Origin of the sequence: Parabacteroides sp. Marseille-P3160, from assembly GCF_900162725.1 — a bacterium.
Lineage (GTDB): Bacteria > Bacteroidota > Bacteroidia > Bacteroidales > Tannerellaceae > Marseille-P3160.
This window is the reverse complement of sequence record NZ_LT799418.1, coordinates 3,128,114-3,177,663: the sequence shown is the minus strand read 5'-3', so window position 1 is coordinate 3,177,663 and position 49,550 is coordinate 3,128,114. Positions and strand designations below refer to the sequence as shown.

Here is a 49,550-nt window from a genome sequence, read left to right as displayed (position 1 = left end):
ACTATAGCCCTTTGCATACAAAAAAGACCGCAATGTGATTGGACACTCCGGCCTTTTAACTTGATAATTATGCAATTAACCCATAAAGCCTATCTTTGCATGAGTACCATCGCAAAAAGGTTTGTGTTTCGAACCGCCGCAACGGCAGAGATGTGGGTTTTCTTTTACGACAGACGTCCCGTCTGCAAGGATTAATTCGACTTTGCCTTCAACTGATAGTGGAGCATTCGGCAATACTCTGATTTTAAGTACTGAATCTTTCGTATCCATAATTTGATGACTTTAGTATGATTTCTATTAAACAAAACAAGGTCGGAAAGGTTCTCATGGGAAAAGAAAAACGGAGAACCCTTACGAATTCTCCGTTTTTGCGAGAGCGGAAGACGGGGCTCAAACCCGCGACCCTCAGCTTGGAAGGCTAATGCTCTATCAACTGAGCTACTTCCGCAATGATTCCCAATGTGGGCAGTGATGGATTCGAACCACCGAAGGCGAAAGCCAGCTGAGTTACAGTCAGCCCCATTTGGCCACTCTGGTAACTGCCCTTTTGCGAATTGCGATGCAAAGATACGATTAGTTTTCTAAATTGCAAGTGATGGCGGCCATTTTTATAGCTGTAATTGCGGCCTCATCCCCTTTATTACCATATTTTCCGCCGGCCCTGTCTTCGGCCTGTTGCATGTTATCGGTCGTTAACAGACCGAAGATAAACGGAATATCATACATCAGATTCAATTCGGTTATGCCTTGCGTTACGCCGGAACAGACATAGTCAAAATGAGGAGTATCTCCCCGGACTACGCTGCCTAAGGCGATCACTGCGTCCACGTCCCGGGTATCGGCCAGTTTTCTCGCTCCGAAAGTCAGTTCAAAACTTCCCGGAACCCGGACGATCTGTATGTTTTCCTTTTTTACTCCGTGTTTTTCCAGGGAATCACAGGCTCCTTTTAATAAATTCTCCGTGATATTGCGATTCCATTCGGAAACAACGATCCCGAATTTCATTTCGGATGCATCGGGTATGCTGTCAAAGTCGTATGCCGATAAATTGTGATATGCTGTTGCCATAATTCTTAAGTGGTTGAAAAATAAAAGGATGCCTTTTGACATCCTTTTATTGGATATGAATCTTTTGTGATTGCTTAATTTGCTGTATTGCTCCGGATCTCCGCACGGGAGATGTATTTGTCAATATCGCCGGCTTCCATTGAAGCACTGTATTTTTCCTTGATCGTCGTATAAGCCTTGATGGCTTCATTATATTGTTTCAGGCTTTCATAAGCGATACCCGCTTTCTTTAAATAGATGGGGCTGACGATGTCGTTGTCGGCTCTGGATGCCGCTTTCTTAAAATAGCTGATTCCTTCTTCGGTCTTTCCGCTGTTTACATAGCAATCTCCGATCAATCCTACGATGGCAGGGGAGATTGTCTTATCGTTTCCGCTGAATGATTTCAACAAGTCCTCCGCTTTATCTGTTTCTCCCAGGCGGAAATAGCAAATGCCTGCATAGGCTTTGGCCAGGTTGGCAGCATTCGTTCCCCTGTAAGAACTGATTATCTCCTCAAAACCGATATAATCCGCTCCGTTACCGTTCAATGCAAGTTTGAAAGAGTCTCTGGCAAAATATTGCTCGCCCTTAAACAAGGCAACTTCCGCCTTCTTGTTTTGCGGCAGGGCATAACCATAATGAAAAGCGAGATAAGCTCCTATAATGACAGCCACGGCAACGATTCCATAGAATATAGGTTTTTTGAATTTCTCAATAAATTGCTCTGATTTAGAAAGGATAACATCTACTTCTAATTCTTTGCCAGCACTTTTTTGTTTACTCGACATAGTTCGTTCTTCTTTATATTATTATTATTTTTAGCTGTATCTATGACTGTTCAATTTAAAGCGCAAAATTAGTTTTTTTACTGATATAAACGATAGTTTCCACCTTATATTTTTTAATTTTGTACGATTAATAATGCGTGGATGATACTGAATAAATTATCTGTTCTCAATTATAAGAATATTGTTCAGGCGGAATTGGCCTTTTCTTCCAAGATGAATTGTTTTTTCGGGAACAATGGAATGGGGAAAACCAATCTGCTGGATGCCATCTATTACCTTTCTTTTTGTAAGAGCCATGTCAATACGCCGGAAAGCCAGTTGATCCTGGAAGGGCAGGAACTTTGTGTTGTAGAGGGCATCTATGTCAACGGGGAACGGGGAGAGGATATCTTCTGTGCAATCCGCCGTGGGCAACGGAAGCAGTTCAAGCGGAACAAAAAAGAATACGAAAGGCTTTCGGAGCACATCGGACTGATACCGATAGTCATGATTTCGCCTACGGATTCGGAATTGATCCGGGGAGGAAGTGAAGAGAGGCGCCGTTTTCTGGATGTGATTATCTCACAGCAGGACAAATCTTATCTGCATGCCCTGATTCAGTATAATAAAGCGTTGATGCAGCGTAATGTCATGCTGAAAAACCAAAGCCGGGACGAAGCGCTGTATGAAGTCTTGGAAAGCCAACTGTTAAGGTACGCTCCCTTGGTCTATGAGAAAAGACGGCAACTGATCGATGAGCTGACTCCTATTTTCAACGAGCATTACCAGACGATCTGCCATTCGGCAGAGCGGGTCGCTTTGCGTTATCTTTCCCAACTCGAAGAGTCGGACTATGGACAAAGTCTGGCGGGCAACAGGGAAAGGGACCGGGTTCTCGGTTATACCTCCACCGGCATCCACAAGGACGAACTGGAGATGACTCTGAATGATCGCCTGATCCGTCGCGTCGGTTCGCAAGGGCAGAACAAGACTTATCTGATTGCATTAAAACTCGCCCAGTTTGCCTTTTTGTCGGCAAAAGGACAGACCCGCCCCATTCTCTTACTGGACGATATCTTCGATAAACTGGATGCCGAGCGTGTGGAGCAAATCATCAAATTAGTCAGTGAAGATCATTTCGGGCAGATCTTTATTACGGACACAAACCGGAAATACCTGGACCGGATTCTGAAAACAATCCCGCACGACTACACCTTGTTTAAGGTAGATAATGGCGCGGTATTACCGATGGAGGAGGAATTATGAGAAGGAAAAATACGCAAACCCTCGGGGAGGTTCTCCGCGATTTCTTTGAAGATAATACCGAATTATATGATAAAATACTGGAAATCCGTATCAAAAGGGCCTGGGGAGAACTCCTCGGCCCGATGATACTGGAATATACTACTCAAATTTATGTGAAAAACCATGTGTTGCACGTATCCCTTACTTCCTCCGCTTTGCGGAGCGAGCTCATGATGTGCAGGGAGCGGTTGGTGAAAAGCCTGAACGAGCACGTGCGCGCTACCGTTATCTACGACCTTCGCCTGCATTAAGCAGAGGAGCTTACTTCACTTTCGTTTTGGATCCCAATATCCGTCCTTAATCACTTCGACGGCCTTTTTTAAGGCCACATCATCTTTCAGGAAAATTGGATAGAATCCGTTATTGTCAAAGAAGTTGCGGATGATATACGCTTCCAGTTGTTGTTTCAGCAACTGGTAGGAGATCTGGATCAATCCCGGCCTTTTCTGGATTCCCTTTGTCTCCGCGAAATTCGCGAAATCTTCCACTAACGGTTGTTTGCTGAGATAAGCATACAATTCCTGATAGTTTTTGAACGAAGACAACTTAGCTCTTTCCCGGTCGGAATAGGTGAGGACATACTGGTAGATCACTCCGCTATTATGTGCATTGATATAATAAGAGGTAAAATGGCTTGTATCACGCGGGATGAACAGATCCGGCATAATTCCGCCGCCGCCATAGACAATCCGTCCGGTTGAAGTTTTGTACTGCAATGAATCGGCTATTTTAATGCTGTCCGCCGAGTCGAATTCCCCATGCATATAGCGGTTGTACAGATCCATGTCGTATTCCTCGACCTTACCCATTTCATACATTTTCTGAATACTGCGTCCCGAAGGTGTATAATAACGGGCAATTGTCAGGCGTAATTCCGAACCGTCTCCCAGTGGAATCGGAGTCTGTACCAACCCTTTCCCATAAGTACGGCGACCAATAATCAGTCCTCGGTCATTATCCTGAATGGCCCCGGCAAAGATTTCACTGGCCGAGCCCGACAATTCATCCACGAGAACAACCAGCGGAGCATCGATGCAAGTGCCCGTACCGTTCGAATAGACGTCGTTGCGCTTGAAGGCTTTGCCTTCCGTATAAACGATCAGTTTGCCGTCCGGTAGGAATTCGTTGATCATATTGATGGCGGCATCCATGTAACCGCCGCTATTTTGCCGCAGATCGACAATGAAGCCGGTACATTTCTGCTGTTTCAGCTTGGCGATAGCCGTGATGAATTCATTATAGGTCGTACGTGCGAATTTAGTTACCTTGATATAGCCGATTCCTTCGCTGACGCGATAAGAAACATCGACTGAATAATTGGGTACTTCCCCACGCGTTACATCGAATTGGATCAATTTGGGAGAAGACCCCCTTTGGACGCCCAGGCGTACGGTACTGTTTTTCTGTCCGCGTAATTTTTTGATCACCTCTTCCTGGTGGAACTTTTTCCCGGCATAAACGGTATCGTTGATCGTGATGATCCGGTCAAAAGGCAGCAGCCCCGCTTTTTCGGAGGGCCCTCCCGAAATGACGCTGATTACAATAATCGTATCGGACTGCATGTTAAACGATACTCCGATGCCGCTGAACGAACCTTCCAATTCATCGTGTACCTCTTCGGCGTATTTCGCAGGGATATAGGAGGAGTGCGGATCCAATTCGCTAAATATTTTGGGAATCGTCTCTTCGATCAGGTTCCCCATATTAACGGTGTCTACATACTGGCGGTCAATAATATCCAGGATTGTGCTGATCTTATTATTACCGGAGTAAATTTGTCGGAAGCCTTTGTTTAACAACAGATAGTGGTTTCCGATAAAAATACCCAATGCAAGGCTCAGGGCAATAATAACAGGTAACCAAATGGCTATTTTTTTGTTTTTATTCATTTTTACTCTTGGTGTGTATTGTTAATTTCTACAAAATCTACAACTATTCCGGCGCGTTTGAGTAACTCACATCCTTCGTCCGTATGATACTTCTCAGAATACACAACACGTACAATCCCAGCCTGAATGATCAATTTCGCACATTCGATGCAGGGAGAGGAGGTAATGTATATCGTTGCTCCTTTACTGCTGTTGGAGGAAGCGGCCACTTTCGTGATGGCATTGGCTTCCGCATGGAGTACATAAGGCTTCGTCTTGTTGTTTTCGTCTTCGCAGATATTCTCAAATCCGGAAGGAGTACCGTTGTACCCGTCCGAAATGATCCGCAAATCCTTGACGATCAAAGATCCGACTTTCCGCCGGATGCAATAGGAATTTTCCGCCCAGATAGCTGCCATTCGCAGGTATCGTTTGTCCACGTCCAATTGCTTATTTCTCTTTTCTGCCATACTAAAAACCTATTCTTACTTTTTAGCAGTAATTCGGGTGCAAAATTACATATTAATTAATGAATTGTATTTTTTTAATGCTTATTTTTTTATTCCGTTCCGGATGAGCAAAGCATCGATGGAAGGTTCTTTTCCGCGGAAACGGCGATAGAGCACATCCGGCTCTTCCGTACCCCCCTTGGAAAGGATCTGTTCCCGGAAACGGCGGGCGACTTCCTTATTGAAGATTCCGGCTTCCTTGAATGCGGCGAAAGCATCGGCATCTAATACCTCCGCCCATTTGTACCCGTAGTACCCGGCGGCATATCCTCCGGAGAAAATGTGGCCGAAACTTGTGCTCATCAAGGCTCCCGGGACGTCCGGAAGGATCGCGGCTGCTTTCCATGCCGCCTTTTCAAAAGCTTCCACATCCCCCTCGAAAGGCTTTGTGCGTGTATACCAGGCCATATCCAACAGTCCGAAACTTACCTGCCGGCAGCATAGGTAACCGGCGTTATAGTTGGAGGCGTTGACTAACTTCTGTACCAATTCCGTAGGGATCTTTTCCCCGGTTTCGTAATGTATGGCGATCCGGTCGAGGAATTCCTTTTCAGCCAGCCAGTTTTCCATGATCTGCGAAGGAAGCTCTACAAAGTCCTGGTCGACATTGGTTCCCGAAAGGCTGGCGTAAGTGCCCTTCGCCAGCATTCCATGGAGTGCATGCCCGAACTCATGCAGGAAGGTCTCCGCCTCGTCGTAGGTGAGGAGGGAGGGCTTCGCTCCGGTCGGGCGCGTGAAGTTCATTACAATAATGATCTGCGGGCGGCTGTCTTCACCTTTTTCCGTTTTATATTGAGGTTTCACTCCGTTCATCCAGGCGCCGGACTGTTTTCCGTCGCGCGGGAAAAAGTCCGTGTAAAGGATGGAGAGAAATTTTCCGTCGGCATCGTAAACCTCGTAAGTCTGCACTTCGGGGTGATAGACCGGAATCTTTTTATTTTCCTTGAACGTAATCCCGTAGAGTTCGGTCGCCAGTCCGAAGACTCCCTTCTTTACATTTTCCAGGGAGAAGTAAGGGCGTGTCATTTCGTCGTCCACCTGAAAACGCAGGGCTTTCAGCTTCTCCGCATAATAATTCCAGTCCCAGGGCATAAGTCGGAAGTCGGTTTGTTCTGTTCCGATTGCAAAGCCTTCGAGCATATGGCATTCGTTGATGGCGACCGGTTTATAGGCGTCGAGCAGTTGGTTCAGCAGGCGGTAGACATTATCGGAGTTTTTAGCCATCTTGTCCTTCAGTTCGTAAGAGGCATAGTCCTTGTAGCCGAGCAATTGGGCAATGGCGAGCCGTGTGTTGGCGATCTGCCTGACATTTTCCTTGTTGTCGAACTCGTCCCCCTTGTTGCCGACGCTCATGTAGTCTTTATATAGTTTCTCTCGCAAGGTGCGGTTTTCCGCATATTTCATAAACGGTACATAACTGGGAGCGGAGAGGTCGAAAAGCCAACCTTCTTTCCCTTTTTCTTTGGCGCGCTGCCGGGCTGCTTCGCAGAAACTTTCGGGCAGGCCGGTCAGCTCTTTTTCGTCGGTAAGGAGCAGTTCGTAACGGTTTTTATCTTTCAAGGCATTCTGGTCGAAAGTCAAAGTCAGCCGGCTCAGTTCGGTGCTTAACCGGCGGTAGGTTTCCTTGTCCGCCGGGCTCAGGTTGGCCCCTCGGTCGGCGAAGGCCTCGAATGTCTTTTTCAAAAGGCGGGCGTCTTCGACGTCCAGGTTTAGCGATTCCCGTTGGTCATAGACCGCTTTCACACGGGCAAACAGTTTTTCATTAAGATAAATATTGTTGCTGCTTTCTGATAATTTGGGGCTGACCCGTTGTGAGATCTCCATCAATTCATTGTTTGCCTCGGCGCCCAGGACGTTGAAGAAGGCGGAGGCTACCCTGTCCAGTAATTTTCCGCTTCGTTCCAGCGTGACGACGGTATTCTGAAATGTGGGCGGTTGCGGATTGTCTGCAATGGCTCTTACTTCCTTTTCCAACTGCTGGATGCCTTCAGCAAAGGCGGGTTCGTAATGGTTGTTTTTTATTTGATCGAAAGGAAGTGTTTCAAACGGGGTGTTGAATTTCTTTAAAAGTGGATTAGCGGCTGTTACTGTCATAGTTCCTATTATTGCTAAAACGAAAAGTATAAAAATTTGTCGTTTCATGTTTTTTTTAAGCAAATGTAATAAATATTTATGGAGGACAGAATTTGTTGCATGACAAACTCTGTCCCGCTCTATAAAATAAATATGTTCTATGGAAACAGAGCGCTTCCTTCTTAAAATTTTAAGAACATTTTTAATGTATTGATATGGGTTATATATGTTAGTGTTTTTACGCTACAAACAATTGAAAAAATGATAGTATTGAATAAGCGCAGGAAGATTCACTATTTATCGTCATTATTATATCTGTCCGGGGGATTGCTGCAAGGAAAAATGTGATCTCTGCGTTGCCTTTTGAGTTCTCCGACGTACTGGCTTTGTTTTTTTTGCACTGGCACTTTAATTTTTACTGGCCATTCGAAGATCTTTCCCCGGCCGTCAAAAGATCTTCGAATGACCGTCAAAAGATCTTTTGACGGCCGGGGGAAGTCGGATTGTTGCTACCTGTAAAGAAAAAAGGTGCTGCCGCAGCAATGTTTTGCCTATGCCTTGGCATGAAAAAGAATATGTATAGAATAAATTTGTTTTATAGAAACAAGGCGTTTCCTTCTGAACTTTTCTAAGAGCCTTGCTTTTGAACCCGTTGGTTAAAAATATAAAATCATCTCAATTTAGTATTCGTATGTAAGATTTGTCGGACTGTCCCCGGATACATAAATCTTATGGTCTTCCGGCATCGCGACACCATTTTTGACTTTTATTATTCTCACGATATTACTGTCGTTCAATGCGAAAGGAACCTCTGTAAACGTCTGGTCTTCGGTGGAAGCCTTGAACCTGTCCCATCCGCTGCCTCCTATCCCGTATTTCGTGTCCAGCATCTTATCATTCCAGTCATTCTCCTCAAATCCCCAAGGGAAAAGCGTGCATACTTCAAAACAGTCGCCCTTCTGTTGTGGCTCGAAGCCTTTTAAAGTGACTTTTATATATTTTTTCTGCGGCACATAACAATTCACATCGTACACTGTGTCCCGCTTAAGTCTCATAGAGGCTGTTATTTCCGGTGCTACATCTGCGGCTGTGGTCGTGGGAGGATCCGTTGATGCATCGATATGTGAGATCATATCTTTTGGAAGTATATACAATTCCGGATCCAATCTTTCCAGATTGATGTTCATTTCAAACGTCCTGTATGATTCATCTTGAAGAAGCTCGTCGTCTTTGAGGTGGAAACGCATGTCGTAGAATCCGTCTTTGTCCGATTCCGTTACGGCTTTCTTTCTTGTGAGGATGTAATGAATTCCGGTGGTTTTCTTATAATTAACTTCGAAATTTATACCGGGAAGAGGTTGGTTTTCTGAAGTCAAGATTCTCCCCATGATAACCGTACAACCAGAGGTGCAAGTTGTCCGGGTATCGTCCTCCTCTTTTACGCAACTTACAAAGCTAATTATGCAGAGGAGTAACAAGAGTGTTGCGAATAAATGTTTCCTTTCCATAAGGACGAAATATGTTTTTATGGCTTGCATTTGCCGTTGATTTAATTCAATAGTAAATTGTCATTCCAAGTTGTCAAAAATACAAAAATATACGGTTTATTTATCGTAATTTATTCATGAAAATCGAAAGTCGGATTAATCGATTCCGTTTTAGTGCCTGTCTGAAATTTTTCTCTTCATGTGACTTGTCCCTTTTGTCATTGGGATAATTGATCTGTGTTTTTATGATTTTCTTTTGTTTGTGGTATTAATATTAATACCCTTGTACTGTGTTAATCAAATGAACGTTGATAGAATGAAGTATTCGGAACTTGAGAAGAAGATCTCAAAGGCTGGTTGTTACTTCCTGCGACAGAGAAAGAAACACCCCATTTGATTTAGTCCAATAACGGGAAGAGAATTCCTTCTAAGCAATCATAAAAGTGAGGAGGTAAAATTGGGAACATTAAAAAGTATTACTAAAGATTCGGGGGTTAAATTATAACTTTTGAGTTTAAAAGAAAGGAAATAGAATATGACAATTAGAGCAGTTATTGAAAGGGGAGATGACGGTACTTATGGTGTTTATATTGATTTAGACGAGAACAGATTGGGCTACGGTATCATAGGAGACGGCAAAACAGTCAATGAAGCCATTGAAGACTTTTACAATTCCTATAGGGAAATGGAAGCCTTGTACAAGGATGAGAACAAGCCATTTCAAGAGATGACGTTCGAGTTTAAATATGACGTGGCATCTTTTTTGGCATTTTATTCCAAGAAGTTCACATTAGCCGGATTAGAAACAATCACAGGCGTCAGTCAAGGTTAATTAAGTCACTATGTTACGGGGCGAAAGAAACCAAGTGCAAAGACTATACAAAAAATTGAAAAATCATTGCATGACTTTGCCTCAGAGATAAGTCAAGTGCAGTTCATTTGATTAATACACTTTTGAACGCTTGACGCCCTGATATTACTTTGGTGATATCAGGGTCTTTTCTTTTTGAGTTTGTGTTTGCAAAGCGATATAATAAGCATTAGGAAAATAAGTGGTTCCCATGTGAAAAGTTATACCAATAGCCATTTCCATACTGGAATCACCCGGATAGTCATTCCCTCTTCCATAAATCGATCCTCTTCATCGTTGGTCATGATGGTCATATGTTTTTTACATTATGCGTAGTGTTTTACCACTAAAATTTGAAGTTTAACAGCGGCTTGTGTTAAAATATATGGATCTGATTCATATAAATTTATATTATTAAAAACAACGATGAAGAAATCACATATTTAAACACGACCAAAACAGAGATAGCCTATGGAAAGATGAAGATACCGAGTATAAAAAACCGAAGAAATAATCATATTTTTATTTATGCCGTAAAGAGAAACTGAGTATCCCTTTCCCTTTTTCATAGTAGGTCGGTTTGTTTATATTTACTTATTTTTATTTACTTTTGTACGGATAGTCTAAAGGTGGGAGAGGATATAGGCTCTTGAATAGATTTAAATTATTAAGCGGACGTATCTTCATGGATAAAGAAGAGACAACAATGGAATCTGATAAATCATTATGGTACCGTTTTCTGTCTGGAGACGACGACGCCTATACTACTATTTATGAGATGAATATACAATCAATGTATGGATATGGCATGCATTATACTTCAGATTGCGAACTTTTGAAAGATTGCATCCATGATGTGTTTACTTCCTTATTTCAGAATCGGAGGAATCTTCAGCCTGTAAAAAATATAAAAATTTACCTGTTTGTCTCTTTAAAAAACAGATTGTTTAATGCCTATAAGCAAATGCGGGATTATGTTACTCTTGAGAATGACGAATTGAATTTTTCCGTGGAACTTTCAGCTGAAGAAATATTACTTAAAAATGAAGAATATCATCTTATCCGGGAAAAAGTCAATCAAATGTTAAATTCCCTGACATCGAAACAAAAGGAAGTTATTTATTATCGATTCAAAGAAAATCTTTCCTACGATGAGATTAGTGAATTAATGAATATGAACCCTCAATCCGTTCAAAACCTTCTCCAGCGTACCTTAAAAAAACTACGATCCACTTTTCCTCCTTCTTTATTCCTATATGTTCTCCTTCTGTGTCTTTTAAAATAGTCTTATTTAATATTTTTATTAATCTACTTTTTCTTAAAAATATTTTTCTTTTTATTGAGTATAAATTATATCGTACGTTGTCCTTTTATAAATGATGATTTTGTTATCTCGTTAGGGAAAGGAATGTATAAATGACTAATAAATATATAGATTATAAATTTGAAGATTTATTGCAAGATGATTTTTTTGTCCAATCATGGCTGAACCCAACCCCTCAGACGGAGCTTTTTTGGGCACGGTTAAGAAGCGAACATCTTATTAAAGAAAAAGAGTACCGGAAAGCGCTGTTCTTAATTAAATCATTCCATATTACAAATCAATCGATTCCCCTTTCGGAGCAGCTCGCTTTGTGGGAGAAAATAGGCAAAACGAATGCTCAATGGCAGAAAAAAAGGTACCGTTTATTTATAATAAGGACTGCCGCTTGTTTTATTTTGCTTCTAGGTCTTTCTATGAGTGTCCTTTATTTAACAAGGCCATCGGAGAGAGACAATATTTCTCTGGTTGCACAGAAGATTAAACCTATATATAATGAAACGGATAATATTCAATTATATTTTAGCAATGAAAGGAAGGTCGATATTGATAAACAGGCCCCGTCAATAGAATATACGGCTAATGGCATGCTTAAAATAAATCGCCAGATAGTTGATAAAGAGCAACAAGCTGAAACTTCAAGAGGAGAAACTAAGGGTTCGCTTATCTATAATCAATTAATCGTCCCTAAAGGGAAACGTTCGACTCTCATTTTAGAGGATAGTACCAAACTTTGGATAAATTCGGGAACCCGTGTTGTATATCCGGTTAAATTTCCTTCAAACAAGCGTGAAATATACGTAGACGGAGAGGTTTACATCGATGTAATGCCTGATAAAGAATGTCCTTTTTTTGTAAAGACGAATCATTTGAACATTAAAGTTTTAGGAACAGCATTTAATGTAACGGCTTATGAAGAGGATTTGACACATCTCGTTGTTTTGGTCCGGGGTAGTGTGGTGGTGGATATGGATAATGAGCAATCCGAAAAATTGACACCCAATAAAATGCTCTCCTATACAATGGGGAAAAAGGAAATAAAAGATGTAAATGTAAAAGATTATATTTTATGGAAAGAAGGCTTATACAGCTATCATAGTGAAAAGTTAAGCACTATTCTAAACCGCCTGTCCCGCTATTATGGAAAAGAAATAGACTACGATCCCCGGGCCGGCTCATTAAAATGTTCCGGGAAGTTGGATATGCTTGAAAATTTAGAGATTGTCCTCGACGGATTATCCAAGACCGTACCGATACAAATCCGCAAGCAAAATGATATTTATGAAATTACCTATAAAGAATAAATAAGTTAAATATTAATCATCAAAAATAGTTTGCCTATGATATAAATAAAAAACCAACCTCAAAATTTAAAAAGCCAGATAATCACGTCACGATTATCTGGCCTAATTCAAAGACTAATTATCGTATTATTAATCCTTAATCGTACAAAGATATGCAAAATATCAAAAGTTTAGACAAACTCATCAGAGTTATGAAGCAAATCTTTTTATGTCTAATTCTTGGGCTTCATGTTTGTGTAGCAAATAATTTATATTCTCAGGCAACGCTATTGTCATTAAATATAAAAGATAAGACAGTAAAAGAGGTATTTGATGAGATAGAGAAGAAAAGCGAATATGTTTTTTTCTATTATGATGATATCATAGAATCAAATCGTTTAGTGAAATTAGATGTTAAAAATGCGACCATCAATAAAATTTTAGATCAGTTATTTGAAGGTACGAATAATTCTTATGTAATAAGAGACCGGCAGATTTTTATTTCTCTCTCCAAAAAAGCTCGCACTATCGGTATCGGCCCCAATCCCATCTCTGCACAACAAAAAAGATTTTTACAAGGCAAGGTAACGGACGAGCAAAATGAACCTTTACCCGGAGCGGGTATTACCGTAAAGGGAAGTACACGGGGGGTAACAACCGACTTGGACGGTTCGTTTGAGATAGAAGTTTCTCCTGAGGAAACGCTTCTCTTTACCTATTTGGGAATGCAAGATCAGGAAATAAAAGTGGGTAACCAGAGAACAATTATAGTAAAATTGATTCAGAAAATCGATGAATTGGAAGAAGTCACGGTTGTTGCTTTTGGTAAGCAGAAGAAATCCAGTGTGATCGGTTCGATCTCTACCATTACGGCTGATGAATTGAAAATGCCTGTAGCTAAATTAAGTACCAGTTTGGCAGGTCAGTTAGCCGGGGTTGTTGTCATGCAGCGTACCGGCGAGCCGGGTGCCGGTGCGGATTTCTGGATACGCGGTGTCAGTTCGTTCGGAGCAAATACAACTCCGCTAATCTTAGTTGACGGTATTGAGCGTTCCATGGATCTGGTCGACCCGGAAGATATTGCCTCTTTTTCCATTTTAAAAGATGCAACGGCCACAGCTCTATATGGGGTAAGGGGGGCCAATGGAATTGTCTTAATAACGACCAAGCGTGGGAAAGAAGCTCCTCCGACGATTAACGCACGTGTAGAATACGGCGTTTCCAGTCCGATTCGTATGGCTGAACTCGCAGATGCCGGACAATGGATTGATTATTATAATGATATTTCATTAGCTGCCGGTGGCAATTTAGCTTTCCAGCCAATGACAAAAAATAAATATCTGACGGGTTATGATCCGGATTTTTATCCTGTAGTGGATTGGATGGATATGATTTTTAAGAATTCGTCTAATAACGTCCGTGCAAATGTTAATGTAACCGGTGGCGGTCAACGAGTTCGTTATTATGTTGGAGGGTCATATTATAACGAGGGAGGCGTGTTTAATCCTGCGGACAATCTCCGTTTCGATCCGCAGGTAAAATATCAGAAATTTAATTTCCGGGCAAATGTAGATATAGATATTACAAGTTCAACAGAATTAGGAATTTCAATGTCTAATCAATATGAAGTAAAAAGGCGTTTAGGGGTAGATATGGCTACGATGTACGCAAACGCAGTACGTGTTCCTCCAACAGCAGTAGTCCCGATTTATTCCGATGGCACACTTTCGAGGCCGGATGTGGGGACTAATCCCTATTTGGATTTGAATTATACTGGTTTCTCACAAGACTTCTGGAATAATGCACAATCTTTAGTCAGTTTGACCCAAGACTTCTCAAAAATAATCACTCCGGGATTGAAAGCGAATGTTAAGTTTTCCTGGGATGCCCGTAATGAATCAACGGAAGACAAGCGTATGTCCCCTTCGACATATATCGCTATAGGACGTGATGAAAACGGTATTCTGATATTCCAAAAAAACAGGGACGGTAACGACTACATGAACCTGGCAGTATCTAACCGTGGCAGCTATTCGATGAATTTGGAAGCATCTACTACTTATGAAAGGCTTTTTGCGGAGAAACACCGTGTCAGTGGTTTGTTTTTATTCACTATGCGTGAATATAAGGATAATTTTCCCGGAAGTGATTATATCAAGTCTTTTCCGGAAAAGAATATAGGTGTTGCCGGCCGTGCTACTTATTCATTCATGGATAAGTATTTCACTGAATTTAATTTTGGTTACAATGGCTCTGAAAACTTCGCTCCGGACAAACAATTCGGTTTCTTTCCATCCGTTGCTATCGGTTATATGATTAGTAACGAAGAATATTGGAAACCTATAATACATGTTGTCAATCTTTTAAAAATTAAAGGTTCTTATGGAGAGATTGGTAATGATAAGATTGGGGGAGACCGTCGTTTTGCCTTTAACTCCGAAATGAACACAAATACAGGAGGATATAATTTCGGACGTGATCAAATCAAATGGTATGTAGGCATAGCGACCGGACATCCGGGTAACCCGAATGTTTCCTGGGAAACAGCCAAAAAAGCCGATGTAGGCTTGGAACTGGGATTATTCGACCAATTCAAGATGAATCTGGACTATTTCTATGAAAAGCGCGAAGGCATTTATATCCAACAACAAAGTATTCCTTCCGTTGTGGGTATCAACGTAACACAATATGTCAACCTGGGACGTATGAAGAACCAAGGCATTGACATGTCGTTGGAATATGAAAAGCGGATTGATAAAGATTGGTATATATCTGCGCGTGGAAATTTCACATTCAACCGTAATAAGCGTTTGTATGATGATGCTCCAACTCCTGTTTGGCCCTATCGTAGCTCGGCCAGTTTCCCGCAAGGACAACTTCGTGGACTGATAGCAATGGGGTTGTTCGAATCAGAGGAAGATTTAGCTAATAGTCCTCAACAGACATTCGGTGAAACGCGCATCGGTGATATTAAATACCGTGACATAAACAGTGATGGCATCATTGATGATAATGACGAGGTTGCAATCGGCTACACAACTATTCCGGAAATCAATTATGGTTTTGGTGTCAGTTCACGATGGAAAAACTTTGATGCGTCCGTATTCTTTCAAGGAGTGGATCATGTAACCCGCGTAATCGGAGGTAGTAATTTATATGGTGAAAGCGGATCTATCCTGTATTATGGTCAGATATATAAAGATGTTGCCGAAAACCGCTGGAAAGAATTTACCCGTGATCCGGATGCCGAGTATCCCCGTATGTCTATGGTGTCTAATGCTAATAATTCCCGTTCTTCCACTTTTTGGTTGCGTGATATGAGTTTTTTACGCCTTAAAAATGCAGAAATCGGTTATTCCTTACCCAAAAATCTGATTAAAAAGACAGGTCTATCAACCCTTCGTTTTTATGTTCAAGGAGTTAATTTATTAACTTTTAGCGGATTTAAATTGTGGGATCCTGAACTGGATACAAACTATGGGAATGTATATCCTCAAATGCGCAATATAATATTGGGTATGAATCTTAATTTTTAAAAGTAAAAGAGATGAAAAAGACAAAATATATAGGATTGGCAATCGGTTTATTTCTGGGATTAGTTACATCCTGTGACTATCTGGATGTGGTATTGGATAACCAAATGACACAAGACGAAGCTTTCAGTAAGCGTGAGACAACCGAACGCTATTTGGCACATATATATGACTATTTACCGGACTCCTACAACTGGCTATCGGATGCCGGAAGTGCCGTCCCCCGTAGCGATGAAGCCTTATTTTCCTGGTATGCAGGGGTAAGCCATTTGGTGTTTAATGATGGTACCTGGGGGCCTACTACAGGTGCTTTTAATATATGGAAAGGAAAGTATGAGGCAATTAATCAAGCGACTATTTTTATGGATAATATAGATAAATGTATGGATGTAACAGAAGAGGTCCGTACACATATGAAAGCGGAAGTCCGTTTTCTGAGAGCTTATTTCTATTTCGAATTAGTCTGTCAGTACGGCCCTGTTTTTATCTGGGGAGACCAGGCTCCTGATATGTTGATACATGCAGAAGACGTCGACCGTCATCCACTGGAAGTTAATTTGGATTTTATCGAATCCGAATATGACAAGGCGATAGAAAACCTGCCTTTGACAACCACGGATCCGATGTGGTATGGACGCGTCAACAAAGCGATTGTAATGGCGGCTAAATCCCGTCTGTTGCTTTATGCTGCCAGTCCGTTATTTAATGGCTGCGATTTATATAAAACGATGAAAAATAAGGATGGAGAGTCTTTGTTTCCACAATCTACAGATCCGAATAAATGGGAAAAAGCGGCTCAAGCGGCAAAAGCCGTAATTGATTTGAATCTTTTCTCTTTATATGAAGATAAAACCGAAACGGATCCATTTCGTAAGGCTATTAAATCTTATCAAGGGGTAACTCTTGAGGAATGGAACAATGAAGTGATCTGGGGAGCTTGGTATACGGATGGTATGGCGTTGAACGTACGTTGTTTGCCTCCGCGTGCGGTTAAGACCGGTTATGGTGGTTTTGCCCCCTCCATCAAATTGGTCGATACTTATCCGATGGCTGAATCCGGTCGTTATCCTGTCAATGGTTATAATGCAAACGGTTCTCCGATTATTGATCCGAAATCGGGTTATTCAGACGAAGGCTTTACGGAAGGTTATGAGCATCCGCTGGAAGATCAAGCGCACGGCTATACAACCATCAAAGCTCATAATAGTTGTGTGGGGCGTGACGCCCGTTTCTATGCCTCTGTCTTGGCTAATGGATTCAATTTCTACAATACGTATAATGGAGTTAAACTAATTACTTTCTATGATGGGGGAACCTCTTCTTATACAGGCTCAGGCGACTGTGTAAAAGTCGGTTATCTATGGCGTAGAATGACTGATCCGAAACTGGATATGGAAAATGGGAATTGGGGACGTATTTTCTGGCCCTACTACCGTTTGGCCGAAATCTATTTAAACTATGCAGAAGCTTGCAATGAGAAACCGAACCGGAATGAGGAAGAATCACTGAAATATATCAATATGGTCAGAGCGCGAGCCGGTCTGAATAAACTGGAAGAAGCTTATCCTGAGGTTAAAAATAATCAATCCTTATTACGTACATTAATTCAAAAAGAACGGATGGTTGAACTGGCTTTCGAATGTCATCGCTATAATGATGTTCGTCGTTGGATGATTGCGGAGAAAGAAATGAATGGGTCGAATTGGTGCAGGAATGTCAAAGCAACTACCTATGAAGGTTCCTGGGAGCGTACAGACCAGGTCTGGACCAGCAAGCGAGTTTTCCAATCGAAGCATTATTTCTTCCCCATCAATCAGGCACAATTGAATGAGATGAAGAATATGACTCAAAATCAGGGTTGGTAATATTGATAATAAAATAAAAGCTTATACGATATGAAAAAAGATCTATTATTCTGCCTGTCTTTGGCAATGCTGTTGTTTGCACCGTCTTGTGGGCAGGATTATTTGAATGAATATATGGTAGACGACAAGATCTATCTGAATGAATCCGGTCTGAATGCGCCGACGATATTTAACTGGGGTATTTATACTTATGATCTATATGCAATAAAAGGAGGAAAAGGACTTCAGAAGGCGCAAGTGAAGCTTGTAATTGACGAGGCATTGCTCTCTGATTACAACCAGAAAAACGGTACTTCTTATAAAATAATGCCGGATGATTGTTATTCTGTAAAAGTCCCGGAACTTTCTTTTGAAAAAGAAGATTACCGGAAGTCTTTTCAAGTGGATTTTAATCCGGAAGCCTTACTCAAATTGGAAGGGAACGAAAGTCAATATGCTTTGCCTTGCCGAATGCAGATATTGAACAATTCAATAGAAGCAGCGGATGAGATGGCGACATTCGCCATTTTAACGCCTAAGGTGGAACAACCCTATTTAAGGCTAAAGGATACAGGGCTGATGAAACCCGGTTCTTCCTTTGTCCCAAGTTCCGATGACGAACAGGTCTTTTATACGAAAGTAACTACGAACTACCATAATCAGTGGGATCTTACATATACCTTGGAGACAGATCTTTCAGCACTGAAAGCTTATAACGAGGCGCATAACACTTCTTATAAACTCCTTCCTGAAGCGGCATACGAGTATAATAAATCATTCTGGAAAATTCCGGCTAAATGGGACGAACAATACGTGGAAGTTAAATTAAAAAAGCAAGGATTGATCTCTGAAAATGGTGAAAATCTACTTGGCGATTATATACTTCCCATACGTTTAGCTACTGTCTCAATGCATGGAATAAATCCGGATGCCAATCTGTTACTTTATGTTGTTTCTTTTGCTGAAGATAATTAACTTTAGCAGGCCAATCATAAAAATATGACAGTTCGAAGAAAGTTTATTAAACAAATGGTTGCAGGAGGTCTATTGTTGCCTCCTGTATCCCGGATATTATTGGGACAAGAGAGCAAGCGTAATATGTCGGCCCTAAACCAATCTGCAATTCAAGAGATCCGTATCGCTCTGATCGGAAAAGGAGGGATGGGAACGGCCGATACCCAAACCGCATTATCGGTTGAAGGTGTGAAGCTGGTTGCCGTCTGTGATTTGTATGATACCCGTTTGGAACAAGCCCGAAAACAATGGGGAGAACATCTTTTTATAACAAAAGACTATCATGAAATATTGAAACGCGAGGATGTAGACGCCGTAATCATTGCTACTCCTGATCACTGGCATCAACCAATTTCCATTGAGGCAATGAAAGCGGGAAAGCATGTTTATTGTGAAAAACCGGTTATTCATAAAATAAAAGAAGGCAAAGCCCTTATAGATGCCCAACAAACCAGCGGCGTTTATTTCCAGCCGGGTAGTCAAGGAATGGCTTCTTTGGGGAATCGCAAAGCGCGTCAATTAGTTCAAACGGGCATTATAGGAAAAATAAATTTTATAGACGGACAATTCACCGGCGCTCCCGGGGAACTTGGACGTTATCCTATTCCGGAAGATGCCTCGGAAGAAACAATCTGGTGGAAACGTTTTTTAGGAAAGGCCCCTTGGCATACATTTGACCCGCAGCGCTTTTTTTATTGGCGTAACTGGAAGGATTACGGAACAGGTATTGCCGGGGATTTATACGTACATGTATTGGCAAGCCTTCATTTTATAACAGGGGCTATCGGACCGGAAAAAGTATATACAACTGGTGGCATTCGCTATTATACGGACGGTTATAGAGATACTCCGGATGTCATGTTAGGCTATTTTGATTATCCGGACAGAAATAATCTGGGAGCATTCACCGTCCAATTGGGCGCGAATTATGTAGACGGTATTTCCCGCAAATGGGGAAGCATGGATTTTCGTATTGTCGGTTCAAAAGGAACCATAGACATTGGTTGGGATAAAGTTACCTTAAAAATGCTCCGCTCTATTGATGTCCGGGAATTAGAGGCATTGGAGAAAATCGGGCAGGGAATAGATACTCCTGTTCAGACTTCAGAAAATGAAATAACCTTTCAAGCGGATAATAATTATAGAGGCGGGCATTACGACCATTTTTATAACTTTTTCTCCGGAATACGGAATAAGTCACCTTTGACAGCAGACGTAATGTTTGCTGTACGTTCGGCAGCTCCGGCTTTATTGAGTTATATGAGTTATGAACGGGGAGAAGTGATCTATTGGGACCCTGAAAATTTAAAAGAAACTAAGAAAAAATAAAAATAAAAGATCGATGATATGAAATTTTTTGCTTTAACTGCACTTTTTTCTTTTGCATTTTGGATAGGTATAAATGCTGAAGAACCCTATAAGTTATCAAAACAAGAGGAAAAGGATGGCTTCCAAATCCTTTTTGATGGGACTTCTATGGAGAATTGGATCAATAATGCAGATGAATATATCGTAGAAGACGGATGTATTGTAAAGAGATCCGGCGGCTTTGGAAATCTATATTCGAAAGAAGAATATGATAATTTCATCCTGCGCTTTGAGTTTCAGTTGACCCCCGGAGCAAATAACGGCTTAGGGATTCGCCACATCATTATGCCCAAAGGTAAGGGGTACTTAGGCATGGAATTACAGATATTAGATAATGATGATCCTCAATATGAAAATTTAAAGCCTTACCAATATCATGGAGGTCTATATAACTATGCTCCGGCTAAACGGGGCTTTTTGAAACCTGCAGGCGAATGGAATACGCAAGAGGTAATTGCTGATGGAGCAAATATCATGGTGATATTGAACGGAACTGTGATTCTAGATACCAATATTAAAAAGGTAACCAAGGGTATTCCATTGGAAAAAATCCAGCCGGGTTTACTAAATCCTAAAGGACATATTGCTTTTTTAGGGCATGACTCTACTGTTAGATTCAGAAATATACGTATAAAGTCATTATAAATCTATATATCGTAAGAAATAGAAATTTTGCTTTTTCTCTATCTATTTTTAATCTTTTATTTATTGTTGATTTTTTCGAATATATATCTTAATTTTGTTAGATAATAGGCACTATTTCTTTTTAAAGTAAAATATATGGGGACAAACAGAAGAACTTTTTTAAAAACTCTGGGGGGTGTCGCACTCTTTACAATTGTGCCGCGACAAGTCCTGGGGAGAGGATTTATTGCTCCGAGCGATCAGTTGACGAAGGGGATTATCGGAACCGGAGGAATGGGACGCGGACATGTCAATTATGCCGGCACGCGTCTGGTGGCCGTCTGTGATGTGGATAAGAATCATTTGGAATTGGGGAAGGCGTTGGTAAGCGATAAGATTGCCGCTTATCATGATTTCCGGGACCTGATTTTGGATCCGAATGTGGACATTGTGCATATTGCTACCCCGCCGCATTGGCATGGCATCATGTCGGTGGAAGCGGCTAAGGCGGGAAAGGATATCTGGTGTGAGAAACCGATGACCCGGACGATCGGCGAGGGCAAGCGTGTGATGGAGGCGGTGAAACAATACGGACGGATCTTCCGCCTGAACACCTGGTTCCGTTTTAAAGATCCGTTCTATGGATTGGGTACTCCCGTCAAACCGCTGAAAAAGTTGGTGCAAAGCGGCCTGCTCGGTTGGCCCTTGAAAGTGACCATCAGCAAGCATACAGGCTTTAATTGGAAATTTTTCTGGGTAGGGAAAGAGTATCTTGAACCGCAATCTGTTCCTCCCGAATTGGATTATGATTTCTGGCTCGGCCCGGCTCCATACAAACCTTATAACGCCCATCGGGTACATCAGACTTTCCGCGGATATTGGGATTATGATGGCGGAGGTCTTGGCGACATGGGACAGCATTATATCGATCCGGTACAATATTTTCTCGGTAAAGACGAAACCAGTCCGATAAAGGTGGAAGTGGATGCTCCCCAGCAACATCCGGATGCCGTGGGTACTTGGCGTTCTATTACCTATACCTATGAGGATGGTTGCCAGATTGTGTTATGGGGCGATGATTTCGGCGACCCCAATACACCTTACATTGCAGGGCCGAAAGGGAATGTCTATAAAGATTTTGTCTGTGATATACCCAATTGGGAGAAAAAGCTGGCAGACTATCCCGAACCGGAACCGCAAGTGACGGACTTCCTTGAATCTGTAAAGACACGTCAGCCGTTTGCTTTGAATGAACGCAATGGGTTTCGTTCGGCTACAATCGTGAATATGGGAGCGGTTGCTCTTCGTTTGAACCGGACTTTACATTTTGATCCTGTAAAACTGGAATTTATTGATGATGAAGCAGCGAATCGCCTGCTCGACCAACCGGTACGTGCGCCATGGAACATTTAATTAAAAAGGGAAACAGCATGAAAAATCTATACTTATCGATCGGCGCTTTCTTGCTTTGTGGAAGTTTGTCGATGGCGCAGACGCCGGCGAACCGTACGACGGAAACAGTGGTGGCAGATGTTCTGGCTCAGATGCCTGCCGGGAATCAGGCCAAATATAACCAATTGATCCAGGACTTAAGTAACGGCGGAGAAGCAACCGTCTTGTCTTTGGTGAAGAAAATCAATGCACCCGGCCAAGGAAGTAATGTTGCAGTGGACTACGCCTTAAGCGGATTAACTCATTATGTGTCGGCCAAAGGGAAAGAGTCGGAACGATTGACGGTTGCCAATGCTTATTTGAAAGCTTTGGATCTGGTGAATGAACGGGAAACAAAAGCTTTTATCATTCGTCAATTGCAAAGGATCGGGCAGGATGAAAGCGTGGATAAACTGGGTAGCTATCTGACGGACGAATCATTAGCCGGTCCTGCCGCTTCTGCATTGGCAGCCATTGGCAGTGAGAAAGCCGGCGTCGTTCTGCTGTCGGCTTTGAAGACGGCAAGTAATACGAAGAATAAACAGGAAATTGTGTTGGCAATCGGCGAAGCGAAGATTACGGGGTCTGAAGATGTCCTGCAGACTTTACTCGGTAGCGGGGATACTGATTTGGAAAAGGATGTTTTATATGCTTTGAGCCGTGTCGGTACAAGCGCATCGTTGAAGGCTTTAGCGGAGGCTGCTGAGAAGGCCGGTTATACCATGGAAAAAACCGGAGCGAACGAGGCCTATATCCATTTAATCAAGAATGTGTTATCCCGGGGAGATACGAAAGTTGCCGAGAAAGAGGCGAAAAACCTGTTAAAAGCCGCGAAGAAACAAAATCAGGAGGGAACCCGTGCAGCAGCATTAGGAATCCTGCTGGATGCAAAAGGCGGCGATATCCAAACGGTGCTCGATGCGTTGAAGGATCCGGACAAGGAATATCGCAATGCGGCATTGAATTATGCCTCCGGATATGCTACCAGGGAGAGTTATATTGAAATTTATAAAGCGCTTCAGAAAGCCAAGCCGGAAGTAAAGGTGGATCTGTTGAACTGGATCGGCCGTGAAAGCAAACTTCCTGAAAAATATGAACTGATCAAAAATCTGGAAGTCAAGTTCGATCTTCCGGGATCCAAGGTGCTGACCAATCAGGTTGCCAGTTCGGACTTTGCTGTAAAGCAGGCTGCCGTCTGGACGCTGGCAAAGATCGGCGATGAGCAGTTTATCCCCGTATTGGCCGGCCTTTTAACTTCTTCGGATAAACAGGTCGTTTTACTTGGTCAGGACGCCCTGACGGCTTTCAAAGGGGATATTTCTCCGACGGTAGCGCGTACGATTTCTTCTGCAAGTGATGCCGGAAAGATCGCCGGGATTGAATTGCTGGCAACCAGAAAGGCAACCTCTTACATCAACAGTGTTTTGGAGCAAGTCAAAAGCGGAACTCCTGAAGTGAAGGCAGCCGCTTATAAAGCCTTAAAGGACGTTGCCTCCGAAAAAGATTTCACCCTTCTTTGCGGGATGCTGGAAACGGCTGATGCCGCTACAGTTGCTCCTTTACAGCAGGCGGTCATTACGGCTGTGTCCGAACAACCGGGAGCGCAGCAGGTGAAGATGGTTACCGCCCGGATGTTGCAGGCGGGATCTTCCAAGGCCTATCTTTATTATACCGTTCTTGCCGCTACGGGCGAACCGAAAGCGCTGGCCTTAATCTCCGATGGTTTCAAGAAGGAGACAGGCGCCGCGCGGGATGCTGCATTTGAAGCATTGCTGACCTGGAAAGGATTTGATGTTGCCGGAGAATTATATGCCGTTTGTACACAACCGTCATTAAACTCTTATTTTGATCGGGCATTGGACGCTTATATCTCACGGGTATCCCGTCCCTCGTTGTCGGGAGAAAACCGGGTCATCTTCCTGAGAAAAGCCATGGAGATTGCCAAGACAGATGCTCAGAAGAACCGGATACTGAAGGAAATCGGTAACGCCGGGACATTCCTCGGTTTGCTTTATGCCGGCGAGTTTATCGGTCAGCCGGCAATTCAACAGGAGGCGGCGAATGCGGTGATGAACACCGCCCTCAATCATCCCGAATACACGGGGCAGGAGGTAAAAACGCTGCTGAATAAGGTGATTGATGTGTTGGATAATCCGGATGCCGGTTACCAGAAAGAGGCGATACGTAAACATCTATCCGAGATGCCGAAAGAGGAAGGATTTGTTTCTATTTTCAACGGAAAAGACTTAAACGGTTGGAAAGGATTAGTTGAGAATCCGATCAAGCGGGCGCAGATGAAACCGGCCCAATTGGCAAAAGCGCAGGCCAAAGCCGACGAGCAGATGCGTAAGGACTGGAAAGTCGTAGACGGATTGCTGGCTTTCGATGGCGCCGGATTCGATAATCTCTGCACCGAGAAGCAATATGGCGATTTCGAGATGTATATCGACTGGAAATTGGATCCGGCCGGTCCGGAAGCCGATGCAGGCATTTACCTCCGGGGTACGCCCCAGGTACAGATATGGGATACTTCCCGTGTCAATGTCGGAGCGCAGGTCGGTTCCGGTGGACTTTATAATAACCAAGTAAACGAAAGCAAGCCGCTGAAAGTGGCTGATAACGAGTTGGGAGAGTGGAATACGTTCTATATCAAAATGGTGGGAGACCGGGTAACCGTCCGCCTGAACGGCGAATTGGTAACGGATAATGTAATCCTTGAAAACTATTGGGATCGTTCGAAGCCTATATTCCCGACAGAACAGCTCGAATTGCAGGCGCACGGCAGCAAGGTTTATTATCGTAATATCTACGTGAAAGAATTGCCTCGCGTCCAACCTTTCCAGTTATCCGATGAAGAAAAGAAGGAAGATTTCCAAGTCCTATTCGATGGAACCAATATGCATGAATGGACCGGTAACCTGGCGGATTATCGCCTGGAAGACGGAGTAATCTCCGTTTATCCCAGCAAAAGTTTCGGAGGGAACCTCTACACGAAAAAAGAATATGGCAACTTTATTTTCCGCTTTGAGTTCCAACTGACGCCGGCAGCAAACAATGGGGTCGGAATCCGCACTCCCATGGAAGGAGATGCCGCCTATGTGGGGATGGAGATCCAGATTCTCGATGATCGCCATCCGGTCTACAAGGACATTACTCCGCTTCAACCGCACGGTTCCGTCTACGGCATTATCGGCGCCAAGCGCGACGCCTTGAAACCGGTCGGCGAATGGAATTATGAGGAAATTTATGCCGACGGAGATCATATCCGGGTAACGGTGAATGGTAAAGTCGTTGTCGACGGGAATATCCGCGAAGCGGTCAAAAACGGAACACCGGACAAAAAACAACATCCCGGGTTGTTCAATAAGACCGGCCATATCGGTTTCCTGGGACATGGTTCTCCTCTTAAATTCCGCAATATCCGGATTAAAGAATTGAAATGACCCTTAAGAGACATCTGTTTTCGAGATTTTTTTGACAGGCAATCCATAAAAAACGTATCTCTCTGCTTGAAAAAGTAAGAGAGATACGTTTTTTTATTCTTTTTGTCCGTAGGCAAGATCTCCCGCATCGCCCAGTCCGGGCAGAATGTAGGAATGATCATCCAGTTCCGGATCGATGGCCGCCGCCGAAAGCGTCGATATCTCAGGCATCTTTTGCTTTATATAATCAACGGCCTGCTGGCTGGCTATGATGGTTGCCACATGTACCTGCGCGGGCGTACCTTTTGTGAGCAGGGCTTTATAGGCCAGTTCCATGGAGCTGCCGGTCGCTAGCATCGGATCGGTGATGATCAAGGTCTTTCCTTCGATGGAAGGAGAAGCAATGTATTCGATATGAATGTCGAAATTCAAGCGATCCTTGTATTTGCGATAGGCCGAAACGAACGCATTTTCCGCATAATCCAGATAGCTCAGGAAACCCTGATGGAAAGGCAGGCCGGCCCGGAGGATGGTGCTGATCACGATCTGATCATCCGGAGTAGGCATGGGAGCGATCCCCAGCGGAGTTTCTACCTGTTTGGTGCTATACCCGAATTGTTTGCTGATTTCGTAGGCCATGATTTCGCCTATGCGTTCGATATTTCGCCGGAAGCGAAGCCTGTCTTTTTGCCTTTCCACATCCCGCAGCTCCGCAACAAAATGGTTGAGGATCGAATTTACTTCCCCAAGATGATATATCTGCATACTTGTTACTGATTATTTATTTGTTTTCTTTCAACCATTTGTCCAGCCAATCAAAGAAAACGCGCTGAAAAAGCACTCCGTTTTGCGGTTGGGCGATCCAATGGCATTCATCAGGATAAATAAGCATTTCGGCCGGAATGCCTCGCAGTTTGGCTGCGTTGAATGCGGCCATCCCCTGTGAAGCCAGGATACGGTAATCGAGTTCGCCGTGCGTTACGAGAATCGGCGTATCCCATTTGTCGACAAAAAGATGAGGTGAGTTGGCGAAGGTACGCTGGGCCACGGCATTGCTCTTGTCCCAATAAGCGCCGCCCATATCCCAGTTGGCGAACCACATCTCTTCGGTTTCCAGATATTGCTGCTCCAAGTTGAAGATGCCCGCATGGGCGATGAAGGCCTTGAAGCGCTTCTGGTGATGGCCGGCCAACCAGTAGATGGAGAAGCCCCCGTAACTTGCGCCGATGGCTCCCAGATGGGCGGCATCCACATAGGGCTCTTTCGCCATTTCGTCGATGGCTGAGAAGTAATCCTTCATGTTCTGCCCACCGTAATCGCCGCTGATTTGTTCGAGCCATTCCTTGCCGAAGCCGGGAAGCCCGCGGCGATTTGGGGCGACAATGATATAGCCGTTAGCCGCCATGATTTGCAGGTTCCACCGGTAGCTCCAGAACTGACTGACCGTACTTTGCGGGCCGCCCTGGCAATAGAGCAGGGCAGGATACTTCTTGCTCGGGTCGAAATTCGGCGGATAAACGATCCAGGTCAGCATCTGTTTCCCATCCGTCGTCTTGATCCAACGTGGTTCCACTTTTCCCTTTGTTAGCCGCTCCTCGATGGCTTTGTTTTCGAAGCTGATTTCGGCAACTTCCCCGTTTTGCAGGTTCACGCGGAACACTTCGGAGGGTTCCTGCATGGATTGCCGGATCGCCACCATCTGTCCGGCGGCGGCGTCCATGTCTACAAAGTCATACTGTCCGCTCGTGATCCGGCGGATCTGTTTCTTCAGGTCGATCTCCCAGATATGGGTTAACGCTTCCTTGCAGGCGATGAAGTAGAGGGATTGGTTGTCCGCTTTCCACTTGATCGCATCGACGTTGTAGTCGAATTCCGTTGATAAGTCCTGCTTTTCACCCGAGGCTATATCGAGAATGAAAAGTCGCTTTTTATCCGCTTCGTAACCATCGCGCTCCTGGCTGATCCAGGCCAGCTTGCTTCCGTCGGGAGAGAATGCGGGATACGTGTCGTATCCCATCATCCCTTCCGTCAGGTTGGTTGTCGCCTTGGTTGCTATATTATATAGGTATATGTCCGAATTGGTGGAAACGGCATATTCAAGTCCGGTTTTCTTGCGGGAGACGTATGCAATCGCTTTCCCGTCGGGGCTCCAAGCCAAGTCTTCGATGCCGCTGAATGGTTTCATGGGCGATTCATACGGTTCACCTTCCATCAGGTCGGTTGCTTCCCCCAGCTTTTTCCCGTCGAACGGAGCGAGGAAAGGATGCGGAATGGTTTCCACCCATTCGTTCCAATGCTTATACATCAGATCGTCGATGATGCGCCCGGTAGCTTTCGGGAGATCGGGATAACGCTTTTTGGTTTGGTTTTCTACCGGAATTTCACTGATGAAAAGCAATTGCTTCTCATCGGGTGAAAAGCGGAAGCCGTTGATGCCCCCTGCATATTCGCTTACCCGGCGGCGATCGGAACCGTCCGGCTTCATGATCCAGAGTTGGGAACTTCCGCTTTCGGAAGAAAGGAATGCTATTTCTTTGCCTCCGTTGATCCAGACGGCATTTTGTTCGCTTTCCGGAGTCTGCGTGATCTGGCGGCGGTCCGAACCGTCGAGGTTGACGACAAACAGTTCGCGGTTGCCTTTATTCTGTTCGATGCTGAAGAACGTAACGCCGTAAAGCACTCGTTTCCCATCCGGAGAAAGCCTGGCGTCGCTGATGCGCCCCATGCTGTAAAGCACTTCGGGAGTCAACAAGCCGTCCGTTATATTTACTTCGGCGCGCCCAATGAGCGGAGCCGCTTCTTCTGTTCTCTTTTCTGTTGTCGAGCAAGCGCCTAATAATACAGATGTAGACATAAGTATCGTTCCTATAGAATTCCTTATCATATGTTGTAGAAAATTATATTCGACTGCGAAATTAATAATTATAATTTATATCTTTGCGAATCAAATTATAAGAACTAACAGATATGAATAAAATTTGGTTATTTGGAACTGCTGTGTGTCTGGTCTTGGCCTGTGGTTCATGTAAACCTAAACAAAGCGCATACAAAGCTGCTTACGAACAAGCCAAAGAGAAAGAAGTTGCCGCCCCGGTAGAAAAGGAAGAAATCGTTGAAGTGGCTCCAGTCTCGAAGCCGCGAACCTCTAACGCGACGACCCGTACAGAGAAGATAAGGCCGGCTTCAGGAGAAGACGGTACAGGTTTAAGACGTTTCAGCGTGGTTATCGGTAGCTTCCAGAATAAAACCAATGCCTATGCATTAAAAGAACGGATGCAGAATGAAGGTTACAGTCCGATCTTGGGCCAGAACGAACAAGGTATGTTACGCGTCATCGTAACCAGTTTCGACAACAAGGCCGATGCGGCCGAAAGTCGCGATGCGATTAAAGCTAAATATGCGCCTAACTTTCAGGATGCCTGGTTGTTGGAACGTCAGTATTAATAACTTTATTATGATATAGGAAGGAGGTTGCCTGAAAGGCATTGCGCCGTCCTGAAAAACGAGTGCACTCAATGATTTCATTGAGTGCACTCGTTTATGAAATCCAGTATACTCGATTTTCCCTACCCGTTTACTTTTTCCGGATAGCCTTTTTCTCCTTGTTCCCCCACTTTATCGCGATAAAATTAGTTGGCTGGACGGATGCAAAAAAAACTGTTGAATTTTTAAGGTTGGCATCTGTTTTTTTAGGCAGATCCCGGTTAAAAACAGATAAAATCGATCTATGTTTCCAAAAAGTATTATAGCTTTGTAGAAGTGAGATAAAAGGAGAATTAATATGAAAAACAATTATTTGTTGAGCTGTTTGGTGTTGTTGTTTTTCGCAACTTCCTGCTCAACCTATTATTACTCCAGAATTGATGCCGTGAGTCAATATCAGGATATAAAAAATGAACAGGGCGATTTCGTTTTTGAAAATGATACGGCTCAGGTAACTTATCGCTTCGACGGGGAAAATGCTCCGGTCCGGATCAGCGTTTACAATAAGACAAATGCTCCGTTATATGTGGATTGGAAACGTTCCGCTTTAATTGTCGATGAGAAAGCAACCAGCTATTGGGCAGAAAACATTCATATGGACGGTAGGCTTTCAGCCGATATCATTAACAAGAATGTTTCCGGCACTTTCGGAGGAGAAGTCGTGTTGCCTAAAAATCTTACGTTCGTTCCCCCTTATTCAAAGATTGAACAATCTCCTTTGAATTTGGCAAACTTTACTTTTTACAAAATCCCGAATGAAGAATATCAGAAGATGGCTCTTCAAACATCTGTCGGTGAAATTGTTACTGTCCGGTCGATTGAGTATGCGCCTTCGACGACGCCTTTTTATTTCAGCAGCTACCTAACTATTTATACCGAAGGAGATCGACCCGGGCAACTTGGCGATCCGATTGTTTTTGATCAGGATTTCTATATCTCGCGCCTCATAAAGGCCGGCAGTATTTCTCCGGCCCGATATCCGGATACCTGGGGGAAGCGCGGGGATACGTTTTACGTAAAAAAGAGCTCGCAATTCGGTACGATAACCGGAATGGTCTTGTTAGGTGGGCTCGGAGTGATCGGGATCGTGGTCGGCTCATCCGGCAATAATATAGATAATGAGTTAGCTTGGCCTTAGTCTTTGGTTAATCATGTCTGGGTACATTAAAATAAAATTAACCGAATGTTTTGTTAATATGGAAACAATAAGTAATTTTGCTGCCCAAATAAAAACGTAATATTCAATAATAAATAAATTAAGTTATGATTGTAGTCCCATTGAAAGAAGGCGAAAACATTGAAAAAGCGCTTAAGAAGTTCAAAAGAAAATTTGAGAAAACAGGCGTTGTAAAAGAACTGAGAAACCGTCAGGCATTTGTTAAGCCTTCCGTGGCAAAGAGAAAGCAACGGATCCGCGCTGTCTATGTACAGCAGTTGCAACAAGCGGAAGAATAGGATTTCATCTAAAAAATCATTTGTTTTATTCTGTTTTAGTTAGTATATTCGTTGCTATAAAAAGAGCGATGTGGATATACTGATTAAACGATTCCTGGATTATCTCCGGTATGAGCGGAATTATTCTTCCTATACCGTGGAAGCATATGGCGAAGATCTCCATCAATTTGAAGATTACATAACAAGGAATGTCGAAGGGGCATCGGAGGATTCCGGGGGGCATCCGATCGATATTCATCGCATAGACGCCGATATCGTCCGGAATTGGATCGTCTATCTGCTGGAGCAGAAGATCTTGCCGGTATCGGTAAACCGGAAGCTTAGTTCTTTGAAGTCATTTTTTAAATTTCTGATGAAGCAAGAGCTTCTGACAATAAATCCCATGCGGTTGGTCACGGGGCCGAAAACCGGGAAACCTCTGCCTTCCTTTGTAAAGGAAAAGGAGATGGACTTTGTGTTGGATGAAGAAGATTACAACACGGATTTCATTGGAATGAGAGATCGGTTGATTCTGGAAGTCTTTTACGAAACCGGAATCCGGCGATCGGAACTCGTCGGGATAAAAGACGCTGATATCGATTGGGACGCCTGGTTGCTGAAAGTCACGGGTAAACGTAACAAACAGCGGCTCATACCTTTCGGCGAAAGATTGGACCGGTTGATGAAGTCTTATATAGAGATCCGGAATAAAGAAGCAGGCAGTGCCGACGGATGGTTTTTTGTCCGTAAAAACGGCGAACAATTGTCCACAGGTATTGTTTATAATATAGTAAAGGATCGCTTATCCGCTATTCCGACGTTGGCTAAGCGAAGCCCTCACATATTACGGCATTCATTTGCGACAAGCATGTTAAATAATGGAGCGGAGTTGGCTGCAGTCAAGGAATTACTCGGGCATAGCAGTTTGTCTTCCACCTCTATTTATACGCATACAACCTTTGAAGAATTAAAAAAAGTGTATCATGCTCATCCCAGAGCACTAAAAAAGGAGGTTTTTATGGATATAAGAATTCAAGCAATTCATTTTGTTGCATCAGCGAACCTGGAAGCTTTCATTCAGAAGAAAGTATCTAAGCTTGAACAGTATTATGACGGCATCTTATTGGCTGAAGTAACATTGAAAGTGATAAAGCCCGAAACGGCTCAGAACAAGCAAGTCGGGATCCGGTTAAAAATTAAGAACGGAGACTGTTTTGCGGAGAAAGTCAGTGACTCTTTCGAGTCGGCCATAGATGATGCGGTCGAAGCTTTGGAGAAGCAATTGATCAAGTTTAAAGAAAAAATAAGAGCCAAATAAAAAAGATAGACTTTAAATTTGGTATATAAGAAATAATCCCTAAATTTGCAGCCGTTTCGCCCTAATGACGAGGCGGCTTCTTTTAAGGGGGGTATGCCTCTTTAGCTCAGTTGGCCAGAGCACGTGATTTGTAATCTCGGGGTCGTTGGTTCGAATCCGACAAGAGGCTCTGAAAAGGGGGAATGAATTTGTTAATCATGGGGGCAGTTACCAGAGTGGCCAAATGGGGCTGACTGTAACTCAGCTGGCTTTCGCCTTCGGTGGTTCGAATCCATCACTGCCCACTTGAAGAAATTGCGGAAGTAGCTCAGTTGATAGAGCATTAGCCTTCCAAGCTGAGGGTCGCGGGTTTGAGTCCCGTCTTCCGCTCAATTGCCTGTGTAGCTCAGCGGTAGAGCACTTCCTTGGTAAGGAAGAGGTCCCGAGTTCAAGTCTCGGCACCGGCTCGGAGTATTGGAGATTAATTTTTTTAAGAATAGATCGTTAAATAAATAAAGACAATTAAGTTATGGCAAAAGAACATTTCAACAGAACGAAGCCGCATGTAAATATTGGTACTATCGGCCACGTTGACCATGGTAAAACTACCTTGACGGCAGCTATTACGACTGTATTGGCAAAGAAAGGTTTTTCTGAAGTACGCTCATTCGATTCTATCGACAACGCTCCTGAAGAAAAAGAAAGAGGTATTACAATCAATACTTCTCACGTAGAATATGAAACAGCAAACCGTCACTATGCACACGTTGACTGCCCGGGACACGCCGACTATGTAAAGAACATGGTAACCGGTGCTGCCCAGATGGATGGAGCTATCATCGTAGTAGCCGCTACGGACGGTCCGATGCCTCAGACACGTGAACATATTCTTTTGGCTCGTCAGGTAAACGTTCCCCGTTTGGTTGTATTTATGAATAAATGCGACATTGTAGACGACGAAGAAATGTTGGAACTTGTTGAAATGGAAATGAGAGAATTGCTTTCATTCTATAATTTCGATGGCGATAATACTCCGATCATCCGCGGATCCGCTTTAGGCGCATTGAACGGCGACCCGAAATGGGAAGAGAAAATTGTTGAATTGATGGATGCGGTAGATACTTGGATTCCGCTGCCTCCGCGCGATATCGACAAACCTTTCCTTATGCCTGTTGAAGATGTATTCTCGATCACAGGTCGTGGTACGGTTGCTACAGGGCGTATCGAAGCAGGTGTGATCAAAACAGGTGAAGAAGTTGAAATCATAGGTTTAGGTGCAGACGGAAAGAAATCGGTTGTAACGGGTGTGGAAATGTTCCGCAAGATACTTGATGAAGGTCAAGCCGGTGATAACGTTGGTTTGTTGCTTCGTGGTATCGATAAAAACGAAATCAAACGTGGTATGGTGCTTTGCCACCCGGGACAGGTTAAACCTCACTCTAAATTCAAGGCTGAAGTTTATATCCTGAAGAAAGAAGAAGGTGGTCGTCATACTCCGTTCCACAACAAATATCGTCCTCAGTTCTATATCCGTACGTTGGATGTAACGGGTGAAATTACCTTGCCGGAAGGCGTTGAAATGGTAATGCCCGGTGACAACTTGACAATCGACGTGGAATTGATCTACCCGGTAGCTTGTAGTGTAGGTTTACGTTTCGCTATCCGCGAAGGCGGCCGTACTGTTGGTGCAGGACAGATTACAGAACTGGAAAATTAATTTATAACAAATAGAACAGGTTCGGAAGAATACTCCGGCCTGTTTATTTACGGAAGTAGCTCAGTTGGTAGAGCACTGGTCTCCAAAACCAGGTGTCGGGAGTTCGAGCCTCTCCTTCCGTGCTAATATCTATAGATAATGAAAAAGATACTTACATATTTCAAGGAATCATATAACGAGCTTGTATATAAAGTTTCTTGGCCTACAAGAACAGAGTTATCCAATAGTGCTGTGGTCGTCCTGTCTGCTTCCCTGGTAATTGCAGCATTTATCTTTGTGATAGACTTCGGGTTTGAAGGGTTGATGCGTTTTGTTTACGAACGAATTTTATAATCAGAGCGACTATGTCTGATGATCAAAAGAAATTCTATGTTCTCCGTGCTATAAGCGGAAAAGAGAATAAAGTTCGTGAATATCTCGAAGCCGAAATTAAAAATACGGATTTGGGAGAATACGTTTCACAAGTTTTAATTCCCACGGAAAAAACTTTTACGGTGCGTAATGGTAAGAAAGTGATGAAAGAAAGAGCTTACTTGCCGGGTTACGTATTGGTGGAAGCTAATTTGGTTGGAGAGGTTGTGCATCGTTTACGCGAAATTCCCAATGTAATCGGATTTCTGGGTGGATTAGACAATCCGAGCCCGTTGCGCCCTTCGGAAGTGAATCGTATTTTAGGTACGGTCGACGAACTGCAGGAACAACAAGAAGATATGGATATCCAATACTATGTGGGTGAAAACGTAAAGGTAATTTACGGTCCTTTCAACGGTTTCTCCGGAGTAATCGAAGAAGTCAACGCCGAGAAAAAGAAACTGAAAGTGATGGTCAAAATCTTCGGACGCAAGACCCCGCTGGAGTTAGGTTATATGCAAGTTGAGAAAGAATAGGGTGGTTGTTACGGATTACACCATTCTTTCCGTGTTTTATTTATATCTCTAAAATTTAGAAAAATGGCTAAAGAAGTTGCTGGACAAATTAAATTGCAGATAAAAGGAGGAGCAGCAAACCCTTCTCCCCCAGTAGGACCTGCTTTAGGTTCTAAGGGTGTTAATATTATGGAGTTTTGCAAGCAATTTAACGCCAAGACTCAAGACAAGGCTGGAAAAGTCTTACCTGTGATCATTACTTACTATTCAGATAAGTCTTTCGATTTTGTCGTTAAAACCCCTCCGGTTGCCATCCAATTGTTGGAAGCAGCCAAAGTAAAGGGTGGTTCCGCAGAGCCGAATCGTAAAAAGGTAGCTGAAATAACCTGGGATACGGTAAAGGCGATAGCAGAAGACAAGATTGTCGATTTGAACTGCTTCACTGTCGAAGCGGCCATGAAAATGGTTGCCGGTACGGCAAGAAGCATGGGTATTACTGTCAAAGGGGCATTCCCGGGAAATAATTAATAAACTTCAATTGAAAAATGAGTAAACTTACAAAAAATCAGAAGTTGGCTTTGGGCAAGATTGAAGCTGGGAAATTCTATTCATTAAAAGAAGCGGCCGGTTTGGTTAAAGAAATTACTACAACCAAGTTCGATGCTTCCGTAGATGTGGATGTCCGTTTGGGAGTCGATCCCCGTAAGGCCAATCAAATGGTAAGAGGCGTGGTTTCACTGCCTCATGGAACAGGAAAACAAGTGAGAGTACTTGCGTTATGTACACCGGATAAGGAAGCCGAAGCAACGGAAGCAGGAGCTGATTATGTGGGCCTGGACGAATATATCGAAAAAATAAAAGGCGGTTGGACCGATGTTGATGTCATCATCACGCAGCCTTCGGTAATGGGTAAAATCGGTGTTTTAGGACGTGTTTTAGGCCCGAGGGGCTTAATGCCGAATCCGAAGAGCGGTACGGTTACCAATGAAATCGGAAACGCCGTGAAAGAAGTAAAACAAGGAAAGATTGATTTTAAAGTCGATAAGTCCGGTATTGTACATACCTCTATTGGAAAAGTTTCTTTTAACGCAGATCAGATCCGTGACAATGCGAAGGAATTCATTTCAATGCTGTTGAAATTGAAGCCTACTTCGGCAAAAGGAGCCTATATTAAAAGCATTTATCTTTCAAGTACAATGAGTGCGGGTATTAAGATTGACCCTAAATCAGTTGAAGAAATTTAAAAAATCGAAACAATGAGAAAGGAAGATAAAAGCATAATCATAGGAGAACTGACAGAAAAGATTCAGAAATATTCAAATTTCTATCTGACGGATATCGAAGCATTGAATGCAGAGAAAACCAGTCGGTTGAGAAGAGAATGCTTCAAGAACGATATTAAGTTGGTTCTGGTAAAGAATACCTTGTTGATCAAAGCGTTGGAAAACGTAGAAGGCGATTTTTCCGCTTTATATGACGTTGTGAAAGGAAATACGGCAGTCATGTTTTGTGACGTGGCTAATGTTCCTGCCCGCCTGATCAAGGATTTTACAAAAGCAACCAAAGGAGAGGGTAAACCCCAGTTGAAAGCCGCTTATGTACAGGAAAGCTTTTACATTGGTGCTGAGAACCTGGAGGCTCTCGTAAATATCAAGAGTAAGAACGAACTGATTGGCGATGTGATCGCTTTGTTGCAATCACCGGCCAAGAATGTTATTTCGGCTCTCCAGTCCTCAGGACAAACAATTCACGGAGTATTGACTACTCTGGCAGAAAGATAATTTATAATATTCGATAAATAAACATTTAATACATACAAAAAATGGCAGATTTGAAAGCTTTTGCAGAACAATTAGTAAACTTAACCGTAAAAGAAGTTAGCGAGTTGGCTACGATCCTTAAAGAAGAATATGGTATCGAACCTGCTGCTGCAGCTGTAGCTGTTGCTGCTCCTGCTGCTGGTGGTGCTGAAGCGGTTGAAGAAAAAAGTGCTTTTGACGTTGTTTTGAAAGCAGCCGGCGCTAATAAATTGGCAATCGTTAAATTAGTAAAGGAATTAACAGGCCTTGGATTGAAAGAAGCTAAAGATTTAGTGGATAGCGCTCCCAGCAATATTAAAGAAGGCATTGCAAAAGCAGATGCTGAAGCATTAAAGAAAAGTCTGGAAGAAGCCGGAGCTGAAGTTGAGCTTAAATAGTACTTATAGCCTGGTAACCAGGTGTTTTGGTTAAGAGTCTTCGTCTTAAGAAGATTCTTAACCTTTTTGTGTCTAATATTTTAAAAAGTTCAATTAATTCCCTATTAAATGTCTTCAACAGCTGAAAACCAAAGAATTAATTTTGCTTCGGTCAAGAATTTTCTCCCCTATCCGGACTTTCTCGAAGTACAATTGAAATCCTTTCAAGACTTTCTTCAACTTGACACACCTCCCGAAAAAAGAAAAAAAGAGGGTTTGTATAAAGTATTTGCTGAAAATTTTCCGATAGCAGATACGCGTAATAATTTTGTGTTGGAGTTTTTGGATTATTATGTAGATCCTCCCCGTTACACGATCGATGAATGTATTGCCCGTGGTTTGACTTACAGTGTTCCCTTGAAGGCAAAACTGAAGCTTTATTGTACGGATCCTGACCACGAAGATTTCGATACGGTTATTCAGGATGTCTATCTTGGACCGATCCCGTATATGACGGAAAGAGGTACATTCGTGATTAACGGGGCTGAGCGTGTGGTTGTATCTCAATTGCACCGATCTCCCGGCGTGTTCTTCGGACAGAGTATCCATGCCAATGGTACGAAATTATATTCTGCCCGTATTATTCCTTTTAAAGGATCTTGGATCGAATTTGCAACGGACATCAATAATGTCATGTATGCTTATATCGATCGTAAAAAGAAATTACCGGTAACTACGCTCCTTCGTGCAATCGGTTATGAGAGTGACAAAGATATTTTGGAGATATTCAATCTTGCAGAAGAAGTAAAGGTTACAAAATCGAACTTAAAAAAATTAATTGGTCGGAAGTTGGCTGCTCGTGTCTTAAAGACATGGGTTGAGGATTTTGTGGATGAAGATACAGGTGAGGTCGTTTCCATTGAACGGAATGACGTTATTATTGATCGCGAGTCCATTCTGGATGCCGATAACATAGAGGCTATCGTCGAATCCGGAACGCAGTCTATTTTGTTGCATCGTGAAGATTTGAATCTTTCCGATTATGCAATTATCTATAATACTTTGCAGAAAGATCCGAGTAATTCGGAAAAAGAGGCCGTACTGTATATTTATCGTCAGCTGAGAAATGCCGAACCGGCAGATGACACTAGCGCACGTGAAGTCATAAACAACTTGTTTTTCTCTGAAAAGCGGTATGACTTGGGAGAAGTAGGACGGTACAGGATCAATAAAAAACTGAATTTGTCTACCAGTGAGGACGTAAAAGTCCTTACAAAGGAAGATATTATTGAAATCATCAAGTATTTGATTGAATTGATCAATTCAAAGGCTGTTGTTGATGATATCGACCATTTAAGCAACCGGCGCGTGAGAACGGTCGGTGAACAATTATACAATCAATTCGGTATCGGATTGGCTCGTATGTCGCGTACGGTTCGTGAAAGAATGAACGTTCGGGATAATGAAGTCTTTACACCGATCGATTTGATTAATGCCAAGACGATTTCGTCTGTCGTAAATTCGTTCTTCGGAACCAACGCCTTGTCGCAGTTTATGGATCAGACGAATCCGTTGGCCGAGATTACCCACAAACGTCGTTTGTCTGCCTTAGGCCCCGGCGGTTTGTCGAGAGAACGTGCCGGCTTCGAAGTCCGTGACGTGCATTATACGCATTACGGCCGGCTTTGTCCGATCGAAACGCCGGAAGGCCCGAATATTGGTTTGATCTCTTCTCTTTGCGTTTATGCAAAAATCAGTGATCTGGGATTCATTACAACTCCCTACCGGACGGTAAAGGATGGTAAAGTCGATTTCTCGGATAGCGGATTGAAATATTATACCGCCGAAGAGGAGGAGGAGATGACTATTGCCCAGGGAAATGCGCCGTTGGACAATGCAGGCAAATTTATTGATGATAAGATTAAATCAAGATTTGAGGCAGATTTCCCGGTTGTCAGTCCCGATGAAGTGGATTTAATGGATGTGTCCCCGACGCAGATTGCTTCAATAGCGGCTTCCCTCATTCCGTTCCTGGAACATGATGACGCCAACCGCGCATTGATGGGATCGAACATGATGCGCCAGGCTGTTCCTTTGATCCGCACAGACGCTCCGATTGTGGGAACGGGTATTGAAGGGCAAGTTGCCCAAGACTCCCGGACACAGATTGTTGCAGAAGGAGAAGGCGAAATTGTCTATGTGGATGCAACATGCATCAAGATAAAATACGATCGGACGGAAGAAGAAGAATTCGTTAGTTTTGATGATTCCATTAAAACCTATGTGATACCTAAATGGCGTAAGACCAATCAGAGTACGACCGTCGACCTGCGTCCGATTTGCGAAGTCGGGCAGATCGTCAAAGCCGGTGATATTCTGACGGAAGGATATTCTACCCAGAAAGGGGAACTCGCTTTGGGCCGCAATGTAAAGGTGGCCTATATGCCGTGGAAAGGATACAATTACGAAGATGCCATTGTGTTGAACGAACGTATGGTTCGTGAAGACTTCTTTACTTCCGTACATGTTGATGAATATATTCTGGAAGTGCGCGAAACGAAACGCGGAATGGAGGAATTGACTTCCGATATTCCTAACGTAAGCGAAGATGCAACCCGGAATCTGGATGAAAGGGGAATCGTTCGTGTAGGAGCGCGGATTGAACCCGGAGATATCCTTATTGGGAAGATTACTCCGAAGGGAGAATCCGACCCTTCGCCGGAGGAAAAGCTTTTGCGGGCTATTTTCGGCGACAAGGCCGGTGATGTAAAAGATGCTTCATTGAAAGCGACTCCTTCTTTGAGAGGAGTTGTCATAGATACTGCTTTATTCTCTAAAACGATTAAAAAGCGCAAATCCAGATTGACGGATAAGGCGATCCTTCCGAAGTTGGATGAAGAGTATGAAGTGAAGATGGCCGAATTGAAGAATGTCTTGGTTGAAAAATTACTGGCGCTCACGAATGGCAAGACCTCGCAGGGCGTAAAGGATTATTTGAATACCGACATCATTGCCAGAGGGGCTAAATTTTCACGGAAAGCTTTGGAAGAATTGGATTATAACGCTGTCCAAGTCAGCAAATGGACCACAGATGACCATAAGAACGACTTGATCAAACAGGTTATATTGAATTATCTGAAGAAGTATAAGGAACTGGATGCCGAGTTAAGGCGTAAAAAATTCGATATCACTATCGGAGATGAATTACCTACCGGTATCGTTCAGATAGCGAAAGTTTATATAGCCAAGAAACGTAAGATTCAGGTAGGGGATAAAATGGCCGGACGCCACGGAAACAAAGGTATTGTTTCCAAAATCGTGCGTCAGGAAGATATGCCTTTCCTTGCAGATGGAACGCCGGTCGATCTTTGTTTGAATCCGCTGGGTGTGCCTTCGCGTATGAACTTGGGACAGATTTTTGAAGCTGTTCTCGGATGGGCAGGTCAGAAGCTGAATGTCAAATTCGCGACGCCTATTTTTAACGGAGCTTCTTTGGAAGACCTGGATTCATGGATGGATAAAGCCGGTTTGCCTCGTTATGGAAAGACATACTTATATGACGGTGGAACCGGAGAAAGATTTGACCAGCCGGCTACGGTGGGTGTAACCTATTTCTTGAAATTAGGGCATATGGTTGATGATAAGATGCACGCCCGTTCGATCGGACCGTATTCTTTGATTACCCAGCAGCCATTAGGGGGTAAAGCCCAGTTTGGTGGACAACGTTTCGGAGAAATGGAAGTTTGGGCGCTGGAAGCATTCGGCGCAGCACATATTTTGCAGGAGATTCTAACCATTAAATCCGATGATGTCGTAGGCCGTTCGAAAGCTTATGAAGCCATTGTAAAAGGAGATCCGATGCCGCAACCCGGCATACCGGAATCTTTGAACGTATTGCTTCATGAATTGAGAGGTCTCTGCCTAAGTTTCACATTGGATTAATAATTTAAGATTATACGGATGGACGAGTTTTCTTATCTGTTTAATAGATTGATAACTCTTTATAACTAAAGAATATGGCTTTTAGAAAAGAAAATAAGATAAAGAGTAACTTTACAAAAATTACGATTGGTTTAGCTTCGCCGGAAGAAATACTTGAAAATTCAAGCGGTGAAGTGCTTAAACCGGAGACGATCAATTATCGTACTTACAAACCCGAACGGGACGGTCTCTTCTGCGAACGTATTTTTGGCCCTGTCAAGGACTATGAATGCCATTGCGGTAAATACAAACGTATCCGGTATAAGGGCATTGTTTGCGATCGTTGCGGTGTGGAAGTTACGGAGAAAAAAGTTCGTCGTGAACGTATGGGGCACATTCATCTGGTTGTTCCTGTAGCTCATATCTGGTATTTCCGTTCACTTCCGAATAAGATCGGCTATTTGTTGGGATTACCGACGAAGAAGCTCGATTCGATCATCTATTACGAGCGCTACGTGGTTATCCAACCGGGTAGTGTTGATTCCGTCGCTGAAATGGACCTTCTTTCCGAAGAAGAATATCTTCAGATACTGGATAATCTGCCGAAAGAGAATCAACTGTTGGAAGATACGGATCCGAACAAATTCATTGCCAAAATCGGAGCGGAAGCTGTTTATGATTTGTTGGCGCGTTTGGATCTGGATGGTCTTTCATATGAATTGCGCCATCGTGCTATGACAGATACTTCACAGCAGAGAAAGACCGAAGCCTTGAAGCGCTTGCAGGTTGTAGAATCTTTCCGCGCATCCAAAGGGCGTAATAAACCGGAATGGATGATCGTTAAGGTCGTTCCTGTAATTCCACCGGAATTGCGGCCGCTGGTCCCATTGGATGGAGGCCGTTTCGCCACTTCCGACTTAAATGATCTGTATCGCCGGGTGATTATCCGTAATAATCGTTTGAAACGATTGATCGATATCAAGGCGCCGGAAGTTATCCTGCGTAATGAGAAACGTATGCTACAAGAGGCTGTCGACTCATTATTCGATAACTCACGCAAATCGAGCGCTGTTAAGACGGATGCCAATCGCCCGTTGAAATCCCTTTCCGACAGTTTGAAAGGAAAACAAGGCCGTTTCCGCCAAAATCTATTGGGTAAACGTGTCGATTATTCCGCCCGTTCTGTTATTGTGGTCGGTCCCGAATTAAAGATGCATGAGTGCGGATTGCCGAAAGGAATGGCTGCCGAACTTTACAAACCGTTTATTATCCGTAAGCTGATTGAACGTGGAATCGTCAAAACGGTTAAGTCGGCTAAGAAAATTGTCGATCGTAAGGAACCGGTTGTTTGGGATATCCTGGAATATGTAATGAAAGGCCATCCGGTCTTATTGAACCGCGCCCCGACATTGCACCGTTTAGGTATCCAGGCGTTTCAGCCGAAATTAATCGAAGGGAAAGCTATTCAATTGCACCCATTGGCTTGTACGGCCTTTAATGCGGACTTTGATGGTGACCAGATGGCTGTGCATTTACCTTTAGGAAACGATGCAATTCTGGAAGCCCAGATGCTGATGCTTGCTTCGCATAATATATTAAACCCGGCGAATGGCGCTCCTATTACAGTGCCTTCTCAGGATATGGTCTTAGGTCTATACTACATAACCAAACTTCGCCCGGACACATTAGGACAAGGTTTGGTCTTTTACGGACCGGAAGAAGCAACCATTGCCTACAATGAAAAAAGAGTCGATATCCATGCTCCGATCAAGGTTTATGTAAACGACTTGGATGAAGAAGGCAAAATAGGCAAGAAAATGCTTGAAACCTCTGTCGGCCGTCTGATGGTAAACGAAGTGGTACCGGAAGAGGTTGGTTATATCAATGAAGTGTTGGGAAAGAAAGCGCTTCGCGATATTATCGGTACGGTGATCAAGACTTGCGGAGTGGCCCGCACGGCCCAATTCCTGGATGATATTAAGAACCTTGGGTATTACATGGCCTTTAAGGGAGGTTTGTCTTTCAACTTGGCAGACGTTCTTATTCCAAAGGAAAAAGATGATTTGGTAAAAGAAGGGTATGATGAAGTCGAGCAGATTTTGGCGAATTACAGCATGGGATTCATTACCTATAACGAACGTTACAATCAGATCATCGATACTTGGACGCATGTCAACAGCAGGCTTTCCAATATTTTGATGAAGCAATTGAGCGAAGACAATGCGGGATTCAATTCCGTCTATATGATGATGGATTCCGGAGCCCGTGGTTCGAAAGAACAGATTCGCCAGTTGTCCGGTATGCGTGGTTTGATGGCCAAACCTCAAAAAAGTGGAGCAGAAGGGGGTCAGATTATTGAGAATCCGATTCTATCCAACTTTAAAGAAGGATTGTCTGTACTTGAATACTTTATTTCAACGCACGGTGCCCGTAAAGGTTTGGCGGATACCGCTCTTAAGACAGCCGATGCGGGGTATTTGACGCGTCGTCTGGTTGATGTCTCACATGATGTTATCATTAATGAAGAAGACTGCGGTACACTTCGAGGCCTGTTATGTACGGAATTAAAGAACAATGAAGAGGTAATTGCTTCTTTGTATGAACGAATATTAGGACGTGTATCGGTACATGATATAATACATCCGACGACCGGAGAACTCATTGTTGCTTCGGGCGAAGAAATAAGGGAAGATGCGGCTAAGATTATTCAAAACTCTCCGATTGAGAGCGTAGAAATTCGTTCCGTTTTGACTTGTGAATCCAAGAAAGGCGTTTGTGCAAAGTGTTACGGTCGTAACCTTGCAACGGGCCGTATGGTTCAAAAAGGAGAAGTAGTAGGAGTTATTGCTGCACAATCCATTGGAGAGCCGGGAACCCAGTTGACATTGCGTACATTCCACGTCGGAGGTATCGCTTCCAACATCGCTACGGAAAACAGTTTGGTTTCCAAATATGACGGTGTGCTGGAAATAGATGAATTGCGTACGGTTGACGTTACCGACGAAACAACTAAAAAGAAATATGCCGTTGTGGTAAGCCGTTTGGCCGAAATGCGTATCGTCGATCCGAATACGAAGATCGTTTTGCATACGCATAACATCCCGTACGGTTCCAAGTTGTTCATGGCTAGCGGAAGCGCCATTAAGAAGGGTGATGTAATCCTCGAGTGGGACCCGTTTAATGCTGTTATCGTTTCGGAAGTAACCGGTAAGATCGAATTCGAGAATTTGATTGAAAACATCACTTACAAGGTTGAAAACGACGAAACGACCGGATTGAAGGAGAAGATTATCATCGAATCGAAAGACAAGACGAAAGCTCCTTCCGCCCATATTGTCGATGAGAAAGGCAATTATTTGAAGAATTATTCTTTGCCTCTGGGTGCACACGTCATCAAGGACAATAAAGATCTGATTAAAGCAGGTGAAGTTTTGGTTAAGATACCGCGTGCGGTAGGTAAAGCCGGTGATATCACGGGTGGTCTTCCGCGTGTAACGGAACTTTTCGAGGCTCGTAACCCGTCCAATCCTGCCGTTGTTTCCGAAATCGACGGGGAAGTCCAATTCGGAAAGATCAAGCGCGGAAATCGTGAGTTGACCGTTACTTCGAAATTAGGCGAGGTGAAGAAATACATGGTACCGTTGTCCAAACAATTATTGGTACAGGAGAACGACTATGTACGCGCCGGTATGCCTTTATCGGACGGAGCTATTACGCCGGCCGACATCCTGGCTATCAAGGGGCCTACGGCTGTACAAGAATACATTGTAAACGAAGTACAGGATGTATACCGCCTACAGGGTGTGAAGATCAATGACAAGCACTTTGAAGTGATCGTCCGTCAGATGATGCGTAAAGTGGAAGTATTGGATCCGGGAGATACTCGTTTTCTGGAGCAACAGGTTGTTGATAAATTGGAAGTAATGGAGGAGAATGATCGTGTATGGGGCAAGAAAGTAGTTGTCGATGCCGGTGATTCCCAGACGTTGAAGGCCGGCCAAATCGTGACTGCCCGTAAACTGCGCGATGAAAACAGTATGTTGAAACGCCGTGACCTGAAATTGGTGGAAGTCCGTGATGCTATTCCTGCAACCACGAACCAGATCCTTCAGGGTATTACCCGTGCTGCTTTACAGACAACCAGCTTCATGTCGGCCGCTTCTTTCCAGGAAACAACCAAAGTCTTAAACGAAGCTGCCATCAATGGAAAAGTAGACCGTCTGGAAGGTCTGAAAGAGAATGTTATTTGCGGACATTTGATCCCGGCCGGTACCGGACAACGCGAATTCGATCGCCTGATCGTCGGAGCGAAAGAAGATTTCGACCGTATCATTGCCAATCGTAAAAATGTAGTTGATTTTAATACGGCAGATAATGAGTCCGGATATTAAGATTATCCTTTAATAAACAAAAAAGCTGCTGATTTGCTTCAGTGGCTTTTTTTATAACCTGAACGTAACGTTTGGTCTACATCAAATTTATACCTTTGCATAACTATTTAAATTGGTACACATGAAAAAATATGTCCTTTTGTTTTGTGCATTCTTTTTGATGTCCGGATTTTTGAAAGCGGAAGAACCTCTGCAAGTGATGACATTTAATATTCGAATGGATACTCCGTCGGACGGAGCGAATCAATGGTCGAACCGGAAAGACTTGGCCGCCAATGTAATTAAGTTCTACCAAGTGGATCTGTTGGGAGCGCAGGAAGTGTTACACCATCAGTTGACGGATTTGTTGAAACGTTTGCCCGGCTATTCCTATGTGGGTGTCGGACGTACGGATGGCGCTACGCAGGGAGAATACTCTCCGATTCTTTATAAGAAGGAACGCCTCTCGATCGTGAAAAGCGGTAACTTTTGGTTGTCGGAAGATCCTACTGCCGTTGGTAAAAAGGGTTGGGATGCCGCCTGCGAGCGTATTGCAACCTGGGCCATCTTCAAGGACAAAAAAACGGATAAAGAGTTTTTTTTCCTGAATACGCATTTGGATCATATCGGTAAGGTTGCTCGCCATGAAGGAGCTTTATTGATCTTGAAACGAGTAAACGAATTGGCGGAAGGGCGATCTGTAATTGTAACAGGCGACTTTAATGCGACACCGGATGATGATCCGATCCAGGTTTTGACCCAACAGAATGATCCGCGTCATTTGATGCATACGAAGTTGCTTACCGCTTTGACTTACGGGCCGGATTGGACTTTTCAGAATTTCGGGCGCACTCCTTTGGAAAAGCGGGGATTTATCGATTATATTTTTGTGAAAGGCGACTTCATCGTGCTGCGCCACGGAGTGCTGAGTGAAACGCTGGATAATCTTTATCCATCCGACCATTGCCCGGTATTGACGACTTTGTCTTTTTAAGATTGGAAAAAAGTGTTGTCCGGAATCTACTTTAGAGTCGCTCCCTTTGTAAGGACTGGGTGATTTCTAATAAAAAAGTTATATCTTTACTTTTAATAAAAGAGATATAGAGATGCCAATAGTAAATGACAGAGATTATATTTTGTTGCAGGTTGAGAGTTTGAAGAAACTCTTGGCCCGGTTATTGAAAAACAATGCCATGGAGGAGGAACCGAAAGAAACTCTCCCTACGGTCGAAGAAGGACTAATGGTTCTGGGTTTGTCTTTAGACGACTTACGGAACCAGCCGATGGAGGACATCATAGCAGCTCATCCTGATTCGCAAATCTTATTTTTGTTGGATAGTTTTCTAGATGTATATTTGCAGCATGAGGCGGATCCCATGATTAAAGAACAGCGTGGAAAACTTCTGGCGCACCTTCATGAAACGGATAAAACTTACTCTTTCACGGAGTTTTTTTCGTGAAAACAGTTGATGAATCATACAGTCAGCAATAAATAAAATCCTTACCGCTTTTTCTATTCCGGCATAGTTTCAATGCGGATGGACATTTGTCAATTGCCCCTGACTATATTCAATGTATTCTCGGACAAGAATAGATGAACGAATAAAAAGAGATGAAATAGGAGATAACAGGCTTTTTCTCGAGACCTTTTTCTATCCCTTATTTCGTCCGACTCTCTATTGTAATTTACTTTTAATCAATAAATGAATAAGAAAGAGATGAAGATTATTACTAAGTTTGCGGCTTATTGTGCCATCGCACTATTTTCAGTCGTTGTCTTGAAAGCATCCCCCGGAGCGGATCGTTTCCGTTCTGCCTTATCGTTAAAAATGCCTGGAAATCCGGCTGAAGAATACAATTTGTCATTCCAGCCTTTTACCAACGAAAGTGAGGTTGGAGCATGGCAGGCCGAAAAAGAGTTACCGGTTAAGGTAACCCAAAAGATAGAGAATACTGGATATAAACGTCGCATCACCATTGTCCTTATGGCACGGCAGGATATTTATTTTAATTATCGAATGTGGGTCGAAACCGGTTTCCGTCATGAGGATTGCCAGTTTTATATGCCCGGATTCTGGTACCGGCATAACCTGCGTTCGCCACGGGAAGCCCCTTCTTTCCATACTTCGGATAGTTGGACAGTACGTGAAGATCGGCTCAGCAGCCCGTTGACCGGCATTTTTGATGAACGAAGCGGAGCTTACGTGACGGTAGCCCGGACCGACCGATTTGATAAGGATGCATTGACTACCCATAAGGAAGGGGAGGTGATTCTCTCCGGTTCCACCTCCATCGGGTTTACGGGGTTCGAGAATAAGGAGGGAAAGGCCATGCTGGCTTTTGGTTTTCCCTACCGGGAAACGCCGAAAACCTATATTCGTAAACTTACGTTAGCTCCTCCGGTAACGGCCTTTCAATTCTTAAAACAAGGGCAAGAACTGACACTGAACTGGGAAATCCGGGAAGGAAAAGAAGCCGATTTTTCTGATTTTGTAAGCCGTACATGGGAATATTGCTATGATACTTATCGTCCTCTTCCGGTGGAGACAACTTATACGCCGGAAAAAATGAAAGATGTGTTGAGTAGTTTCTTTACCCAGAGTTTTGTGGATGACCAACCGTTGAATTATTATTCCGGCGTTCATCTGCGTACGGATGATTGTAAAAGTACCGGCTCGGCCGAGGTGGGTTTTGTCGGACGTGTATTACTCAATGCATTCAATGCTTGGGAATATGGAGAAGCTCAGGATCGGACGGATCTGAAAAGAGATGCCCAAAAAGTATTTGACAGTTATCAGAAGAACGGCTTTTCATCGACGGGCTTTTTCAGAGAATTTGTAGACTTCCAGGCAGGTTCTGAGGAGACTACTTATAGCATTCGCCGCCAGTCGGAAGGGACCTACGCCATACTCCATTATTTGTTCTATGAAAGAGAACAGAAACGGAAACATCCTGAATGGGAACAGCGGATTAAAACCTTATTAGACCTTTCGTTGAAAATACAGAATGCCGACGGAAGTTTTCCACGAAAGTTCAAAGATGATCTTTCGGTTGTCGATAAAAGCGGAGGAAGTACGCCTTCCGCTACGTTGCCATTGATATTGGGATATAAATATTTTAAAGACAAACGCTATTTAGAGGCAGCCAAACGTACAGCAGATTATTTGGAAAAAGAGTTGATTTCGAAGGCGGATTACTTTTCTTCCACGCTTGATGCGAATTGCGAGGATAAGGAAGCTTCGCTTTATGCTGCCACAGCCACTTACTATCTGGCGCTGATCTCCAAAGGAAAAGAACGGGAACATTATGCTGCACTCACTCGTAAAGCCGCTTATTTTGCCCTTTCTTGGTACTATCTGTGGGACGTTCCTTTTGCCCAAGGACAAATGTTGGGCGATATCGGCCTAAAGACGAGGGGCTGGGGTAATGTTTCCGTGGAAAATAATCATATCGACGTTTTTGTCTTCGAGTTTGCCTCCGTATTGAATTGGCTTGCCCGGGAATATGGAGAGCGTCGTTTCTCCGATTTTGCCGAAGTAATTTACACCTCCATGCGGCAACTGCTGCCTTATGAAGGTCATCTGTGCGGAGTGGCCAAGAGGGGATATTATCCTGAAGTGGTGCAGCATACGAATTGGGATTACGGTAAAAACGGCAAAGGGTTTTATAATGATATCTTTGCTCCCGGCTGGACGGTTGCTTCCCTCTGGGAACTACTTTCCCCTCAGCGTACTGAAAAATTACTGAAATAGTGAATATATTGTTTGAAACGCGTCATGGAAGATTGCTTCAAATGTTTCATTTGAGATAAAACGAAAAATCACCTGCGGAGAACTTTCCGTAGGTGATTTTTCGTTATGAACCTACATTTTGCAACTCCTTTTTAATCCCAAAGATATTTATGGCTGAGAGCATACTTGCCTCCTCCGGTGAAAACCAAGGCTAATGCACCAAATAGATAAAGCCCTATCAGTTCAAGCGCCCAACCTCCCTGATCATTGAGGGTAAAGATCTGTTGGGTATGAACCAGAGCGGTGGCTACCACGAGATTGAATGCGAGTATTAAGGCGGCTACCCGCGTGGCGTAACCGAAGAGAATAAAAAGGGGTGCGATGACTTCACCGGCATAAACACCATAAGCGATGAAAGACGGAAGTCCCGCTCCCGTCACGATTTGTTCAATCATGCCCGGGCCGTAGAAAATCTTGGAGATCCCATGAAATAACATTAATCCGGCTATGCTTACCCGTAAAATCAATAATCCTAAATCTGCGTTTTTGTCTAACGTTCTCATTCTGTTTTATTTTATGAATCAATACTTTTATAATGTAACAATCTTCTGCTTTTGTTGTTTATGCTACTCTCTCTATAAAGAACAAATAAAAGATTTTAATAAATAAAAAACAAGTAGATGCTTAGGGAAGTATTGCAGAATTAAGAAAAATGACTACTTTTGCACCCGGGTAAGTCCTACACGGCCAGCTCCCTCGGAATCCCCCCAGGGCTTGACCGCAGCAAGGGTACTTGGTTGTAGCGG

General features: G+C 43.4%; 38 protein-coding genes, 7 tRNA genes and 1 pseudogene. 34 read left to right on the top strand and 12 right to left on the bottom strand.

Translation table 11 applies throughout. The annotated features are described in order from the left end of the window. Positions 1-75: 75 nt before the first annotated feature. The 5 genes from BQ8014_RS12680 to BQ8014_RS12660 form a co-directional block, all read right to left on the bottom strand. The gene (locus BQ8014_RS12680) at positions 76-270 is read right to left on the bottom strand and encodes a CDGSH iron-sulfur domain-containing protein (protein WP_080904668.1); all 195 of its coding nucleotides are present in this window, start codon (positions 268-270) and stop codon (positions 76-78) included. 105 nt (positions 271-375) lie between these two features. Further along, positions 376-448 (bottom strand) — tRNA-Gly (locus BQ8014_RS12675). 14 nt (positions 449-462) lie between these two features. After that, positions 463-545: transfer RNA gene (locus tag BQ8014_RS12670), tRNA-Tyr, on the bottom strand. Between the two features lie 28 nt (positions 546-573). Beyond that, entirely contained in the window at positions 574-1,068 is a 495-nt protein-coding gene (gene ribH / locus BQ8014_RS12665; RefSeq protein ID WP_080904667.1) for a 6,7-dimethyl-8-ribityllumazine synthase, read from the bottom strand. Between the two features lie 74 nt (positions 1,069-1,142). Further along, the gene (locus BQ8014_RS12660; RefSeq protein WP_080904666.1) at positions 1,143-1,838 is read right to left on the bottom strand and encodes a tetratricopeptide repeat protein; all 696 of its coding nucleotides are present in this window, start codon (positions 1,836-1,838) and stop codon (positions 1,143-1,145) included. 141 nt (positions 1,839-1,979) lie between these two features. On the opposite strand from BQ8014_RS12660, the gene BQ8014_RS12655 reads away from it, so the two are divergent. Beyond that, positions 1,980-3,083, top strand: coding sequence for a DNA replication/repair protein RecF (locus tag BQ8014_RS12655; protein ID WP_080904665.1), 1,104 nt, complete (start codon positions 1,980-1,982; stop codon positions 3,081-3,083). Continuing rightward, a complete protein-coding gene (locus BQ8014_RS12650; RefSeq protein WP_080904664.1) occupies positions 3,080-3,373 on the top strand; it encodes a DciA family protein in 294 nt (97 codons plus the stop codon). Before BQ8014_RS12655 ends, BQ8014_RS12650 begins: the two co-directional genes overlap by 4 nt. A 15-nt stretch (positions 3,374-3,388) precedes the next feature. Here BQ8014_RS12650 and BQ8014_RS12645 read toward each other — a convergent pair whose 3' ends face one another. The 4 genes from BQ8014_RS12645 to BQ8014_RS12630 form a co-directional block, all read right to left on the bottom strand. Then, entirely contained in the window at positions 3,389-5,011 is a 1,623-nt protein-coding gene (locus tag BQ8014_RS12645; protein ID WP_080904663.1) for a S41 family peptidase, read from the bottom strand. Positions 5,012-5,013: 2 nt separating this feature from the next. Further along, entirely contained in the window at positions 5,014-5,460 is a 447-nt protein-coding gene (locus tag BQ8014_RS12640; protein ID WP_080904662.1) for a deoxycytidylate deaminase, read from the bottom strand. An 81-nt stretch (positions 5,461-5,541) separates the two neighbouring features. Beyond that, a complete protein-coding gene (locus BQ8014_RS12635; protein ID WP_080904661.1) occupies positions 5,542-7,593 on the bottom strand; it encodes a M3 family metallopeptidase in 2,052 nt (683 codons plus the stop codon). Positions 7,594-8,252: 659 nt separating this feature from the next. Then, positions 8,253-9,080, bottom strand: a complete 828-nt coding sequence (locus BQ8014_RS12630; protein ID WP_139785125.1) for a hypothetical protein — start codon at positions 9,078-9,080, stop codon at positions 8,253-8,255. Positions 9,081-9,594: 514 nt separating this feature from the next. Here BQ8014_RS12630 and BQ8014_RS12620 point away from each other — a divergent pair. The 10 genes from BQ8014_RS12620 to BQ8014_RS12575 all read left to right on the top strand — a co-directional run bounded on the left by BQ8014_RS12620 (position 9,595) and on the right by BQ8014_RS12575 (position 25,770). Next, on the top strand, positions 9,595-9,891 hold the full coding sequence (locus BQ8014_RS12620; RefSeq protein ID WP_234998041.1) for a type II toxin-antitoxin system HicB family antitoxin: 297 nt from the start codon (positions 9,595-9,597) through the stop codon (positions 9,889-9,891). 667 nt (positions 9,892-10,558) lie between these two features. Next, positions 10,559-11,194 (top strand): RNA polymerase sigma factor, encoded by a 636-nt coding sequence (locus BQ8014_RS12615; protein WP_234998040.1) that lies wholly within the window; start codon positions 10,559-10,561, stop codon positions 11,192-11,194. A gap of 131 nt (positions 11,195-11,325) precedes the next feature. Beyond that, positions 11,326-12,534: a FecR family protein gene (locus BQ8014_RS12610; protein WP_080904658.1), complete on the top strand. Its 1,209-nt coding sequence runs from the start codon at positions 11,326-11,328 to the stop codon at positions 12,532-12,534. 191 nt (positions 12,535-12,725) lie between these two features. Then, the gene (locus BQ8014_RS12605) at positions 12,726-16,049 is read left to right on the top strand and encodes a TonB-dependent receptor (RefSeq protein WP_234998039.1); all 3,324 of its coding nucleotides are present in this window, start codon (positions 12,726-12,728) and stop codon (positions 16,047-16,049) included. A gap of 11 nt (positions 16,050-16,060) precedes the next feature. Then, positions 16,061-17,911 carry a RagB/SusD family nutrient uptake outer membrane protein gene (locus BQ8014_RS12600; RefSeq protein ID WP_080904656.1) on the top strand — a complete coding sequence of 617 codons (1,851 nt, stop codon included), beginning with the start codon at positions 16,061-16,063 and terminating at the stop codon, positions 17,909-17,911. A 30-nt stretch (positions 17,912-17,941) separates the two neighbouring features. Next, positions 17,942-18,865 carry a DUF1735 domain-containing protein gene (locus tag BQ8014_RS12595; protein WP_080904655.1) on the top strand — a complete coding sequence of 308 codons (924 nt, stop codon included), beginning with the start codon at positions 17,942-17,944 and terminating at the stop codon, positions 18,863-18,865. Positions 18,866-18,889: 24 nt separating this feature from the next. After that, positions 18,890-20,233, top strand: a complete 1,344-nt coding sequence (locus tag BQ8014_RS12590; protein WP_080904654.1) for a Gfo/Idh/MocA family protein — start codon at positions 18,890-18,892, stop codon at positions 20,231-20,233. Positions 20,234-20,251: 18 nt separating this feature from the next. Beyond that, the gene (locus BQ8014_RS12585; protein WP_080904653.1) at positions 20,252-20,917 is read left to right on the top strand and encodes a 3-keto-disaccharide hydrolase; all 666 of its coding nucleotides are present in this window, start codon (positions 20,252-20,254) and stop codon (positions 20,915-20,917) included. 135 nt (positions 20,918-21,052) lie between these two features. Next, positions 21,053-22,309, top strand: a complete 1,257-nt coding sequence (locus BQ8014_RS12580; protein ID WP_080904652.1) for a Gfo/Idh/MocA family oxidoreductase — start codon at positions 21,053-21,055, stop codon at positions 22,307-22,309. A 17-nt stretch (positions 22,310-22,326) separates the two neighbouring features. Further along, entirely contained in the window at positions 22,327-25,770 is a 3,444-nt protein-coding gene (locus BQ8014_RS12575; protein WP_080905959.1) for a 3-keto-alpha-glucoside-1,2-lyase-like domain-containing protein, read from the top strand. A gap of 93 nt (positions 25,771-25,863) precedes the next feature. On the opposite strand, the gene upp is transcribed toward BQ8014_RS12575, so the two are convergent. Both upp and BQ8014_RS12565 read right to left on the bottom strand, forming a co-directional pair. Further along, on the bottom strand, positions 25,864-26,514 hold the full coding sequence (upp, locus tag BQ8014_RS12570; RefSeq protein ID WP_080904651.1) for a uracil phosphoribosyltransferase: 651 nt from the start codon (positions 26,512-26,514) through the stop codon (positions 25,864-25,866). Positions 26,515-26,530: 16 nt separating this feature from the next. Further along, a complete protein-coding gene (locus tag BQ8014_RS12565) occupies positions 26,531-28,603 on the bottom strand; it encodes a dipeptidyl-peptidase Dpp5 (protein ID WP_234998038.1) in 2,073 nt (690 codons plus the stop codon). Positions 28,604-28,716: 113 nt separating this feature from the next. Here BQ8014_RS12565 and BQ8014_RS12560 point away from each other — a divergent pair, with 113 nt between their 5' ends. The 22 genes and pseudogenes from BQ8014_RS12560 to BQ8014_RS12460 all read left to right on the top strand — a co-directional run bounded on the left by BQ8014_RS12560 (position 28,717) and on the right by BQ8014_RS12460 (position 48,765). Continuing rightward, positions 28,717-29,193: an SPOR domain-containing protein gene (locus BQ8014_RS12560; RefSeq protein WP_080904649.1), complete on the top strand. Its 477-nt coding sequence runs from the start codon at positions 28,717-28,719 to the stop codon at positions 29,191-29,193. A 337-nt stretch (positions 29,194-29,530) separates the two neighbouring features. Then, a complete protein-coding gene (locus BQ8014_RS12555) occupies positions 29,531-30,370 on the top strand; it encodes a hypothetical protein (RefSeq protein ID WP_080904648.1) in 840 nt (279 codons plus the stop codon). 125 nt (positions 30,371-30,495) lie between these two features. Further along, a complete protein-coding gene (rpsU, locus tag BQ8014_RS12550; RefSeq protein WP_080904647.1) occupies positions 30,496-30,687 on the top strand; it encodes a 30S ribosomal protein S21 in 192 nt (63 codons plus the stop codon). A gap of 76 nt (positions 30,688-30,763) precedes the next feature. Beyond that, positions 30,764-31,675 (top strand): annotated as a pseudogene (locus BQ8014_RS12545) (tyrosine-type recombinase/integrase); the annotation flags it as partial. 9 nt (positions 31,676-31,684) lie between these two features. Continuing rightward, positions 31,685-31,984, top strand: a complete 300-nt coding sequence (hpf, locus tag BQ8014_RS20065; protein WP_139785124.1) for a ribosome hibernation-promoting factor, HPF/YfiA family — start codon at positions 31,685-31,687, stop codon at positions 31,982-31,984. A gap of 95 nt (positions 31,985-32,079) precedes the next feature. Beyond that, positions 32,080-32,153: transfer RNA gene (locus BQ8014_RS12540), tRNA-Thr, on the top strand. Positions 32,154-32,185: 32 nt separating this feature from the next. Beyond that, positions 32,186-32,268 (top strand) — tRNA-Tyr (locus tag BQ8014_RS12535). Positions 32,269-32,280: 12 nt separating this feature from the next. Further along, a tRNA-Gly gene (locus BQ8014_RS12530) sits at positions 32,281-32,353 on the top strand. 5 nt (positions 32,354-32,358) lie between these two features. Continuing rightward, positions 32,359-32,430, top strand: a tRNA-Thr gene (locus BQ8014_RS12525). 62 nt (positions 32,431-32,492) lie between these two features. Then, positions 32,493-33,680: an elongation factor Tu gene (tuf, locus tag BQ8014_RS12520; protein WP_080904645.1), complete on the top strand. Its 1,188-nt coding sequence runs from the start codon at positions 32,493-32,495 to the stop codon at positions 33,678-33,680. Positions 33,681-33,729: 49 nt separating this feature from the next. After that, positions 33,730-33,802, top strand: a tRNA-Trp gene (locus BQ8014_RS12515). 16 nt (positions 33,803-33,818) lie between these two features. Beyond that, entirely contained in the window at positions 33,819-34,013 is a 195-nt protein-coding gene (secE, locus tag BQ8014_RS12510; RefSeq protein WP_080904644.1) for a preprotein translocase subunit SecE, read from the top strand. Between the two features lie 11 nt (positions 34,014-34,024). Next, complete coding sequence (gene nusG / locus BQ8014_RS12505; RefSeq protein ID WP_080904643.1) at positions 34,025-34,567, top strand: transcription termination/antitermination protein NusG; 543 nt, start codon at positions 34,025-34,027, stop codon at positions 34,565-34,567. A 63-nt stretch (positions 34,568-34,630) separates the two neighbouring features. Beyond that, positions 34,631-35,074: a 50S ribosomal protein L11 gene (gene rplK, locus BQ8014_RS12500; protein WP_080904642.1), complete on the top strand. Its 444-nt coding sequence runs from the start codon at positions 34,631-34,633 to the stop codon at positions 35,072-35,074. A 17-nt stretch (positions 35,075-35,091) separates the two neighbouring features. Next, positions 35,092-35,790 (top strand): 50S ribosomal protein L1, encoded by a 699-nt coding sequence (rplA, locus tag BQ8014_RS12495; protein ID WP_080904641.1) that lies wholly within the window; start codon positions 35,092-35,094, stop codon positions 35,788-35,790. Positions 35,791-35,802: 12 nt separating this feature from the next. After that, a complete protein-coding gene (gene rplJ, locus BQ8014_RS12490; RefSeq protein WP_080904640.1) occupies positions 35,803-36,327 on the top strand; it encodes a 50S ribosomal protein L10 in 525 nt (174 codons plus the stop codon). 41 nt (positions 36,328-36,368) lie between these two features. After that, entirely contained in the window at positions 36,369-36,743 is a 375-nt protein-coding gene (rplL, locus tag BQ8014_RS12485) for a 50S ribosomal protein L7/L12 (protein ID WP_080904639.1), read from the top strand. Positions 36,744-36,851: 108 nt separating this feature from the next. After that, positions 36,852-40,664, top strand: coding sequence for a DNA-directed RNA polymerase subunit beta (rpoB, locus tag BQ8014_RS12480; protein WP_080904638.1), 3,813 nt, complete (start codon positions 36,852-36,854; stop codon positions 40,662-40,664). A gap of 74 nt (positions 40,665-40,738) precedes the next feature. Then, positions 40,739-45,034, top strand: a complete 4,296-nt coding sequence (gene rpoC, locus BQ8014_RS12475; protein WP_080904637.1) for a DNA-directed RNA polymerase subunit beta' — start codon at positions 40,739-40,741, stop codon at positions 45,032-45,034. A gap of 121 nt (positions 45,035-45,155) precedes the next feature. Further along, positions 45,156-46,007: an endonuclease/exonuclease/phosphatase family protein gene (locus BQ8014_RS12470; RefSeq protein WP_080904636.1), complete on the top strand. Its 852-nt coding sequence runs from the start codon at positions 45,156-45,158 to the stop codon at positions 46,005-46,007. Positions 46,008-46,119: 112 nt separating this feature from the next. Then, positions 46,120-46,473 (top strand): hypothetical protein, encoded by a 354-nt coding sequence (locus BQ8014_RS12465; protein ID WP_080904635.1) that lies wholly within the window; start codon positions 46,120-46,122, stop codon positions 46,471-46,473. Between the two features lie 258 nt (positions 46,474-46,731). Beyond that, positions 46,732-48,765 carry a glycoside hydrolase family protein gene (locus BQ8014_RS12460; RefSeq protein ID WP_080905958.1) on the top strand — a complete coding sequence of 678 codons (2,034 nt, stop codon included), beginning with the start codon at positions 46,732-46,734 and terminating at the stop codon, positions 48,763-48,765. Between the two features lie 131 nt (positions 48,766-48,896). On the opposite strand, the gene BQ8014_RS12455 is transcribed toward BQ8014_RS12460, so the two are convergent. Next, positions 48,897-49,307 (bottom strand): DoxX family protein, encoded by a 411-nt coding sequence (locus BQ8014_RS12455; RefSeq protein WP_080904634.1) that lies wholly within the window; start codon positions 49,305-49,307, stop codon positions 48,897-48,899. Between the last annotated feature and the right edge of the window lie 243 nt (positions 49,308-49,550).

Coding starts and splice junctions, on each gene's coding strand:
- BQ8014_RS12555 (WP_080904648.1), top strand. CDS start 29,531: ATGAAAAACAATTATTTGTTGAGCTGTTTGGTGTTGTTGTTTTTCGCA.
- BQ8014_RS12565 (WP_234998038.1), bottom strand. CDS start 28,603: ATGTCTACATCTGTATTATTAGGCGCTTGCTCGACAACAGAAAAGAGA.
- hpf (WP_139785124.1), top strand. CDS start 31,685: ATGGATATAAGAATTCAAGCAATTCATTTTGTTGCATCAGCGAACCTG.
- BQ8014_RS12680 (WP_080904668.1), bottom strand. CDS start 270: ATGGATACGAAAGATTCAGTACTTAAAATCAGAGTATTGCCGAATGCT.
- BQ8014_RS12620 (WP_234998041.1), top strand. CDS start 9,595: ATGACAATTAGAGCAGTTATTGAAAGGGGAGATGACGGTACTTATGGT.
- rplA (WP_080904641.1), top strand. CDS start 35,092: ATGAGTAAACTTACAAAAAATCAGAAGTTGGCTTTGGGCAAGATTGAA.
- nusG (WP_080904643.1), top strand. CDS start 34,025: ATGTCTGATGATCAAAAGAAATTCTATGTTCTCCGTGCTATAAGCGGA.
- BQ8014_RS12590 (WP_080904654.1), top strand. CDS start 18,890: ATGACAGTTCGAAGAAAGTTTATTAAACAAATGGTTGCAGGAGGTCTA.
- BQ8014_RS12640 (WP_080904662.1), bottom strand. CDS start 5,460: ATGGCAGAAAAGAGAAATAAGCAATTGGACGTGGACAAACGATACCTG.
- BQ8014_RS12650 (WP_080904664.1), top strand. CDS start 3,080: ATGAGAAGGAAAAATACGCAAACCCTCGGGGAGGTTCTCCGCGATTTC.
- BQ8014_RS12460 (WP_080905958.1), top strand. CDS start 46,732: ATGAAGATTATTACTAAGTTTGCGGCTTATTGTGCCATCGCACTATTT.
- BQ8014_RS12600 (WP_080904656.1), top strand. CDS start 16,061: ATGAAAAAGACAAAATATATAGGATTGGCAATCGGTTTATTTCTGGGA.
- ribH (WP_080904667.1), bottom strand. CDS start 1,068: ATGGCAACAGCATATCACAATTTATCGGCATACGACTTTGACAGCATA.
- rplK (WP_080904642.1), top strand. CDS start 34,631: ATGGCTAAAGAAGTTGCTGGACAAATTAAATTGCAGATAAAAGGAGGA.
- rpoC (WP_080904637.1), top strand. CDS start 40,739: ATGGCTTTTAGAAAAGAAAATAAGATAAAGAGTAACTTTACAAAAATT.
- BQ8014_RS12560 (WP_080904649.1), top strand. CDS start 28,717: ATGAATAAAATTTGGTTATTTGGAACTGCTGTGTGTCTGGTCTTGGCC.
- rplJ (WP_080904640.1), top strand. CDS start 35,803: ATGAGAAAGGAAGATAAAAGCATAATCATAGGAGAACTGACAGAAAAG.
- BQ8014_RS12610 (WP_080904658.1), top strand. CDS start 11,326: ATGACTAATAAATATATAGATTATAAATTTGAAGATTTATTGCAAGAT.
- BQ8014_RS12455 (WP_080904634.1), bottom strand. CDS start 49,307: ATGAGAACGTTAGACAAAAACGCAGATTTAGGATTATTGATTTTACGG.
- BQ8014_RS12605 (WP_234998039.1), top strand. CDS start 12,726: ATGAAGCAAATCTTTTTATGTCTAATTCTTGGGCTTCATGTTTGTGTA.
- BQ8014_RS12580 (WP_080904652.1), top strand. CDS start 21,053: ATGGGGACAAACAGAAGAACTTTTTTAAAAACTCTGGGGGGTGTCGCA.
- rplL (WP_080904639.1), top strand. CDS start 36,369: ATGGCAGATTTGAAAGCTTTTGCAGAACAATTAGTAAACTTAACCGTA.
- BQ8014_RS12575 (WP_080905959.1), top strand. CDS start 22,327: ATGAAAAATCTATACTTATCGATCGGCGCTTTCTTGCTTTGTGGAAGT.
- BQ8014_RS12630 (WP_139785125.1), bottom strand. CDS start 9,080: ATGGAAAGGAAACATTTATTCGCAACACTCTTGTTACTCCTCTGCATA.
- upp (WP_080904651.1), bottom strand. CDS start 26,514: ATGCAGATATATCATCTTGGGGAAGTAAATTCGATCCTCAACCATTTT.
- BQ8014_RS12645 (WP_080904663.1), bottom strand. CDS start 5,011: ATGAATAAAAACAAAAAAATAGCCATTTGGTTACCTGTTATTATTGCC.
- BQ8014_RS12470 (WP_080904636.1), top strand. CDS start 45,156: ATGAAAAAATATGTCCTTTTGTTTTGTGCATTCTTTTTGATGTCCGGA.
- BQ8014_RS12660 (WP_080904666.1), bottom strand. CDS start 1,838: ATGTCGAGTAAACAAAAAAGTGCTGGCAAAGAATTAGAAGTAGATGTT.
- BQ8014_RS12585 (WP_080904653.1), top strand. CDS start 20,252: ATGAAATTTTTTGCTTTAACTGCACTTTTTTCTTTTGCATTTTGGATA.
- secE (WP_080904644.1), top strand. CDS start 33,819: ATGAAAAAGATACTTACATATTTCAAGGAATCATATAACGAGCTTGTA.
- BQ8014_RS12655 (WP_080904665.1), top strand. CDS start 1,980: ATGATACTGAATAAATTATCTGTTCTCAATTATAAGAATATTGTTCAG.
- BQ8014_RS12635 (WP_080904661.1), bottom strand. CDS start 7,593: ATGACAGTAACAGCCGCTAATCCACTTTTAAAGAAATTCAACACCCCG.
- rpsU (WP_080904647.1), top strand. CDS start 30,496: ATGATTGTAGTCCCATTGAAAGAAGGCGAAAACATTGAAAAAGCGCTT.
- tuf (WP_080904645.1), top strand. CDS start 32,493: ATGGCAAAAGAACATTTCAACAGAACGAAGCCGCATGTAAATATTGGT.
- BQ8014_RS12595 (WP_080904655.1), top strand. CDS start 17,942: ATGAAAAAAGATCTATTATTCTGCCTGTCTTTGGCAATGCTGTTGTTT.
- rpoB (WP_080904638.1), top strand. CDS start 36,852: ATGTCTTCAACAGCTGAAAACCAAAGAATTAATTTTGCTTCGGTCAAG.
- BQ8014_RS12465 (WP_080904635.1), top strand. CDS start 46,120: ATGCCAATAGTAAATGACAGAGATTATATTTTGTTGCAGGTTGAGAGT.